We start from the raw sequence: 57,671 nt of genomic DNA, 5'->3' as shown, positions 1-57,671 counted from the left end.
CGACGGTATCGAAGCGCGTATCCCCGAGACCGCCGCGCAGCGCGCCATCAATGCCCGTCTGCTGCGCGAGCAGAATGTCCCCTATATCGCCACCCTGTTCACCTCCACCCCGGTTCTGCCACGTCAGAGCGACAGCCCGCAGGTGCACCTCGAAGACCTGCGCATAAAGCTCGACTGGGCCGCCGAACTCGGCCCGCGCCTGGTCAACGTGCTGCCCGGCAATGATCGCTGGGCGCTGAGCGAACAGGTCGATTTCTTCGGTCGCGCCGCCGAACTGGCATTGGCCTGCGGCCTCCACGTCTGTTTCGAAATTCATCGCGGCCGTTCCCTGTACAGCCCCTGGGTCACGCTGGACGTGATCCGTCAGGTCCCCGAACTGCGCTTCACCAGCGATATCAGCCACTGGCTGGTGACCTGCGAGCGCCTGCTCGACGACCCCGCCGACGACCTCTCCGCCTTCATCGAACGGGTCGACCACATCCAGGCCCGCATCGGTTATGACCAGGGCCCACAGGTGCCACACCCCGGCGCGCCGGAGTACGCCGAGGTGCTGGCCTTCCACCAGCGTCACTGGGAAAGCATCTGGAGCAGCCAGGAGAAGCGTGGCCTGCAGACCACCACCCTGACCCCCGAATTCGGCCCGGACGGCTACCTGCACCACCTGCCCTTCACCGACGTGCCGGTGGCCGACCTGTGGCAACTCAATCAGTGGATGGCGCGCTGCGAGCGCCAGCACTTCCACCGTTTCACCAGTCGCTGAGGAGCCGTGATGAACACCAACGCCAAGCATTTCACCGAAATCCCCGTGGTCGACATCGCCGGCCTGTTCAGCAGCGACCCGGCGGCGCGCCTGGCCGTGGCCGAGAACCTGGGCCGTGCCGCCCGCGAGGTGGGTTTTCTCTACATCAGCGGCCATGGCATTGAGCAGACGCTGATCGATGGCCTGCACCGCGCCGCCGAGGACTATTTCGCCCAGCCCCTGGACGCCAAGATGCGCCACTACATCGGCACCTCGGCCAGCCACAAGGGCTTCGTGCCCGAGGGCGAGGAACGCTACGGCGCCGGCAAGCCGGACCACAAGGAAGCCTTCGACATCGGCTTCGAGGTACCCGCCGACAACCCGCTGGTACTGGCCGGCACGCCGCTGCTGGGGCCCAACGACTGGCCCACTCTGCCTGACTTCAAGGAGGCGGTGCAGGCCTACTACGCGCGCATCTTCCAGCTTGGCCGCATGCTGTTCCGCGGTTTCGCCCTGGCTCTCGGCGTGCCGGAAAACACCTTCGACGAGATGGCCAACTTCCCGCCGTCGAAGCTGCGCCTGATCCACTACCCCTACGACGGCGATGCCCAGGATGCCCCCGGCATCGGTGCCCACACCGACTACGAGTGTTTCACCATCCTGCTCGCCGACCGTCCGGGGCTGGAAGTGATGAACGACCTCGGCCAGTGGATCGACGCACCGCCGCGCGAAGGCACCTTCGTCGTCAACATCGGCGACATGCTCGAGGTGATGAGCGCCGGCACCTTCGTCGCCACTTCGCACCGCGTGCGCAAGGTCAGCCAGGAGCGCTACTCCTTCCCGTTCTTCTATGCCTGCGACTACCACACGCAGATCCGCCCGCTGCCGCAGTTCGAGGCCACCGGCCAGAGCTACGAAACCATCAGCATCGGCGAGCACATGTGGAGCCAGGCGCTACAGACCTACCAATACCTGAAGAAGCGCGTCGAGGACGGCCAGTTGCAGCTGCCCGAACGCGCCCGCGCGCCATCCAGCTTCGGCCACCTGAAGCACCAGCCGAGCGCGCTGTGACTTTCCCAACTGCCAACACAACAAACTGATCCGGAGATAAACACAATGGCAACCCGTACCCCGCTGCGCAGCACCGCCCTGGCTCTGGCCTGCACCTTCGCCGGCCTGTTCACCACCGCCCACGCCGCCGAAACACCCAAGACCCTCTCCAGCGGCGAGCTGAAAGTGGGCATGGAAATTACCTACCCACCGTTCGAATACTACGAAGGCGACCAGGTGAAAGGCTTCGACCCGGAAGTGTCGGCGGCCCTGGCCAAGCGTCTGGGCCTGGAGGCGAACTTCAGCGACATCACCTTCCCCAACCTGATCCTCGGCCTCGACGCCGGCCGCTTCGACACCATCATCTCCGGCATGTACATCCTTCCCGAGCGCCTGGAGAAAGCCGATGCCATCCCCTACGCCAAGACCGGCGCCGCGATCATGGTGCGCAGCAACGCCGAGAAGAAACCGGCCACACCAGAAGAGCTGTGCGGTCTGACCGTCGGCCTGCAACAGGGCACTTCGTGGATTCCAGCCCTGCAGAAGGTTTCCGACGGCTACTGCAAGGAACAGGGCGCCGGCGCCATCACCATCAACCAGTACCCGACTACCTCGGAAACCTCCCAGGCGCTGCTCTCCGGCCATATCCAGGCGCACCTGGAGATCGACGCCGCTTCGCTGCTGATCGTCGAAAAATCCCGGGGCCGCATCGCTATCAGCTCCAAGGGTTCGATCTACCCGCAGGTGTTGGGCATCTACGTGAAGAAGGGCAACGCCCAACTGCTCGACGCTCTGAAAGCCGCGCTGGACGACTTCAAGGCCAGCGGCGAATACGCCGAACTGCTGAAGAAATACAACCTGGAAGAAGCCTGAGGTAAGTCCGTGGGCGAGTCCGTCATGACTCGCCCACGGCCGCTGCGTTGAATGACCGCTTCACCCCGCTGGCCGGTACTCGCTCCGGCCAGCGGCCTTTTTTCAGCTTGAGTCACAGGTGCCCCATATGCCGTTCGAATGGAGCTATTTCTTCTCCCTGTTTTCCATGCCGGCCTTCTGGGCGGCGTGCTGGACGGTGGTGAAACTCAGCAGCCTGGCCTGGCTGCTCGGCCTGGTGCTGGGCTTCGGTTTGGCCAGTGCCAAGCAAGCCGCCAGTCGCTGGCTCAGCGCGCCAGCCGCGATCTACGTATGGTTCTTTCGCAGCGTGCCGCTGCTGGTGCTGCTGATCTTCGTCTACAACCTGCCGCAACTGATGCCGGCCAGCGGCAAGGTACTGTCCAATCCGTTCTACGCCGGTCTGTTCGCCCTGGTACTGACCGAAGCGGCATACATGGCCGAAATCCACCGTGGTGGCTTGTTGTCGGTGGCCAAAGGGCAGCGCGAAGCCGCCCGCGCCCTGGGTATTGGCCGGCTTGGCACGCAGCGGCTGATCGTCGTGCCGCAGGCCTTTCGCATCGCCCTGCCGACGTTGACCAACGAGTACGTGACCATCGTCAAGCTGACCTCACTGGTCTCGGTGATCTCCCTCAGCGAACTGCTGCTGGTCGGCCAACGCCTTTACGCGCAGAACTTCATGGTGCTGGAAACCCTCGGCGCCGTGGCCGTGTACTACGTGCTGATCGTCAGCCTGTTCGGCTGGGGCCTGCAGTACCTGGAGCGCCACCTCGACCTTGGCCGGCGCAAGCCGGGCACCCTCGGCGATGCCCAGGTAACCAAGCTGCGCAGCGAACTGCCACAGGTGGCGACCGGCAACGCCCGGGTTCGTGAGCCAGGCACTCCAGCGGCGCTGTACCTGAGCAACATCCACAAGCACTACGGCGACCACCATGTGCTCAAGGGCATCGACCTGAGCGTGCAGCCTGGCGAGGTGATCTCCATCATCGGCCCGTCCGGCTCCGGCAAGACCTCGCTGATCCGCACCGTCAACGGCCTGGAAAGCATCGACAAAGGCGAGATCGTGCTGTTCGGCGAGAGTTTCATCCAGGCCGGCGACCGCCCCGAGAACCGCCGCCAGCGCGAAGGCGTGCGGCGCATCGGCATGGTGTTCCAGAGTTTCAACCTGTTCCCCCACCGCACCATCGTCGACAACGTCCTGCTCGCGCCGCGCTACCACGGCCTGGGTGATAGCGCCGAACTGCGTCGCCAGGCCCTCGCGCTGCTGGACAAGGTCGGCCTGCTGGCCCACGCCGACAAGTATCCGCACCAGCTGTCCGGCGGCCAGCAACAGCGCGTGGCCATCGCCCGCGCCCTGGCCATGCAGCCGGACATCATGCTGTTCGACGAGCCCACTTCTGCGCTCGACCCGGAACTGGTGGGCGACGTGCTCGCGGTGATCCGCGACCTGGCCCGCGAAGGCATGACGATGCTGATCGTCACCCACGAGATGGACTTCGCCCTGTCGATATCCGACCGCGTGCTGTTCATGGAAGACGGTCATGTCCAGCTCGACGCCTCACCTGCCGCCATCCACCACGGCAACCACCAGCGCGTACGCCGCTTCATCGGCCTGGAGAACGCATGAACGACATCACTACCCTGCGCCGCGACCTGGCTGCGGCCTACCGCCTAGCTGCCCTGTTCGGCTGGGACGACACCCTCTACACGCATTTTTCCGTACGCCTGCCGGGTGACGGCGAGCCGCGTTTTCTGATCAACCCGTTCGGCCTGTTCTTCGAGGAGATTCGCGCCAGCGACCTGATCGTGGTGGACATGCACGGCAAGGTGGTCGAGGGCAACGCCGACTACAACGTCGCCGGCTTCACCATCCACAGCGCCGTGCATATGGCCCGCGACGACGCCCACTGCGTGATCCACACCCATACCCTGGCTGGCATGGCGGTGGCCGCGCAGAACGATGGCCTGCTGCAGCTCAACCAGATCAGCACCGAGTTCCACCAGCGCCTGGGCTACCACGCCTACGAAGGCGTGGCGCTGGATCTGGACGAACGTGCGCGCATCCAGGCCTCGCTGGGCGACAACATTGCCCTGCTGCTGCGCCACCATGGCCTGCTCAGCGTCGGCGCCAGCGTCGCCGACGCCTTCTACGTCATGTACTACCTGAACCGCGCCTGCGAGATCCAGCTCGCCGCCACCGGTGGTGGCCAGCCCTGCAGCGAGATTCCGGCGCACCTGGCGCAGCATGCCTGCGAGCAGCTGCAGGGCGCCGAATGGCAGCGCCAGCTGCTGTGGCAGGCCTGGCTACGCAAGCTTGATCGCCTCGATACCAGTTACCGCGACTGATGCGCGCGCCACGCCACACCTTATGAACCGGGGCTTACAGCCTTACTTCAAACAATCCTGAAGTAAGTTTTTGCCCCAGCCGATTTTTCCCAGCGCCTGGCCGGTCAAGACTCCCGGCCACAACCAGAACGAGCCTGAGGCCCCCCCATGGAAAAGACCTTCCACCAGCCCCTGGGCGGCAATGAAATGCCCCGCTTCGGCGGCATCGCCACCATGATGCGCCTGCCCCACATCCAGAGCCCCGAGGAAAAACGCCAGCTCGACGCCGCCTTCGTCGGCGTGCCACTGGACATCGGCACCTCGCTGCGCTCCGGCACCCGCTTCGGCCCGCGCGAGATCCGCGCCCAGTCAGTGATGATCCGCCCGTACAACATGGCCACCGGTGCCGCCCCCTTCGACTCGCTGAACGTGGCCGATATCGGCGACGTGGCGATCAACACCTTCAACCTGCTCGACGCCGTGCGCATCATCGAGGAAGCCTACGACGAGATCGTCGAACTCGGCATCAAGCCGCTGACCCTGGGTGGCGACCACACCATCACCCTGCCGATCCTGCGTGCCCTGCACAAGAAGTACGGCAAGATCGGCCTGGTGCATATCGACGCCCACGCCGACGTCAACGACCATATGTTCGGCGAGAAGATCGCCCACGGCACCACCTTCCGCCGCGCCCAGGAAGAAGGCCTGCTCGACAGCCAGCGTGTGGTGCAGATCGGCCTGCGCGCCCAGGGCTACACCGCCGAAGACTTCAACTGGAGCCGCAAGCAGGGCTTCCGTGTGGTGCAGGCCGAGGAGTGCTGGCACAAGTCGCTGGAGCCGCTGATGGCCGAAGTGCGCGAGAAGGTCGGCGGCGGCCCGGTGTACCTGTCGTTCGACATCGACGGCATCGACCCGGCCTGGGCGCCCGGCACCGGAACCCCGGAAATCGGCGGCCTGACCACCATCCAGGCCATCGAGATCATCCGTGGTTGCCAGGGCCTGGACCTGATCGGTGGCGACCTGGTGGAGGTCTCGCCGCCCTACGACACCACCGGCAACACCTCGTTGCTCGGCGCCAACCTGCTGTACGAAATGCTCTGCGTGCTTCCGGGGGTTCAGCGTCGCTGACCACCGGCTTTTACTGCTCCGCCCGGGCGCCCCGCGAGGCGCCCGGTACATCCCTACAACAACAAATCAGGGTGCCCAGATGAATCGCGAAGAATCCATGCCGCTGCTGGATGACCAGCCGCCGACCGATACCTCCTACAGCGTGCGTCAGTTACTGATCTTCCTGATCCCCTCGTTGCTCGGCGTACTGCTGTTTCTCACCCCCATCGTTTACGAAGAAAAGGTCACCATCGGCCTCGGCGTCATGGCTGACGCACTCAAGGCTGCCGTCAGCGATCAGCTGCCTGCCATCGCCACCGCCCTGTTGCTGCTCTCCGCCGTCCTCGGCCTGTTCGGCAGCCTGCTCAAGCCACGCTGGCTCACGGAGCGTCGCGCCCTGAACGACCTGTTCGTGCTGCCGCCGCTGTGGCTCGCCCTGCGCGTGCTCGGCGGGCTGTTCGCGGCCATGACGTTCTGGCAATTCGGCCCGGAATGGGTGTGGAACGCCAATACCGGCGGCGTGGTGCTGAAAGACCTGGCGCCGGTGTTGATCACCTTCTTCCTGGTCGCCGGCCTGATCCTGCCGCTGCTTACCGACTACGGCCTGATGGAGTTCTGCGGCACCCTGGTGCGCAATGTGTTCCGCAAGATCTTCGGCCTGCCCGGACGCTCGGCCATCGACGCCATCGCCAGCTGGCTCGGCTCCGGCACCGTTGGCGTGTTGATCACTGCCCAGCAGTACCAGAAGGGCTTCTACAGCGCCCGAGAAGCGGCAGTGATCGCCACCAACTTCTCCATCGCCTCGATCGCCTTCAGCCTGCTGATCACCAGCTTCATGAAGCTCGACCATCTGTTCGTACCCTTCTACCTGACCGTGGTAGTCGCCGGTCTGGCTGCCGCCATCATCACCCCGCGTATTCCACCGCTGTCGTGGAAGAAGGACGAGTATGTCGCCGGGGTCGGCAAGCAGATCAAGGAAGATGTGCCAGCCGGCACCTCGCTGCTGCGCTGGGGCCTGCTGCAGGCGGTCAGGCGCGCCAACGCCAATCCCTCGCCGGGGCAGATGGTCAAGGTCGGCGTGCACAACGTGGTCGATATCTGGCTGGGTCTGCTGCCGCTGGTCATGGCCATTGGCACGGTATCCTTGGCCATCGCCGAGTTCACTCCGATCTTCAACTGGCTGTCCGCTCCCATCGTGCCGTTGCTCGAACTGCTGCAACTGCCGGAAGCCGCCAAGGCAGCGCCAGCGATGTTGGTGGGCTTCGCCGACATGTTCCTGCCGGCAGTGCTGGGCAAAGGCATCGAGAGCGAGCTGACGCGTTTCGTGGTGGCCTGCGTGTCGCTGACCCAGCTGATCTACATGTCCGAGGTCGGCGTGCTGATCATCAAGGCCAAGCTGCCGCTGAACCTGCTCGAGCTGTTCGTCATCTTCATCATCCGCACCCTGATCACCCTGCCGATCATCGCGCTGATGGCGCACTGGATCGTCGGCTGACGTCGACACAAGGACCTGACCATGACCACCTGCGGCGAATTTCTCGTCAAGCAACTGGAAGCCTGGGGCGTCGACACCGTGTTCGGCATCCCCGGCGTGCACACCGTGGAGCTCTATCGCGGCCTGCCCTCAAGCAGCATCCGCCACGTCACCCCGCGTCACGAGCAGGGCGCCGGCTTCATGGCCGACGGCTATGCGCGCGTCTCGGGCAAGCCGGGTGTGTGCTTCATCATCACCGGCCCTGGGATGACCAACATCCTCACCGCCATGGGCCAGGCCTATGCCGACTCGATCCCGATGCTGGTGATTTCCAGTGTCAACGAGCGCGCGCGCCTGGGCCTGGGTAAGGGCTATCTGCACGAGCTGCCCAACCAGCGGGCGATGACCGCCGGCGTCACCGCCTTCAGCCATACCCTGATGAGCGTCGAGGAACTGCCCGGCGTACTGGCTCGCGCCTTCGCCGTATTCGAAGGCGAGCGGCCGCGCCCTGTGCATATCGAGCTGCCACTGGACATCATCACCGCAGACGCCACCCACATGACCCCGGCGCCACGGCCGACCGTGCGCCGCCCGGCGCCGAACCGCACGCTGATCCGTGAGGCCGCCGGCCTGCTCAGGCAGGCCAAGCGCCCTCTCCTACTGCTGGGCGGTGGTTGCGTATCCTCCGAGGCTGAAGCCCGCGCTCTGGCCGCTGCACTGGATGTTCCGACCGCGCTGACCATCAATGCCAAGGGCCTGCTGCCGCCGGGCCATCCGCTGCTGCTGGGCAGCAACCAGTCGCTGCGCCCGGTGCGCGATCTGGCGCTGGAGGCTGACGTGGTGCTGGCCATCGGCACCGAGCTGGGCGAGACCGACTACGACGTGGTGTTCGACGGCGACTTCCGCCTGCCCGGTCGACTGATCCGCATCGACATCGACGCTCAGCAATTGCAGCGTAACTTCACCCCGCATCTGGCGATCCAGGGCGATGCCCGCGTGGCCATGCGCATGCTGCTGGCCGAGCTCGCCCCGCGCGAGGCCAACGCAGACAGCCCCGGCGCCCGGCGTACCGCAGCCGTGCAGGCGCGCCTGAACGAGGACTTCAGCGGCTGGGCGCATTACCGCCAGCTGTTCGACTGCATCCTCGATGCCCTGCCCGACGCCCGCTTCGTCGGCGACTCGACGCAGACCGTGTACAGCGGCAACCATCTGGTCGAACTGGACGGTGCGCGGCGCTGGTTCAACGCCTCCACCGGCTACGGCACCCTCGGCTACGGTTTACCGGCGGCCATCGGCGCCAAGCTGGCCGAGCCTGCGCGCCCAGTAATCAGCCTGATGGGCGATGGCGGTGTTCAGTTCACCATCGCCGAGCTGGCCAGCGCCGTGGAAGCGCAAGTTGGCATCATTGTCCTGCTGTGGAACAACTCCGGTTATGGCGAGATCAAGCGCTACATGCAGCACCGCGATATCACACCGATTGCCGTCGACATCTACACGCCGGACCTCATCGCCATCGCCCGTGGTTTCGGCTGCGCCGCCGAACGGGCGCGTGATCATGCACATCTGGCCGAGCTGCTGCGTGGCGCGCCGCATGATCGTCCCTTGATCATCGAAGTGCAGGAGGCCGCGCCCTTTCATCCCTGACGACATTGATCGCGGCTAAAGCCCCTCCCACGGAAATCGAGGTGCACCTGTGGGAGGGGCTTTAGCCGCGACATCCCCCGTACTCCCCGGATTACATCCGGGCGACGGGCATAACCACAAGATTCAGCTGTACCACTGACTGCCGCCCACCAATACCAATAATCAAGCATCGGGGAGTCGTTCCATGTTCAAGAATATAAGCCAGCACTTCGGCCAGGACGGTCTGGCCCCAACCGACAAGGCGCATCGCAGCCTCGGTCTCGGTGGCACCATCGCCCTGTGGCTGGGCGCCAACGTGGTGGTCACCACCATCCTCACCGGCATGCTGCTGGTGCCGGATCTGAAATTCACCCAGGCCATGCTCATCGTGCTGATCGGTTCGGGCATCGGCATCCTGCCGCTGGTACTGGTCGGCCTGATGGGCCAACGCTCGGGCCTGACCACCATGGTGCTGGCACGCGGCAGCTACGGTGTACACGGCGCCAAGCTGCCGTCGCTGGTCAACCTGCTGACCCTGCTGGCCTGGAGCTGGATCCAGGCACTGCTGGCGGGCATGAGCCTGAACTACGCAGTGGAGCACCTGACCGGCTACTCCAACCTGCCGCTGTTCACCATCCTCTGCGAGACCTTGGTGCTGCTGATCGCCCTGCGCGGCCACCTGGGCATCGAGCGGGTCGAGCGCTGGGCCGCCATCGGCATGCTCCTGCTGGCCGGTGCGGTGTTCTACGTGATGGGGCAGAAGTTCGAGTTCGGAAGCCTTCTGGCCATGCCGACCGAACCGCGCAATGAAATCACCCCGGGTATCGCCTTCGATATCGTCATCGCCACCGCGTTCTCCTGGATCCCACTGGCCGCCGACTACAACCGCAACTGCCGCAGCCAGGGCGTGGCGGGAGTCGGCACCTGGGTCGGCTATGTCGCCGCCACTCTGCTGGCCATGGGTCTGGGCGCCACGGTCTCGGGCTTCTCGGTGCTGACCGGCATGGAGCAGACCTACGACCCGGCCGTGCTGTTGGCTGGTTTCGGCTTTGGCTTGCCAGCGGCCATCGTGGTGTTCCTCTCGGTAATGACCACCAACGTCATGTGCGTCTACAGCGCCTCGCTGTCGTACCTCAACATCAGCCCGAAAACCCCGTTCTGGAAACCGGCGCTGGCCATCGGCGTACTGTCGATTCTCGGCTCGCAGATCCCCGGCATCCTCGACAATTTCCAGAACTTCCTGCTGGTGATCGGCAGCGTGTTCATCCCCGCCTTCGCCGTGCTGATCGCCGACTACTTCCTGATTCACAAGGGCGACTACGCGGTGGATGAGCTGCTCAGTGAAGACGGCGGTCGCTACCGCTACCTGAACGGCTTCAACCCGGCCGCGTTCATTGCCTACGGCCTGGGCGCGGTGCTGGCCTACTACTGGGGCTGGGTCTCGCCGCTGGCCTGGGGCGCTTCGCTGCCGGTGTTCCTGATCACCGCTGCCAGCTACGCGGTGCTGCGCCGCTGGGTTCTGGTGCCACGGGCGCAGTTGGCCTGACGCACCACCTGCAGGAGCCAGCTTGCTAGCGATTCCCTGCTGATCGCCAGCAAGCTGGCTCCTACAATGGGTCAATCGATTGCCGCGAGAGATGCCATGAAAATAGTCAGCCGTGACCGCTGGTTCGAGGTGGAGCACCGCCACGACGGCATCTGCCTCATCCACGAGCCCTACGTGCGCCCCTTCTATCGCTGCAACATGTGGCATGTGCAGGGGCGCGAGCATGACGTGCTGATCGACTCCGGCTCCGGCTTGGTCAGCCTGCGCGAGCAACTGCCGTGGCTGACCGAAAAGCCGCTGCTGGCGGTGGCCAGCCACTGCCACTTCGACCACATCGCCGGGCATCACGAATTCGATGAGCGTCTGGTGCATCCGGCCGAGGCCGATATTCTCGCCGCGCCGGACGGCGCCAATACCCTGGCCACCGACTTCGTCGGTGACGACATGTTCGAAGCGCATCCGGACTGCCCGCTGTGCTACGCCGAATACCGCGTACGGGCGGCCCCAGCCACGCGCTTGGTCGAAGATGGCGACGTACTGGATCTGGGGAATCGGGTATTGCAGGTGCTGCACACGCCCGGCCATTCACCCGGCGGCATCAGCCTGTGGGAAGCGCAGACGCACACGCTGTTTTCCGGCGACATCCTCTACGATGGCCCGCTGATCGAAGACGCCTACCACTCGAATCTGGAAGATTACGCGCGCAGCCTCGCGCGCCTGCGCGAGCTACCCGTACGCACCGTGCACGGCGGGCATTTCGCGAGTTTCTCGGGAGAGCGGATGCGCGAGCTGATAGACGCCTGGTTCGACGCCCATCGGCTCAACTGACGAGTTTCAGCGACGCTGACGCTCGCGGCGCAGGCGTTGCTGCTCGGCTTCACTGATACGAATCGGCTGAGGTTGCGGGGCGAGGCCAAGGGCCTGCAGCAGGGCTTGCAGTTGTTCTTGCAGCTTGGCGAGCATGGGTACGACCTCCTGCCAAGTAAAGGGAAGAGCCAGCGGCTCACCTATAAGATTAGGCCGGGCCAAACGGATTTCAACCAGCCTCCGTCAAATCACCGGACTCTTGCGTCGATAGGGGAACACGTCGATCACCTTGCCCGCGCGAATCGCCTCCTGCAATTGTTTCCAGTAATCGGCCTCATAGAGATTGCCATGCAGCTTGCTGAATAGCTGGCGCTGCTTGATATCGGCGAACAGGAACGGCGGAAACTCCTCGGGAAACACATCCATCGGCCCCACCGAATACCAGGGCTCGGAACTCATCTCGTCCTCGGGGAAACGCGGCGGCGGGATGCGCCGGAAGTTCACTTCGGTGAGAAAGCAGATCTCGTCGTAGTCGTAGAACACCACGCGGCCATGGCGAGTGACGCCGAAGTTCTTCAGCAACATGTCACCGGGAAAGATATTGGCCGCGGCCAACTGTTTGATGGCCAGGCCGTAGTCATCCAGCGCCTCACGCACCTGCGCCTCGTTGGCGCTTTCCAGGTAGAGGTTGAGCGGCGTCATGCGCCGCTCGGTCCAGCAGTGGCGCACCAGCACGGTATCACCTTCCACGACCACAGTGGACGGCGCAACTTCCAGCAACTCGGCCAGGCACTCGGGCTCGAACTTGGCCTTGGGGAAACGGAAATCGGCAAACTCCTGGGTATCGGCCATGCGCCCTACCCGGTCGACGCTTTTCACCAGGCGGTACTTCTCGATCACCGTGTTGCGATCCACCGTCTTGGCGTGGGCGAAACGGTCCTTGATGATCTTGAACACGGTATTGAAACCCGGCAGGGTGAACACACTCATCACCATGCCACGCACACCGGGCGCCATGATGAAGCGATCATCAGTGCTGGCCAGGTGGCCGATCAGGGCTCGGTAGAACTCGGATTTGCCGTGCTTGTAGAAGCCGATCGAGGTGTAAAGCTCGGCGATGTGCTTGCCCGGCAGGATGCGCTTGAGAAAGCCGACGAACTCGGCCGGAATCGCCACGTCCACCATGAAGTAGCTGCGGGTGAAGGAGAAGATGATCGACACCTCCGCCTCGTCGGTGATCACCGCATCGGCCTGTATACCCTGCCCTTCACGATGCAGCAGCGGGATCGCCAGCGGCCACTGCTCCTCGCGGTTGTAGATGCGCCCGATCAGGTAGGCGCCCTTGTTGCGATACAGCACCGAGGAAAACAGCTCGATGCACAACTCAGGATCCTTGCAGACCCAATCTGGCAGGCTGCTACGCAGTTGCTCTTCCAGCCGCTGCAGGTCGCGCGACAGATCCTCGTAAGGGGCATCGAAACGGTAATCGTCGAAGATCGCCTGCAGCGCCAGATGCAGCTCGCCAGCCGGCCGATAACTGCGCGTCTGCGCTGCGCCGGGCTGGTTGCGCAGCGATGGCCGGGTGGTATGGATGAACATGCAGCCATCGCTGATCTGGTCATGGCTGAACAGGCTGCAGAAGATCGAGTTGAACCAGGTTTCCGCCAGTTCGTCATCAAACCGCAGATCGATCAGCGCGATATAGGCACTCTTGACCAGCGGCCACTGCCCGACTTCCAGCAGCGAAGCGTCGAACCCTTGCAGCAGACGCTCGCGAGTTTCTGCGACCTTCTCTTCATAGAGGTTGATGCGCGCCGCCGACGCTTGCTGCGCCTCCTGCCACTGCGCCTGCTCGAAGCGTACCCGCGCGCCATCGGTGATCTGGCGAAAACGCTCGCGGTAATCGTCGAAGCCATCGAGGATCAGGCGAGCGATCTCGCCGGCCGGCCATTGTTGCCCCATTACGCATGCCTCATCCGCAGTGATCAGCCGAGCTTAGCCGACAACGCCGGCGTGGATACAACCGGGAATCGCCAAATCCTCCACGATTGCACGTCGCGGCTAAAGCCCCTCCCACACCTTCCCTGCAGCAGCGCCCATGCCAAACATTCGAAAGTGCAATGCGGATTGCCAGAAGCCTGCCCAGCGGCAACACTCTCGGCCCCACCCTGCCGGATACTTCGCCTTGCGTACCGCCGATCTGCTTCGTCTGCTGTTGCTCGCCGCCATCTGGGGCGCCAGCTTCCTATTCATGCGCGTTGCCGCACCGGTGCTGGGCAGCATGCCGACCGCGTTCTTTCGTGCCAGCTTCGGCGCGCTGGGGCTGCTGGCGCTGCTCCTGCTGCTGCGCAGTGACTGGGACTTTCGCGGCAAACTGCGCATCTGCCTGGGCCTGGGCGTGATCAATGCCGGCCTGCCTTCGGCCATGTATTGCCTGGCGGCGCTGATCCTGCCGGCCGGTTACTCGGCAATCTTCAACGCCACCACACCCTTGATGGGTGTGCTGATCGGCGCGTTGTTTTTCCACGAAGGCATCACAAGGAGCAAGGCGGCGGGTGTGTTTCTCGGCCTGCTTGGCGTGGCGGTGCTGACCCGCACCGGCCCGGTGGCCTTCGACATGCAACTGCTGCTGGGCGCCGGCGCCTGCCTGGTGGCCACCACCTGCTACGGCTTCGCCGGCTTCCTTACCCGGCGCTGGATCGGCCAACAGGGCGGCCTGGACAATCGCCTGACCGCCTTCGCCAGCCTGGCGGGGGCCAGCCTGTTCCTGCTGCCGCTGTTCGCGGGCAGCCTCGCGCTGCAACCACCGCCAAGCTGGGGTGGCATCGAGGTATGGCTGTCGCTGGCCGGCCTTGGCCTGGTCTGCACGGCGTTCGCCTATGTCCTGTATTTCCGTTTGCTGGCCGATATCGGGCCGATCAAGGCCAGCACCACCACCTTCCTGATCCCGCCGTTCGGCGTGCTATGGGGCGCTTTGCTACTGGGTGAGCCGCTCAGTTGGGCCTACCTGCCTGGCTGCGTACTGATCGGGTTGGCGCTGTGGCTGGTGGTCAGGCCAAGCGTGGCCAGAACGTAGGGTGCGCTATGCGTACCAAGGCCACCGTAAATTGTCCCGCGGTGCGCAAGGCGCTCCCTACGAAAAAACCGCCCGAAGGCGGTTTTCGCGAGAGTTAGACGTGGGATGGATCGCGCTTCATCGTTCCACCGAAACGGTGGACATGAAAAACGACACCTACCCTAGGCATGGCTCCGCTTGTAGCTTTTAGCCTGCGGTTTGGAGCCTGTAGCTGCTCTTACTGATGCAGTTCCTGCTCGGTGAACATATCACTGAACAGCATGCTCGATAGGTAGCGCTCGCCGGAGTCCGGCAGTATCACCACGATGGTCTTGCCCTGCATCTCCGGCTTCTCTGCCAAACGCACCGCCACCGCCATCGCCGCGCCGCAGGAGATACCACAGAGAATGCCCTCTTCACGCATCAGGCGCAGGGCCATGGCCTTGGCTTCGTCGTCAGTGACCTGCTCGACCTGATCGACCATCGCCAGGTCGAGGTTCTTCGGCACGAAACCGGCGCCGATGCCTTGAATCTTGTGCGGAGCCGGCTTGACCTCGTCACCAGCCAGGGTCTGGCTGATCACTGGCGAGCCCACCGGCTCCACCGCTACCGACAGAATCGGCTTGCCCTGGGTCTGCTTGATGTAACGGGAAACGCCGGTGATGGTGCCGCCAGTGCCGACGCCGGAGACCAGCACGTCGATGGCGCCTTCGGTGTCGCGCCAGATTTCCGGGCCGGTGGTCTTCTCGTGAATGGCCGGGTTGGCAGGATTCTCGAACTGCTGCGGCAGATAGTAGTCAGGATTGGCGGCCACCAGCTCGTTGGCCTTCTCGATCGCGCCCTTCATGCCCTTGGCCGGCTCGGTCAGCACCAGCTCGGCGCCCAGGGCCTTGAGCACCTTGCGCCGCTCCAGGCTCATCGAGGCCGGCATGGTCAGCACCAGCTTGTACCCGCGCGCTGCAGCGACGAAGGCCAGGCCGATGCCGGTATTGCCGGAGGTCGGCTCGACGATGGTCATGCCCGGCTTGAGCACGCCGCGCTCCTCGGCATCCCAGATCATGCTGGCGCCAATGCGGCACTTGACCGAATAGGCCGGGTTGCGGCCCTCGATCTTGGCCAGGATGGTCACGCCTTTCGGACCCAGACGGTTGATCATCACCAGCGGCGTGTTGCCGATGGCCTGGGAGTTGTCAGCGAAAATGCGGCTCATGATTCCTTCCTAAGCAGATGGATGATGAATAAGGGCACCAGCCTATGCCCAGGTGCGGATGCAGTCCAGCCGAACAGATCGGCGCGAACGTAGTCCATCGAAGATAACTGCTCCGACAGACGCCGCCATGAAACGACGCTACAGCTGGCCCCTCAAGGCCCTGCTCATCCTGGTTCTGCTGCTACTGGCCGCGCAGCTCGCGCTGCCGTGGCTGATCCGTGACTATCTCAACGACAAGCTCGCCGAGATGGGCGACTACCGTGGGCATATCGCTGATATCGACCTGGCCTGGTGGCGCGGCGCCTACCGCATCAACGAGCTGACCATCGTCAAGGTGACGGGCGATGTGCCGGTACCGCTACTCGATGCCCCATTGATCGACCTTTCGGTAAGCTGGCCGGCGCTGTGGCGCGAGCACGCGGTGGTAGCCGAGGTGTTCTTCGAGCGGCCGCAGTTGAACTTCGTCGATGGCGGCGAAAATGACCAGGGCACCCAGACCGGTGCCGGCACCGACTGGCGCGACCAGTTGAACAAACTGCTACCGATCACGCTCAACGAACTGCGGGTGATCGACGGCCGCATCAGCTTTCACAACTTCACCACCGACCCGAAGGTGGAACTGAGCGCAGACGAGGTCAACGCCAGCCTCTACAACCTCACCAACGTCGGCGACGAACCGGGCGACCGGGTCGCGCACTTCGAAGGTCGCGCACTGTTGCTGGAGCACGCGCCACTGGAGGCCGAGGCAACCTTCGATCCATTCGAGCAGTTCGAAGATTTCGAGCTGCGCCTGCGCGCGAAGGACATCGACCTGACGCGCTTCAACGACTTCGCCCGCGCCTACGGCCGCTTTGACTTCAAGCGCGGCAACGGCGACCTGGTAATCGAAGCGCAAGCCGAAAACGCCCAGCTCAACGGTTACATCAAACCCCTGCTGCGTGAGGTCGAGGTGTTCGACTGGGAGCAGGACGTCGAGGACGAAGACAAAGGCGTGCTGCGCTCACTCTGGGAGGCCATCGTCGGCGGCAGCGAGACACTGCTGAAGAACCAGCGCCGCGACCAGTTCGCCACCCGTGTCGAACTCAGCGGCAGCGTGCACGACCAGCAGACCAGCGCCTTCCAGGCCTTCATCGCCATCCTGCGCAATGGTTTCGTCGAGGCCTTCACGCCCCGCTACGAACGCCCGCCACCTCAGCAGGACGGCAGCTGAGCTGTAGTCGTAAGCAGCGGTGACCGCCCATTCAGTGACTGAATACTGCGTCTGCGTTCACAGCCACCGGAGCTGCGCGTTATAGTCGCACTCTGAATTTCTGCTGCGGGCCGGCCCGCGCGTTACCGTTCCGAGGATTTTCCGATGAAGTTCGAAGGCACCCAGTCCTACGTCGCCACCGACGACCTCAAACTCGCGGTCAACGCCGCCATCACCCTGCAGCGCCCGCTGCTGGTCAAGGGTGAGCCGGGCACCGGCAAGACCATGCTCGCCGAGCAATTGGCCGACGCCTTCTCTGCCCGCCTGATCACCTGGCACATCAAATCCACCACCAAGGCGCACCAGGGCCTGTACGAATACGATGCGGTCAGCCGCCTGCGCGATTCGCAGCTCGATTCCGACAAGGTTCACGACGTTCGCAACTACATCAAGAAAGGCAAGCTGTGGGAGGCGTTCGAATCCGACGAGCGCGTGATCCTGCTGATCGACGAGATCGACAAGGCCGACATCGAGTTCCCCAACGACCTGTTGCAGGAACTCGACAAGATGGAGTTCTACGTTTACGAGACCAACGAGACGATCAAGGCCAAGCAGCGCCCGATCATCATCATCACCTCGAATAACGAGAAGGAACTGCCGGACGCCTTCCTGCGCCGCTGCTTCTTCCACTACATCGCCTTCCCCGATCGCGACACCCTGAAGAAGATCGTCGATGTGCACTACCCCAACATCAGCGGCGAGCTGGTGGCCGAGGCGCTGGACGTGTTCTTCGACGTGCGCAAGGTACCGGGCCTGAAGAAGAAGCCTTCGACCAGCGAACTGGTGGACTGGCTCAAGCTGCTGATGGCCGACAATATCGGCGAAGCGGTGTTGCGCGAGCGCGACCCGACCAAGGCCATCCCGCCGCTGGCCGGCGCTCTGGTGAAGAACGAGCAGGATGTGCAGCTGCTCGAGCGCCTGGCCTTCATGACCCGCCGCGCTTCTCGGTAAACATCGGGCGGCTGCGCGTCGGCCAGGCTGCGTTGAGAGCAGGCTCGCAGTGCTCATGTACAAAAGTACACTGCGCTTGCTCGCCAGCTCTCGCCTTGCCTGGCTCTAGCTCGCTCGCCCTTGCTCCGGCGCGGGCAGTGGCCACAGGCAGTCACAGACTTTCATGAGGGCATAGCATGCTGCTCAACCTATTCAACGAAATGCGCGCGGCCAAGGTGCCGGTGTCGGTGCGCGAGCTGCTCGACCTGATCAATGCGCTCAAGCACAACGTCGTGTTCGCCGACATGGACGAGTTCTACTACCTGGCGCGCGCGATCCTGGTGAAGGATGAACGCCACTTCGACAAGTTCGACCGGGCCTTCGGCGCCTACTTCAAGGGCCTGGAAAACCTCAACGAACACATCGAGGCGATGATCCCCGAGGAGTGGCTGCGCAAGGAGTTCGAGCGCCTGCTGACCGACGAGGAAAAGGCGCAGATCCAGAGCCTCGGCGGCCTGGACAAGCTGATCGAGGAGTTCAAGAAGCGCCTCGAGGAGCAGAAGGAAAAGCACGCCGGCGGCAACAAGTGGATCGGCACCGGCGGCACCAGCCCGTTCGGCTCCGGTGGCTACAACCCGGAAGGCATTCGCGTCGGCGATGCCGGCAAGCGCCAGGGCAAGGCCGCCAAGGTATGGGACCAGCGCGAGTACAAGAACCTCGACGATCAGGTCGAACTGGGCACGCGCAACATAAAGGTGGCACTGCGCCGCCTGCGCAAGTTCGCCCGTCAGGGCGCAGCCGAAGAGCTGGATCTGGACGGCACCATCGACCACACCGCGAAGGACGGCGGCCTGCTCAACATCCAGATGCGCCCGGAACGGCGCAATACGGTCAAGCTCCTGCTGTTGCTGGACATCGGCGGCTCGATGGACGCCCACGTCAAGGTCTGCGAGGAGCTGTTCTCGGCCTGCAAGACCGAATTCAAGCATCTTGAATATTTCTACTTCCACAATTTCATCTACGAGAGCGTGTGGAAGAACAACATGCGCCGCACCAGCGAGCGCACCTCGACGATGGACCTGCTGCACAAGTACGGCGCCGACTACAAGGTGGTGTTCGTCGGCGATGCGGCCATGGCGCCCTACGAGATCACCCAGGCCGGCGGCAGCGTCGAACACTGGAACGAGGAAGCCGGCTACGTCTGGATGAAGCGCTTCACCGAGAAGTTCAAGAAGATCATCTGGATCAACCCCTACCCCAAGGACACCTGGAACTACACCGCCTCCACTGGCCTGGTGCGCGAGCTGATCGAAGATCGCATGTACCCGCTGACCCTGCAGGGGCTGGAGGACGGCATGAAGTACCTGTCCAAGTAAGACTTCAAGCCGCAATGAAAAACGCCGCGAATCCAGTAAAGAATTCGCGGCGTTTTGCTATTCGGTTGCACGCGCCTGACTTGCATATTCCTGCTCCAACCGGCCGAGCATCCTCTCGGTATAGTCGAAACAGTAATCCAGCTTCTCGTGCGCTTTCACATAGTCCACGGCGAACCTGAGCGACATGTCGCTCAGGCATTTCTCGACCAGGGCGCTGCTGATAGGCACCCCCTCTTCTGGCATGTCGGGGATGCGTTCGCGGACGAAATCGGCACTGGTGGCCAGTCGATTGGCATCGACGGCAAAAGCCCAGTCCCGCATGGTCGCCTCATGCAGCGTACCGCCCTGATCCCATCCCTTGGCGAAGCGATCCGCTTCGCCGCAACCGGCGCCCAGCAACAGCACAACCGCAAGAAAGGAGCCGCGCAGTACATCCTTGAGCATGACGCTACCCACGCTTCGAACTCAACGCTTGTCCGCGTCGTTCGGTTTGTTCAGTTCCATGACCGTCTGCGCCGGCGCCTGTACCGGCTCCTCGGCCTTGGCCTCGGCTGGCGCTGCAACAGGAGCAGCCGGTGCACTCGCCTCTTCGCTCGCAGTGTCCTTCTTGCGCAGACCGATACGTTTGAACAGCCAGCCGCCCAGCACCACCGGGATGAACCAGAACTTCTTCAGCAGTACCAGCAACATGGCCAGCAAACCGGTCTTGGCGGCGACCTTGCCAGCTACCAGCGCGCCGAGGCCGTATGCGGCCACGGTATCCAGATCCGGATCGAACTCGGCATAGCGCTGGCCCGGGTTGAACTCGGTCGCAGCCAGCACGGCCGGCACGCTGGCCTCGATTTCTGCCAGTTGATCCATATTGGCGACGAAATTCAGCACCAGCACACCCTTACGGCCCAACACGCGAATGTTGTAATTCAGCGTATTGGCGTCGCTATCGCCGAACTTCAGTTCCTTGGCCCAGTACAGCTTCTTGCCTTCGGCATCGTAGTGCGGCTCGGCGGCCCAGCCGACCAGTTGCACGGCCTCGTAGCCATTCTCTTCACGCCAGGTGTTGGCCTCGTGCATGTCGGCCTGCATGTCCTTGAGCATGTCGCCGTAGTCGATATCGGCGGCGTCCTCATCGGACACGTAGCCGCTGTCTTCATATTCGACGGTCACACCCCAGGATTCATCGGCTAGCGGCGACACGCCAGCCGGCAGGATCATGCCTAGCGGCGGGACGTCATCTGGCGGATTGCCCCAGCCATCGACCAGCAGGCGCTGGGCGTTCTCACCGTCGAGAAACACCAGGGTATCGGGCAGGTTGAGGGTCGCCAGATCGTTGCCCAGGACGACGCGGCCACTCTTGAACTCCAGACTGGCGACGAATTCTTCAGGACTGATGTATTGCGCCGCATCCTCGGTCTCGATGACCTCGGCGTCGACCGCAGCGCTTTCTGGCTCGGTCTCGGGATTGGCGTATGCAATGCAGGTGAACGGCAGGACAGCAGCCAGCGCGGCTGCCAGGATCGAATCCTTGATCGACATGGGAACTCCATAGACACGGGGTAGGTAAATGTAACTGCTTATTACGTTACCACGCGCACGGAACTCGACATGCGTCATACCGCAACTTTTTGCGATTTTCCGCCCCCCTGCAAAGAAGACCACGGAGCACCGCCCCCGCAGGCGATGCTCCGCAGCCAACCTGGCGCCGACCGTGGCTACCGTGCGTGATCCGAACGCCAGGGATCACGCCCCCTCATGCCAACTGGAAGTCGGTGATGGTCACGCTGGTGTGGTCGGTCACACCGACCAGGCGGATACTGCCGCCATCTGCACCGTTGACCGTCACCAATACATCGCTACCAGCATCGGCGATTGACACCCGACTGGCGAAAGTCGCCGCCGTCAGATTGAACGCCGCAATGTTGAGCAGGTCCTGCCCTCCAGCCGGGTTGGCGTCGAAACCAATGATGGTGTCGTTGCCGAAGTTGGGGCCGAATACGAGGATGTCGTTACCCTGATTGGCGTACAGGGTGTCGTTGCCGACACCGCCGATCATGATGTCGTTACCCGCACCACCATCGAGGATGTCGTCACCGTCGCCACCGTCGAGGATGTCGTTGCCACCCTCGCCGAACAGGGTATCGACCCCGCTTCCCCCACTCAGGCTGTCAGCACCAGCACCGCCATACAACAGATCATCCCCCTCCATGCCGTTGAGCACATCGTTACCTCCCAACCCTCTGAGGGTATCGTTGCCCACGCCCCCCACCATCATGTTGGCCAGGCCATTACCACTGGCGACCACGGCGTTGCTGCCAACTTGGACGAACATCTCCACGTTGGCACCCAGGGTGTAACTGGAGGCAGTGGAATACACGGTATCGACCCCTGCGCCAGCAGCCTCGACCACCACATCGCCGGAGTTGTCGACGGAGTAGCTGTCGTTGCCCGCCCCACCAACCAGGCGGTCGGCGCCAGCCCCACCATCGAGTACATCGTTGCCTGCACCGCCGGTGATGGTATTGGCCAGCTCGTTACCATAGCCGGTGAAGTTGCCCGTGCCGATAAAGGTCAGGTGCTCGACGTTAGCCCCCAGGCCGTATTCCTGCAGGGTGGTGCGCACGGTATCGGTGCCGCCACCTGCCGCCTCTATCACTTGGTCGCCCACGTTATCGACGATATAGATGTCGTTACCCAGACCACCGAGCATGACATCGGCGCCGAGGCCGCCATCCAGGGTGTCGTTGCCCGCGCCGCCGTCGAGGATGTCGTTACCGGCCAAGCCGTTGAGCACGTCGTTGCCGCCCAGACCGAGGATATGGTCGTCCAGCGCGGTACCGTTGAGCGTATTGGCCGCGTTGGTGCCCATGATCACCGCACTGGCTACCACCGCGGTGGCCGCCGAGGTCAGCGACTCGAAGGTGCCGCGATTATCGGTGTAGCTGACCTGCACCCGCACCTGTTGGCCGGCCTGAGCCGCCGTCAGGGTGAAGGACTGCGCGGTAGCACCGGCGATATTGCTGAAGCTATCGCCACTGCCGACCTGCCACTGGTAGGCGAAGGTCACACCGACCATACCGTCGGCATCGGCGATCATCGCCGTGGAGGCGATCAGCACCTGACCGACACTGGGCGAAGCATTGTTGAGTTGCGGCAAGCCGGTCGGCGCATCGTTGACGTTGAGCACCGGCGCGGTGACCGCGGACACCAGGCTCTCCGGGTTGCCCCAGTCGTCGTTGAAGCTGACCACTACGCGTAGCGCCAGCCCGACCTGTGCGTCGCCGGGCTGGAAGCTCTGCCCGGTGCCGACCTGCACCCACTCGCCGGCCACCAGCGCCTGCCAGGCGTAGCTGAGCACAGCGAATTCGGTGCCATTGGGATCGCTGACGGTGGCAGCAGCCAGCAGCACCTGGTCCTCGGCCGGCGCCATGTTGCTGATCGACACCGTGCCTTCGGCCGGGCGGTCGATCAACCAGACCACCTGATCAGCGAACTGCAGCCGTTCGATATTGCGGATCAGGTCGGTGCCGTCGGTGCCGACGTTGTCCACCACCAGATAGCTGCCAGTGCCGTCGAAGGTCTCGACCAGCTCGTAGTTGGCGAATGCACCGCTGAACACCGCGGTGTCGATATCGCCCTCCTGATTGCCGTCGAGAATCTCGCGCACGATATGCAGTTGGCTCGGGTTGATCTCACCGGAGAACATCCGCGCCTGGATCTCCTTCATGCTATCGACGCTGAACAACTCGATACTCGGGTCTAGCTTGCTGCGCACGCTAATGCGCACGTTGAGCCAGGCGTCCCCGTCGATCACGTCGTTACCGGCACGTCCCTCGATAACATCGCTGCCGCCCCCACCGAGCAGGATATTGCCGCCGCTGAACACCACCGGGTCGGAGGCATCGTGCGGGTTGTCGCGTGGCTCGGCCATCATCCCGAGTACGGCCTCCAGCCCGGCGATACGGTTCATCCCGGACAGCGTCAGCTCGTGGTTGAACAACGAATTCTCACCGGCCGCGGTGTCATCCACGCGGTCGTCGCCGAACAGCTGATCGTCGTGAATCCAACCGGACAGGCCTTCGACCTGATCGAAGCGGTCGCGCAGGATGTCCTCGAAGTCGGTGGCGAAGATCGGCGTGTTGAGGTCGGAATAGGCCGCCAGGCTATTGTCCTTGTGGATCGCCCAGTCGAAGCCCCACATGCCCTCGTTACGATGGATGCCTGGGCCCTGGACCATGATGTCATCGCCGGACTCGCCGTCGTAGTCGTTGTCGTTGCCGCCACCCATCATCACGTCGTGACCGATGATCGGGCTGTTGAAGAACAACTCAGAGTTGTCGCCGGCCAGGGTGTCGAAACCGGCGCCGCCCTCCAGCCAATCGTCGCCCTCGTTGCCGAGAATGAAGCTGGGCCCGTCGCCGCTGAAGATGAAGTCGTTGTCACGCCCACCGAAGATTTCCTTGCCGTCCGGCCCGCCATAGATGAAGTCCATGCCACCGCCGCCAAACACCAGGTCGAGGCCTGGGCCGGTGTGGATCACGTCGTTGCCGTCGTCGCCATGGATCACGTCGGCGTCGCCGATATCGGTGATGATGTCGTCGCCGGCGCCACCGAAGATATGGTCGATGCCGTAACCGCCCTCCAGGCGGTCGTTGCCGCCGTCGCCCCACAGGGTGTCGTCGCCGGCCCCGGCGATGAGGATGTCGTCGCCGTTGGTGCCGCCCAGCACCACATGGGCATCGCCTGTGTAGCGCAGGTAATTGCTATCCGCTCCGGCTGTGGCTGGATTGTCACGAATAACCAGCGGTGCCAGGGCGTTGAGGATCGGGTTGCTGCCCACCGGATCGGCATACTGTTGACGGTTCATATCCAGTTCGAGGATGTAGTCCACGCGCTGGAACAGCGCCCCCGGCAAGTGCGAGGCGTTGGGGTCGCCCAGGTCGGTGTTGCGCATCACCAGGGCGGCGAAGCTGTTGGCCTCCAGTTCGTTGAGCAGGTTCATGCCCTGAGTACGACTGAGGTAGTAGAAACGGTCGCCGTTCTGCAGGTTCTCCATCTGCACTTCGAAGACGAAGTTGAAGGTGGAACCGAGAATGCCGCCGAATGGCATGTTCTGCTCGGCCAACCCACCGATCCAGAAGTCCACCAGATCCAGCCCGCCCTTGTTCACGGCATACTCGCCGCGCGCGTTGAGGAAGTCATCGCGGTCCGCCGGTGCGCCCGTTCCGCCCAGCACCAGGGCCATGGCGGCATCGCGCTTGGCCTCCAGGGTGGTGGCCGAGGTGATGCTGCTGTGCGTGCCGTAGGCGGCGATAAAGTTGATGATCGAGGCCGGCGTCTTGATGTGCAGGGTGAAGTCGATCCAGCTGTCGTAAGGCTTGAGCTGGCTGTCGCCGGTCATTTCGTAGAACTGCGCACGGGCGTTGTTCAGCGAGGGAACCCCGGTGTCGCGACCGCGGGCAATATTGATCGCCGCCAGGTCCAACGGCAGGCCGACCAGGTTGTTGCGCAGCGCCTCGGTGACGAATTCGTCGATCTCATTGCCAGTCTGCCGGGTCATGCCACGGATGATCGAACCAGCGGCCTGATCGGCGCTGAGGGTGCCGCCCTGGGTGAACTCGATGGGGTTGAGGAAGGCCTCGATCAGGCCGATGTCGCTGGACTGCATGCTGTTGTCCAGGCGCGCCACCGTCTCGTTGAGCATGGAGTGACCGAAGCGATACACCACATGGGCGAACTCGGCAACGATGGCCGGATCGATGTCAGCCGTGTTGGAGAACACGAACACGTCCACCAACGGCTGCACGGTGCGGGCGAATTCCTCGAACACCAGGTGCTGGTACTGCATCTCGTTGACGAAACGAGCGGCCTGGAACAAGCGCTCACCGTTCCAGATCAGCCCATCGGCGCTTGCCGGCACCTCGCTCACCGGTACCAACAGCCACTCGTTGATAAAGGCCAGATCGCCGGTATCGAGAATGGTCTGCTTGTTGGCCTCGACCAGACGATTGTGCTCGGCGTGGAACACATGGTGCACCGCGGTCAGGCCGATATTCTCGTTGCCGCGGCCGTCGCCGGTGATGAAGTGGGCATCGAGCAGTTCGTTGTCGTACTCGAGGTTGCGCCCGGTCATGGGGTTGACCGCCACGGCGTTGCCGGCCACCTCATCGGCATCGGCCACCAATTGGCCGCCGACTATCACCGGTACCGCGTTATGGGCGATATCGTCGAGGAAGGCATGGCCGGTGCGGACAGCCCCCTGGGTGCTGATGGGATTGTCCGGGTCACCCTCTACCTGTACTGGCGGGTTGCCCGGCATGATCAACATGGCAAACCCGTTCTCGCCACGAATGAATTGGCCGTACTCGTCAGTGGCCAGCAGCGGCACATTGGTCACGTCGGCATCGGTGAGGTTGATGCCGAGCATCTCGCGGGCCTGCGCCTTGATATCGGCCCAGGTGGCCAGGCCACCGTTCTGGCCGTCGAGCATATGCCCGGTAGCCATCGGCTTGCCGTCGACCATCACGTACTCACGCAGGAACACCTGGTGCGAGGCGTGCGAGGTGTAGGTCTGGTTCTGGTCGATGAAGGGCGTGGTCTGGTTGGTGTGCTCGCGGATATCGTCAGCCGTGCCGAGAATGCCATCTGCCCCGGGTTGGTTGGTAGCGCGAGTGACCACCATGAAGTTGCTGTGCGAACCCTCGACGTACAGCGGGTCGTCCGGTTGCAGCGGGATATAAACGGTACCACTGCCACCTTTGTTGACCAGATCCAGACCATGGTCGAAGAACTGGCCGAACAGGGTCATCCAGGAGTTGAACGGCGCCGTCAGGCCTTCGTCCGGGGCGATATTGGGGATCACGACCGTGCCGTTTTCCACCACGATGCCGAACTCGTCCAGCAGCGTATCCAGCGCCGCAGAAGCGGCAACGACCGCAGCATCGTCGGCGGCAGCCTCGGCCAGTACGGCCTGGTGGGCAGCAGTGTCGCTGGCCAGTTGTGTGGCTGCTGCCTGCGCCTCCTGGTTGGCAGCCTGCGCGGCAGCAGCAGACTCGGCGGCCACCGTGGCTTTGGCATTGGCATCAGCCTGGGCCTGGGCGGTGGCGATCGCAGCACTGAGGAAGGCCGCCTGGGCAGCGCCCTCGTCGGGCGTACCAATGGCAGCCATGTAGGCCTGCAAGGCCAGGCTCTGCACTTCTACCGCACTGGCGACCACAGCCAGGGCATCGCTATACACCAGAGCGTCCTGATCGGCCTGTGCTTGTGCGGCCGCGGCCGTGGATGCGGCGGCCTGAGCGGCTGCCGTGGAAGCGGCCAGGGTTTCCGCGCTGGCCTGTACCAGGGCGCTGTTGCCAGCGGCGGCGCTTTCGGCCGCTTTCAAGGCGTTGTGCGCCTGCATTACCTGTTGCGCATCGGCAAAGGAGTTTTCCGAGCCAGCGTAATCCAGCGCCGCAATCACCGCCGCCAGGTTACCCAGGCTCTGGTCGACGATCAGGTTGCTGATGGTGCGCGGCTGCGAGTCGACCACGTAGCCGCTGGTCTGGGCATAGCTGGTGCTTTGGCTGCCAGTGGGGAAACCGGGAGGAGCGCCCGGCCCATCGATACCATTTTCTGCATCGCGGAATACCGGATCGAGCAGGCGGGGCATCAGTTGATCGGCCGAGCCATAGTACTGTTGGCCCGGCACCAGATTGTTGTAGGTGCCATCGACGGTGCGCAGGCCCCAGGGCAACAGTGGGTTGCCGACCAGGTCATAGAGCGACTCGCCGGCGGCATGGGCTTCGGAAATCTTGATCTGCTGGAGAATGAAAACAAGATCGGCTTGATTGACGGTTAGAGTGGCCATCTTTGTTCCCTCAATGCTGAGTACAACTGACGTTCAGGTCAGGAAAACCACATGCATACGGCAACATTGCAACGGCGTGGTCGGACGTTGGCGAACAAGTACAGAATGAGAGGGGATGTGGCAGGCAACTGCGCCGCACACCCTGAGTGGTCGGCAAGCTTGAAGCTTGCCGACCACTCAGGGTGGTGGTGGCCCGTGAAAACGCAGCGCGAACAAATCGGCTGGACTGTCCACCGATCGACTTCTGACAACGATGCGCAAAGCCATGGTTTACCTTCCCGGATGAGCACGCTCGAAGTTGCGCGCCCTCTCCTGCGCGGCGACTCCAGCACGCTCACACTCGACTGCAAGGGCCCTGCGGGGGGCCAGGTCAAGCTAAGGTCCAGCCGATGCCGGTACCGCTCTACAGGCATCGTCGCTACTCCAGTCGAGGTGGCAACCGCGATAAAAGCCGCCCCGCAGCGCATCCTGGACTAGCTTGTTGAGACAGGCGTCGACTGATTGCATCGGCTGCCTGCACAAAGCGCTTGTCACCAGCATCGGGGAGCAAGGCGAATGGCCACAGAGGCAAAGGTCGAATCAAATTCGAAGACTTTCGTCGAGCCTGCAGATCAGACCATGGTCGAATCGCCCGACACCTGGCCTCAGCGCCTCTGGCACCCTCTGGCCGGGCTCAACCGCTCGACCCAATTCATCCTGCTCGCCGCATTGATCCTGGGCCTGAGCATGACCTTCGTCGGCAGCCTGGTCAGCCAGCAGATCAAGCTGGCAGCCGCGCACAGCGCCGGCGAAGGTGCGGCCATCTACATGGAGGCCTATCTGGACGAATATGTGCAGGAACTGGCTACAGCAAGCACGCTGAAGCCCGAAAGTGCGCAAGCCATCGATGATCTGATGAAAGAAACCTCGCTCAAACAGCATGTACTCTCGATAAAGATCTGGCTGCCCGATGGGCGCAACGTCTACAGCACCAGCAAGCGACCGGTCTTCTACTATCACCCGGCCGGCCCCATCGCCGAGGCCATGCAGGGCAAGGTGGTCACCCGCCTGAGCCCGCTGGATCATGACGAGCACGCCTACGAGCGCAGCTTCGATCGGCCGCTTTACGAAACCTACGTGCCGCTGCGCGAGTTCGGTAGCGGGAAGATCATCGCCATCGGCGAGTTCTACGAGATGGAGCACGAGATCGGCAGCATCCATCTGCAGGTCTGGGCAATCATCGCCGCCGCTACCCTGGCCATGCTGGTGCTGCTGTTTCTCATTGTCCGCCACGGTGATCGCATCATCGGCAAACAGCAGACGGCCCTGCGCCAGCAGATACATGCACAACTGGCGCTGCATGAGCAAAATGCCACCCTGCAGCGACGCATTGCCACCGCCAGCCAGGAGTTCGCCACGATCAATGAACTCACCCACAGACGTCTGGGCGCCGACCTGCACGATGGTCCGGCGCAGCTCCTGACCCTGATCCTGCTGCGCCTGGATGAGCTGGCGGCATTGTCGACTAGCACGACCAGCGAGCCATTGGAGACCATCCGCAACGCCGCGCAGGAAAGCCTGCGCGAGATTCGCGGTATTTCCCGTGGCCTGGCCCTGCCGGAAATCAACGAGCTGAATCTGGATGAGCTGCTCAAACTGGTGGTGCAACGCCATGAGCAACGCAGCGAAACCAAGGTGCAGCTAGATCTCGGCGAGTTACCCGAGGCGCTGAGTCTTCCCTACAAGATCTGCGTCTACCGGCTGGTACAGGAGGCGTTGAACAACGCCTTCCACCATGCCGGCGGCCAGGGACAGCGGGTCAGCGCCGAGTGCAGGCAGGGCGTACTGGAAGTCCAGGTGGCGGACGCCGGCGCCGGCATCGATCAGGGTCTTCAGGCCGCGACAGGGTCACATCGCTCGCGCCTGGGACTGGTGGGCATGCGCTATCGGGTGGAGTCTCTAGGCGGAACGTTCGAGCTCGAATCGGCCCCCGGGCAAGGCACCCGGGTCACGGCCAGATTCGATTTACACGATGACGAAAACTGCCAGTAACACCTGTGCCGTCACGGCGCACCGATGCCTACCGTCCAGGTCTTGTGGCTTTCCCAATAGCGGCGCACTGCCGCCACCGCCTCGACACGATTGCGCGCATGCAGCTTCTGCATCACGTTGGTCATGTAGTACTTCACCGTCTTCTCGCTCAAGCCCAGCTTGGCCGCCACCTCGCGATTGGTCAGACCGTTGGCGACCTCGCGAATGATCTGTTCTTCGCGGTGGGTGAGATCTACCCCACGCTGCTCGGTCTGGTGCTTGCGGAAGTTGCTCAGCAGGCGCGTCGCCAACGCCGGGGTGATAAAGGTTTCACCCTTGGCCACGGTGCGAATCGCCTGAATCAGCTCGGGACCACTGACACCCTTTAGCACGTAGCCCTGGGCACCGCCCTCCAGAGCCGAATAGGCGTCGTCCTCGGACTCCGATACCGTCAGCATCAACACCTTGACCTTCGGCTGCGCCTTGCTGATGGCGCGTACCGCGGCGAAGGTATCGCCCGGCATGTTGACATCCATCAGCAGCACATCAGGCTGACAGCGCGCGGAAATTTCCCGCGCTTCGTCGGCGCAACCGCCCTGCTCCACCACCTCGAAGTCCTCGACCCGGCCCAGGGTCGCGGCGACCCCCTGCCGTAGCAGTGGATGGTCATCGACTATGCCCACCTTGATCTTGTCGCTCATCGAATATGCTCCCCTCAAGGTTTATACCCTTGTCGCCATGGTGCCGGGCAAAGCCCGGCACCATGCTTCCCGACTCAACTCAACTGGAAGTCCGCTACCGTCACCGTGGTGTGATTGGTGACTCCAACCAGGGTGATGGTGCCGCCATCGACGCCATTGATGGTCACGACCGTGTCATTTCCGGCATCGCCGATAGCGACCCGACTGGCGAAGGTGTCCAGCGTCAGGCCGAAGGCCGCGATGTTCAGCAGATCCTGACCACCTGCCGGATTAGCATCGAAGCCGATGACGGTGTCGTTGCCAAAGTTCGGGCCAAACACCAGGATGTCGTTGCCCTGACTGGCATCCATGAAGTCATCACCAGCGCCACCGGTCATAACATCGTTGCCCAGGCCACCGATCAGCACATCGTTGCCATCGTCACCGTCCAGCAGGTCGTTGCCGACGCCCCCTATCAGGGTGTCGTTACCTTCACCGCCATACAGCACATCGTTGCCACCTGCACCGTTGAGCGTGTCATTGCCGATACCACCGAACATCATATTGGCCAGGCCATTGCCGTTGGCATTGGCACCGTTGGCTCCGACATGCACCAGAATTTCCACATTGGCTCCAAGGGTATAGGTAGCGCTGCTGGAGTACACCGTATCGATGCCTCCGCTGGCAGCTTCGACCGTTACATCTCCCGCAACATCGACGTAATAACTGTCGTTACCCGCGCCACCGACCAGACGGTCGATGCCTGCGCCACCGTCCAGCACGTCGTCTCCGGCCCCGCCGGTGAGGGTGTTGTTGAGGGCATTACCGGTACCGCTGAAGTTGCCGACGCCGATGAAGGTGAGATGCTCCACGTTGTCGCCCAGGGTGTAACTGGACAGCGTGGTGCGCACCGTGTCGGTTCCTGCACCAATGCCCTCCACAACCTGGTCGCCCACACTGTCGACCACATAGGTGTCGTTGCCGACACCGCCGGTCATGAGGTCGTCGCCCTCGCCGCCGTTGAGCGTGTCGTTACCGGCACCGCCTTCCAGCACATCGTCACCGGCCAGGCCGTTGAGCACGTCGTTACCGCTGCCGCCGACGATCTGGTTGGCCAGCTCGTTGCCGTTGCCGGTGAACGCTCCGCCGTTGATCTTGACCAGATTCTCGACGTTGGCCCCCAGGGTGTAGGTGGCCAGGGTAGTGCGTACCGTATCGATGCCCTCATCGGCCTCTTCGATCACCTGATCGCCAACTGCATTGACCACGTAGATGTCATTGCCGCTTCCCCCACGCATGAGGTCATTGCCCGCGCCACCATCGAGGAAGTCGTTGCCGCTGCCTCCGATCAGGGTGTCATTGCCGGCCCCGCCGAGAAGGATGTCATCGCCATCGCCCCCCTCGAGCAGGTCATTGCCGGCGCCACCATCAAGGGTATCGTCGCCGTCCATGCCCTGCAGGGTATCGTTGCCTCCCAGGCCATTGAGCACGTCGTTGCCCACATTGCCCTGCATCACGTTGGCCAGCGCATTACCGTTGGCCACAGTGCTGCCAGCCCCGCCATGAATCAGGTTCTCGACATTGGCACTCAGGGTGTAATTAGCCAGGGTCGAGTACACCGTGTCGGCGCCAGCGCCTGCCGCTTCCACCACCACATCGCCGGCATCGTCGACGTAGTAGAAGTCGTTACCGGCGCCACCGACCATGCGGTCTGCGCCCGCCCCACCATCGAGCACATCGTTGCCTGCGCCACCAGTGATGGTGTTGGCCAGCGCATTGCCGGTTCCGACGAAATTGCCTGCACCGATGAAGGTCAGGTGTTCGAGGAATGTAGCCAGGGTGTAGTTGTTCAGCGTTGTGCGCACAGTGTCGGTGCCGCCTCCCTCCTCCTCGATCAGCTGGTCGCCGAGGCTGTCGACCACGTAGGTGTCGTTGCCAGCACCCCCGATCATCAGGTCGTCACCTTCGCCACCATTGAGGGTGTCATTACCGACACCGCCCTCCAGCACGTCATCCCCGGCCAAACCATTGAGCGTGTCGTTACCGCTGCCGCCGACGATATGGTTGGCCAAAGCGTTGCCGGTACCGGTGAAGTTGCCGCCATTGATCTTGAACAGGTTCTCGACATTGGCTCCCAGGGTGTAGCTGGCCAGCGTCGTGCTGACCGTATCGGTCCCACCATCTACCTCCTCGACTACCTGATCGCCAGCGGCATTGACCACATAGCTGTCGTCTCCGGCGCCACCGACCATGGTGTCGTTGCCGATACCGCCATCGAGCAGGTCGCTGCCATCGCCACCCTGCAAGGTATCGTTGCCGGCGCCACCGCTGAGCACATCATCGCCAACCCCACCGATGATGGTGTTGGCCAATCCGTTACCGGTACCAGTGAAGGCATCCGTGCCGAGGTAGGTCAGGTGCTCGACATTGGCGCCCAGGGTGTAGCTGGCCAGCGTGGTGCGAACCAGATCCGTACCACCGCCCGCACCTTCCACGACCTGATCACCGACTTCGTCGACCTCATAGGTGTCGTTGCCAGCACCCCCGATCATGATGTCGGCGCCCGCGCCACCGATCAGGGTGTCATTACCCGCCCCGGCGTTGAGCGTGTCGTTACTGCCGCCACCGACGATGACGTTGGCCAGGGCGTTACCGGTTCCGACGAACGCGCCTGCCCCGATGTAGCTGAGATTCTCCACGTTGGCGCCCAGCACGTAACTGGCCAGAGTGGTGAGCACGGTATCGTTGCCTGCATTGGCCGCCTCGATAACCTGATCGGCGAAATTATCCACCATATAGGTGTCGTCGCCGCCACCACCGCTCATGCTATCTGCACCCACGCCCCCATCGAGCAGATCATTGCCGGCACCACCCTGGAGCATGTCGTTTCCGCCACCGCCACTCAGGCTGTCATTGCCGGCTCCGCCTGCTATCTGGTTGTCCAGATCGTTGCCACTGCCGTTGAAATCCCCTTCTCCAACGAACGCCAGATTTTCCAGGTTGTCGCCCAAGCTGTAGCTGTTCAGAGTAGTGAGCACGGTATCCGTACCGCCACCCAGCTCTTCGATCACCTGATCGCCCAGGCTATCGACCACAAAGGTGTCGTTGCCGGCACCGCCGATCATCTGGTCATCGCCCTCGCCGCCATTGATCAGGTCATCGCCGGCGCCACCATCGAGGATGTCGTTGCTGGCCAGCCCGAAGATGCTGTCATTACCGCCCAGCCCTTCGAGCAGATCGACACCCGGCGTACCGATCATCACATCGTTGCCTTCGGTACCTACTGCACCGAGGCCGAGAATGACTGCGGACGAGGTGACGAACTCCAGCGTATTGCCGTTGTCGGTGTAGCTGACAACGACGCGGAGCATCTGACCGGCCAGCGCCTGACCGGGAAGGAAGGTCGCACTGTTGGCCCCAGGGATATTGGCGAAGCTCTGACCATCGCCAGCTTGCCATTGATAGTGGAACTCGACGCCATCGAGCCCATCCGCATCAGTAAACGCAGGAGTCGCTTCAATCTGCTGACCGGTGATAGGCTCCAGATTGCTGAGCAGTACGGTTCCCAGCGGCAGATCGTTCGGATCGCCACCTTGCACGACCAGACTGGTCGGCGCCGAGAACACGGTTTCCAGCACGCCATGAGCGTCCTTGTAGATCGCCTTGACGCGCAGGGCCAGGCCCTCGAGTTCGGGGGTCACGGTGAAGTTCGGGCCGGTGGCACGGGCGGCCTCGCCGCCGATGTTTTCCGTCACGATATCTTCGAAGGTACCGTCGCCCTCAGGATCCACCTGCCAGTAGTAGCTGATGGGCCCGGTTAGCGAACCACCCAGGTTACTGGCGCTGACGTTATCGCCATCAGTTACCCAGGCTGCCGAGACGCTGAGCACCTGGCCGACACTGGGCGAGCCGTCGCTGATACGCAGCACGCCTTCCACCTCGGCATTGCGTCCTTCGACCAGCACCATGGCCTGGTCATTGAACTGGATGCGCTCGATATTGCGGATCATGTCCGCGCCATCGGCGCCGACCGCATCGAACTGGCCGTCGCCATCGTTGTCCACGGGCGCCGGGCCGATATGACGCACGCCCCACAGGCCGTCGCCCCACTCGATCACTTCATACTCGGACATCAGCCCCGAGTAGACCGCCGTGTCGAAGGAGTGCCCAAGGTTGTTCGAGTCGACCGTGCCGGACATCAGCTCGCGGACGATGACCAGTTGCCCCGGGTTGTAGGTGCCATTGAGCATCAGCGGGATCATCGGCACCATGCTGTTGAAGGTGGCGATTTCCGGGCCCGTGCCGTCGAGGTTCTGCCGCACGCTGATGCGCACGTTGAGCCACATGTCGCCGTCGATCAGGTCGTCGCCGCCGTTACCGGCGATCAGATCGCTGCCATTGCCGCCGAGGATGATATTGCCCGCGCCAAAGGAGGTGACCTCGCCGGAGGTGGTCAGTGGATCGGCCAGTTGATTGATGAACGCCCGCAAGCCGTCGACCATGTCCATATAGTCGTCGCTCAGCACGCTGCCGTAGGCACCGGACATGGCAATGGCCGTGGCGTCGCGGTCGTCGCCGTTGAGGATATCGGCATGGTGCGAGCCGGACAGCCCTTCCATGAACTCGAAGCGCGCCAGCACCGACACATCGGACGGCGCCACCGGTGTTTCGTCGAAGGCGCGCAGGCGGAAGTCGACGTTGACCCCGAACGGATCGTCGCGGAAGCCCGCCCAGTCGAAGCCGGAGCCACCGACGTAGCGATCACCCTCGCCGCCGTTGCCGAACATGATGTCGTCACCGCCCTCGCCGTCCATGCGGTCGATGATGCCGAACTCGCCGATGAACACGTCATGGCCGATCACGTCGTCCAGGCCGAACTCGTTGAAGTTGTCGCCGCCGTTACCGTCGGGACCGCCCAGTTCCAGCCAGTCGTTGCCTTCGTTACCGAACTGCGCCTCGTTGCCGCGGGTGCCGAGGATGAAGTCGTCGCCAGGGCCACCGAAGATCTCCGTGCCGTCCTCGCCTGATATGACGAAGTCCTTGCCATGGCCGGCCATCACCAGGTCGAAGCCGTTGCCCGTATGGATCACGTCGTTGCCTTCACCCGCGCGGATCACATCGTCGCCGCCCATGTCGGTGATGATGTCGTCGCCGGCCCCGCCCATGATGAAGTCGTTGCCGAAGCCGCCCTCCAGGCGGTCGTTGCCAGCGTCGCCCCACAGGGTGTCGTCGCCGATGCCGCCCACCAAGGTGTCATTGCCGTCCGTGCCGCCGAGCACCACGTGCTCGCCGCCGCTGTACTGCAGGAAGTTCGGCCCGCGCATCACCTCTGGCAGCAACGGGTTGTCGCCTTCCGGATCGGCGCGGCCATCATCGCCCAGGCCGGTGTACTGCTTGCTCTGATCCACCTCGAGGATAAAGCCCGGGGTGGAGAAGATATCCCCCGGCAGGTGCGTGGCATCGGTGTTGGCCATGACGATGCGCGAGAAGAAGTTGTTCTCCATCTCGGTGAGCATGTTCAGGCCGGCCAGGCGCTCCAGGTAGTAGAAGCGGTCGGCATCCTGCAAAGCCTCCATCTGCGTCTCGAAGACGAAGTTGAAGGTGGAGCCGAGCATGCCGCCGAAGGGCATGATCTTCTCGGCCAGGCCGCCGATCCAGAAGTCGATGGCGTTGACCCCGGTAGTGGCCGCCGGACCGTAAAGGAAGGCGGCACGGTTGACGCCAGCACCATCGGCATCGAATAAGCGCTCCTCGGCGGTTCCCTCGTTGATCAACGCCGTGCCGCCGAATACCAGGGCGAAGGCCACCGCCCGCTTCTCGGCCAGGGTATTGACGTCGAGAGCCAGCAATGCCTCATGCGTACCATAGGCGGCGATGAAGTTGACCAGCGAGGTCTGGTGCTTGAGGTTCATGGCGAAGTCGACCCAGCTGGTGTACGGCTTGAGCTGGGTATCGCCGGTCATGTTGTAGAACTCCTGACGCGCCGCGTTGAGCGACGGCACCCCGGTATCGCGACCACGGGCCAGGTTGATCGCCGCCAGGTCCAGCGGCAGGCCAAGCAGGTTATTGCGCAGGGCCTCGGTGACGAACTCGTCGATCTCGTTGCCGAGCTGCCGGGTCATGCCGCGTGCCAGGGCGCCAGCGGCTTCTTCCGCCGAGACGGTGATGTATTCCGGATTGCCCGGTCCCACTGGCTGGAGCGGATCGAAGTCCGGATTTCTCAGCTGGTTGAACATCAGTGGATTGAGGAAGGCCTCGATCAGCCCCAGCTCGCTGGAGACGAAGTTCGGGTCGAAGCGATCCACTGTCTCGGTCAGCATCGAGTGGCCGAAGCGGTATACCACGTGGGCAAACTCGGCGAGGATCGCCGGGTTGAGGGTGCTGTCGTAGACCTGGGTGGCGTTGAAGAACACGTCCACCTGCGGCTGCACCTTGCGCGCGAACTCCTCGAACACCAGGTGCTGATACTGCATCTCGGTGGCGAAACGCGCGGCCTGAAACAGCCGCTCGCCGTTCCACACCAGGCCGTCCGGGCTGCCCGGCAGGCTGCTCACCGGCTCCAGCAACCACTGGTTGATGAAGTCGATATCGTTGGAGGCCAGCACCACGTCCTTGGTATGCGCGACCACGCGGTTGTGCTCGGCGTGGAACACATGGTGAATGGCGGTCAGGCCGATATTCTCGTTGCCGCGGCCGTCGCCGGTAATGAAGTGGGCATCGAGCAGCTCATCGTCGTAGGTATTGCCGCTGCTCTGCCCGCCGCCGAGGGTCAGCCCCACGGCATCGTCGCCGTCGGCGGTCTTCAACGCGCCAGTCTGGCTGTTGAAGGGATTGGCGTTATGCGCAATATCGTCGAGGAAGGCGTGATTGGTGCGAATCACATCGTTGGGCACCTCCACCCCACCCGGCCCGGCGGAAACCAGACCACCACCGGTGACGAACTGCGGATAGCCGTTGCCACCCGGGATGAACTTGCCGTACTGGTCGGTGGCCAGCAGCGGCACGTTCACCACATCGGCATCGCTCAGCACGATGCCCAGCATATCGAGCGCCTGGGCCTTGATTTCGGCCCAGGTCGGCAGGCCGCCATCGGCGCCATTGAGCAGGCGCCCGGTAGCCACCGGGCCGTCGTCGGTCATGGCGTACTCGCGCAGGAACACCTGGTGCGAGGCATGCGAGGTGTAGGTCTGGTTCTGGTCGACGAAAGGCGTGGTCTGGTTGACATGCACATGCACGTCATCGGAGGTGCCAAGTACACCGTCCGTACCGGCCAGCACCGCCTGGTTGGTGGCACGCGTCAGTACCATGAAGTTGGCCGAGCCACCCTCGACATAGAGCGGATCATCAGGCTGCAGCGGGATGAACACCGTGCCGTTGCCGCCCTTGTTGACCAGGTCCAGGCCATGATCGAAGAACTGGCCGAACAGGGTGAACCAGGAGTTGAAGCCCGCCGACAGCCCCTCGTCCGGCGCGCTGTTGGGAATGAACAGCGGCACCCCGCCCGGGATCGGCTGGCCGTTGAGATCCAGCAGTACGCCGTTTTCGTCCAGAGTACCCAGGCCGGCATCGACATAGGCCTGCACCGCCGCCAGGTTGGTGATGGTCTGGTCGACGATCAGGTTGGAGATGGTCCGCGGGTCGGCGTCCACCACATCGCTCGGCGAGGCAGGGTTGGTCGGATCGTAGGCATAGTTGCCATTGACGAACACACCGCCCGGCGCCGGGCCATTAAGATCGATGCTGTCGCCATCGCTATCGTTGATGAAGTGCTGCGTCGTCGAGGTCGGGAACGGCTGATCCGCCGCGCCGAAGTACTGCTGCCCCGGCACCAGGTTGTTGAACGAGCCATCCACCGTACGCAGCCCCCAGGGCAGGCGTGAGTTGGGGATGATGTCCATCAGGTCCTCGCCGGCGGCATGGCGCTCGGCAATGATGATCTGGTCGAGGATGAACTGCAGGTCGGAGCGAATCATCCGCAGGCCATTGCCGGGACTGACCACATCGCTTTCCGTCGGCAGCGGGGGCGGCGGCAAGGGTATAGAGCCGCCAGCCACCGGCTGGGTGGCAGCGGAAGACACTCGCTCCAGCACACCGTTATCGTCCTGGTAGGTGGCGATCACACGGATTGCCAGACCATCCAGATCGGGGGTGACGCGATAGGAAACGCCATCCTGGGTGGACGGCCGGGCGCCGCCCTCGACGATGATGTCCTGGAAGATGCCCGAGCCGGGCTCTGCCTCATACTGCCAGACATAGCTGACTGGCCGACCGGTGATCAGCCCTCCGGCATTGTCCGCATCCGCGACTCCAGCAGCCGAAACCCGCAGCAATTGACCGACCGCCGGGGTGCTATCGGGATTACCACTGCCAGCATCGAGAATTTGCAGCGTGCCCGTGGGCGAGAAATTGCCGCCCTGCTGGGTACCGGCCACTTCGTCGACAAACTGGCCGCCGACCCGCACCAGTGCACTGTCGGCAAACTGGATGCGCTCGATATTGAGCAGACGGTCGGTGCCTTCGTCGCCGACGTTGTCGGTGACGATGGTCACGCCAGCAAGCGTGGTCACCGTGTAGTTCTCACGCGGGCCGGCATACAACGCAGTATCGAAGCTATCGGCGCTGTCGAGAATCTCGCGCACGATCATCAGTTGCCCAGGGTTGTAGGTGCCGTCGAGCATCAGGTGCATCATGTCCTTCATGCTGCTGAAGGACGCGATTTCCGGGCCGGTAGGGTTACCGTCGGCATCCATCCCGGCGCGCACGCTGATGCGTACGTTGAGCCAGCGGTCGCCGTCGAGCAGGTCGTCGCCACCGCGTCCCTCAAGCACGTCGCTACTGCCGCCGCCGAGGATGATGTTGCCGCTGCCGAACGAGCTCTGCGGCGCCCCGAAGAACTCGGTGAGCATCTGCTGCATGCCGGCGATACGGGCGATACCCTCGGCCGTCAGTACGCTGCCGCGGGCACCGGCCTGGGCGATCAGCGCCGCGTCGGCGTTATCGCCGCGCAGGATATCGGCATGGGCCGAACCGGACAGGCCTTCCACCTCGGCGAAACGGTCGAGGATACCGGCATTAGACGGTGCCACCGGCGGTTCGACGAAGTCGTCGACAATCAGGTCGACCTTCACTCCAAAGGGGTCGTTCTTGTACACCGCCCAGTCGAAACCAGAGCCGCCGTCGAAATGGTCGGCGCCTTCGGAGCCGACCATGATGTCGTCGCCACCCTCGCCTATCACCTCGTCGAAGCCGGGCCCGGTGATGAACACGTCATGGCCATTCACGCTATCGCTGGCAAAAGGTTCCAGGTTGTCGCCAGGCGCGCCGTCCTGGGTGCCGATTTCGATCCAGTCGTCGCCCTCGTTGCCCATGGTCTGCAGGTTGCCCTTGGCGCCGAGGATAAAGTCGTTACCGGTGCCGGCAAAGACCTCGGAAACGTCCTCACCGGTGATGATGAAGTCGTGGCCATGGCCGCCGAGGATCAGGTTGAAGCCGTTGCCACCGTGGATCACGTCGTTGCCGTCGCCACCCTTGAGCACATCGTCGCCACCCTTGTCGGTGATGATGTCGTCGCCGACCCCGCCTTCGATCACGTCGTTGCCGTCGCCGCCTTCCAGGCGGTCGTTGCCGCCGTCGCCCCACAGGGTGTCGTCACCGATGCTGCCGATCATCACGTCGTCGCCTGCGGTGCCGCCAAGCACAACGTGCTCGTCGCCGGTGTAACGCAGGTAGTTGGTTTCGACCTCCGGCGTCTCCGGGTTGTCGCGGATCACCAGGGGGATCAGCGGATTGTCGCCAACCGGGTCGGCGCTACCGAGACCGTCGTTGAACTGCGCCGACTGATTCACCTCGAGGATCAGCCCCGGCCTGGAGAAGATATCCGCCGGCAGGTGCACCGCATCGGTATGGCGCATCACCAGCTTGGCGAAGGAGTTGTCCTCCATCTCGGTGAGGAAGTTGAGGCCATCCAGGCGCGCCAGGTAGTAGAAGCGGTCGCCATTCTGCAACGCCTCCATCTGCGTCTCGAAGACGAAGTTGAAGCTGGAACCGAGCATGCCGCCGAAGGGCATGATCCGTTCGGCCAGGCCGCCGATCCAGAAATCGATGTCGTTGACCCCGGTGCTGGCAGCCGGCCCGTTGAGGAAGGCCATGCGCGCGTCGTCGGAAATCGCCCCGCCGCCGAACACGATATCCATGGCCGCGGCGCGCTTGGCAGCCAGCCCTACGGCGCTGGTGATGCTGATATGAGTACCGTAGGCGGCAATGAAGTTGATCAGCGACTCCGGATGTTTCAGGTGCAGGGCGAAATCCAGCCAGCTGGTGTAGGGCTTGAGCTGGCTGTCGCCGGTCATGGCATAGAACTCGGCGCGTGCCTCGTTCAGCGACGGCACGCCGGTGTCGCGACCGCGGGCGATATTGATCGCCGCCAGGTCCAGCGGCAGGCCGAGCAGGTTGCTGCGCAGGGCACCGGTGACGAACTCGTCGATCTCGTTACCCAGTTGCCGGGTCAGCCCACGCACGATGGCGCCGGCAGCTTCTTCGGGCGTCAGCGTGCCGTTGTCATTGAACGCCAGCGGGTTGAGGAAGGCCTCGATCAGCCCCATGCTGCTGTCGTTCTGGAAGCTCGGATCGAAGCGATCCACGGTCTCGGTCAGCATCGAGTGACCGAAGCGATACACGGTGTGGGCGAACTCGGCCATGATCGCCGGGTTGATCGTGGCGTCGTAACCATTGGGGATAAGGAACTCGTCCACCAGCGGCTGCACCTTGCGCGCGAATTCCTCGAACACCAGGTGCTGGTACTGCATCTCGGTACCGAACTTGGCGGCCTGGAACAGGCGTTCGCCGTTCCATACCAGGGTCGACAGATCGGCCGGAATCGCGCCGACCGGCTGCAGCAGCCACTGATTGAGGAAGGCGATATCACCGTCGGCGGCGGCCTGCAGGGCCACGTCCTTGGTGTGTTCGACCAGGCGGTTGTGCTCGGCGTGGAACACATGGTGCACGGCGGTCAGGCCGATGTTCTCGTTGACCCGGCCATCGCCGGCCATGAAGTGGGCGTCGAGCAGTTCATCGTCGTAGGTGCCCGCCAGGCCGTCATTGACCCCGGCCACACCATCGGCATCTGCCACCAGCGGCGCGCCGGTCTGGCTGTTGAACGGGTTGGCCGAATGGGCGATGTCATCTAGGAAGCCATGACCGGTGGTCAGCGCCAGGGAGGCGTCCACTGGTGCATCCAGGCTGGCCTCGACCAGGCCGCCGGCGGTAACCAGTTGCGGCAGGCCATTGGCGCCCGGGATGAAGTTGCCGTACTGGTCGGTGGCCAGCAACGGCACCCGGCCGACGTCTTGATCGTCCAGCTCGATGCCCAGCACGTCGCGAGCCTGGGCCTTGAGCACTCCCCAGGTGGCCATGCCGCCCAGTTCCACGTCATCCTCAGTGCCGAAGATGCCGTCTGCCCCCAGGTCGCGGTTGGTCAGCAGCTTGCCGGTGGCCATGGGTTGGCCGTCCACCAGCACATAGGCGCGCAGGAACACCTGGTGCGAAGCGTGGGAACTATAGGTCTGATTCTGGTCGACGAACGGCGTGGTCTGGTTGACGTGCACGCGGTTGCCGTCCGCGTCCACCTCGACGCTGGCGCGGGTGATGACCATGAAGTTGGTCTGTGGCGTGGCCGGGTTGTACAGCGGGTCGTCCGGCAGCAACGCAATGAAGACAAAGCCGTTGCCGCCCTTGTTGACCAGGTCCAGACCATGGTCGAAGAACTGGCCGAAGAAGGTGAACCAGGTGTTGAAGCCGGCCGAAAGCCCTTCGTCCGGCGCAGTATTGGGGATAAATAACGACTGGCCGGCAGGAATCGCCACCCCGTCGAGGTCCAGCACGGTGCCAACGGGATAGGGATTGCCATCCGGGTCCAGCTGGCTACCGTCGGCAAGCACGCCCATCCCGGCATCAATGAAAACCTGTACCGCCGCCGGGTTGCTGATGGTCTGGTCGACGATCAGGTTGGAGATAATCCGTGGGTCGGCATCGGCCACGTTACCAGCGGCGCCGTAGTCGGTGTTGGTCACCAGCCCACCCGGCGCCGGACCGTTCATATCGAAGGTGTCGCCGTCCTGGTCGTTGCGGAACTGTTGGTCCAGTAACAGGAGGAACTCCTGGTCGGCGGCGCCCCAGAAGGTACGGCCCTCCACCAGATTGTTGTAGCTGCCATCCACTGTACGCAGCCCCCAGGGCACCTGGGAGTTGGGCAGCAACTCGCTCAGGCTCTGTCCGGCGGCATGCGTCTCAGCAATGAAAATCTGCTGCAGGATGAACTCGAGATCGGATTTGATGAAATTGGCCATTTCCTTCCACCTCTGATGCCCAGCAGCTGAATGCGCAAAGTCGGAGGAATCCCTGGCACAGAAGCAGCCCACCCCGTCCGTTGCGCATCACGCAATCGTCAGAGCGTTCCCGGGATAGAGGCCAAACGCTGCCACACCGATATGCTGGGCTAATCGGCGTGCAATCAGTATTTGGTATGTCCCTATGCTGAAGCTGGCACGAAGCCTAGCGTCAGAAATCAGGCAGTATTAGACCCGTGCAATTGCGGGTCGGCGAAATGCCCTGGCAAAGACGCCTCAGGCGTCCGGTAAAACATGATTCCGATGGTGATCACCCCATACAGGAGCTTGCCAACCAGAGCCGTGTCGACTTCTTGGCTTGGATCACACGCCTAGACTTAAGTCCTAGCCAATAGGATTGTCAAGATACCGTCAGTCGCCTAATCAATTACCAACCATTCCTATAAGATTTTATTGAATAAAGATTTTTTTAATGAAACAAAACGAAACATCGAAAAAAATAAGACGCTGTAATCCCTTGCGCAGCGACGAAAACCCCATCTATACCTAGAGGGCGACACCCAAAGAGACAAGAAAATGTCTCCAGTAGACGGTCCTGCACGCCAATCGTCGAAATGCCGTCACCCCATGCAGGACGCCCAGCGAACATGCAGTGCCGGAGGGTCCCATGGACGTCCCGCAGTCCCCGCGTTCCGAGCTGGCTGAGGTGCTGTTTCGCCTGCGCCGCACCTTCTACGCCCTGGCCGCCTTCAGCGGGGTGATCAACCTGCTGATGCTGACCCCGGCTGTCTATATGCTGCAGGTCTACGACCGTGCCCTGGTCAGCAGCAATGTCACCACCCTGCTGATGCTCACCGTGCTGGTGATCGGCCTGTATGTGCTGATGGCGCTGTTGGAGGTGGTGCGCTCGAGCGTGCTGATCCGCGTCGGCAACCGCCTCGACATGATGCTCAACAAGCGCATCTTCGGCGCCGCCTTCGAGCGCAACCTGCGCCGCGCCGGCGGCAACCCGGCACAGGCGCTGCAGGATCTCTCACAGGTTCGCCAGTTTCTCACCGGTAACGGCTTGTTCGCCTTCTTCGACGCCCCCTGGACCCCGATCTTCCTGCTGGTGATCTACCTGGTACACCCACTGCTTGGCCTGATTACCCTGATCGGCTCTTTACTGCTGGTGAGCCTGGCCTGGCTCACCGAAGTCAGCACCCGCAAGCCGCTGGCCGAGGCCAACCAGGCCTCGCTGGTATCCGGCAGTTTCGCCAACAACAACCTGCGCAACGCCGAAGTGATCGAGGCCATGGGCATGCTGCCGGCGATTCGCCAGCGCTGGTTCGGCAACCACCTGAAAATTCTCGAGCTGCAAACCCTGGCCTCAGACCGCGCGGCCTACATCGCCGGGGCCAGTCGCTTCGTGCGCGTCACCCTGCAGTCGCTGATCCTGGGCGCCGGCGCCTTGCTGGCGATTCAGGGCACCATCACCCCGGGCATGATGATCGCCTGCTCGATTCTCTCCGGCCGCGCACTGGCGCCGGTGGAGCAGGTGATCTCGGCCTGGAAGCAGTTGCTCTCCAGCCGTGCAGCCTGGGCTCGGCTATCCGGGCTGCTGGCCGACTTTCCTGCGCAGAAGCCGTCCATGCCGCTACCCAAGCCGCTGGGCATGCTCCACGTGGAGAACGCCTTCGCCAGTGCACCGGGCTCGCCCACGCCGATACTGCGCGGCGTCAGCTTCAACCTGGCACCCGGCGAGGCCCTGGGCATCATCGGCCCCTCGGCCTCAGGCAAATCCACCCTGGCACGTCTGCTGGTTGGCGTCTGGCCGGCACAAGGCGGCAAGGTGCGCCTGGACGGCGCCGACATCTATCAATGGAACAAGGCCGAACTGGGTCCCTGGCTCGGCTACCTGCCACAGGACGTCGAGTTGTTCGAGGGTAGCGTCGCCGAGAACATCGCGCGCTTCGGCGCAATCGACGGCGAGGCGGTGATCCTTGCCGCCAGGCAGGCCGGCGTGCACGAGATGATCCTGCACCTGCCACAAGGCTACGACACCCACCTGAGCGCCGACGGCGGCTCGTTGTCCGGCGGGCAGAAGCAACGTATCGGCCTGGCCCGTGCACTCTACGGCGAGCCATCGCTGATCGTCCTCGACGAGCCCAACGCCAGCCTCGACGACGTCGGCGAAGCGGCGTTGCTGCAAGCGCTGCTCGACCTCAAGCAACGCGGCAAGACCCTGGTGCTGATCTCCCACCGCCCCACCGTGCTGAACATGGTGGACAAGGTGCTGGTACTGCGCGAAGGCGCTGTGCAGATGTTCGGCAGCCGCGATGAGGTATTCGCTGCGTTGCGCCAGGCCAACGTGATCCCCACCGGCAAGGGGTCGCCGACCCTGGCCTCGGTACGGGCCAAGGAGTGACATGCCATGTCCGATCTGCAGTTCGAAAGCAAGGGGCTGATACTGACGGATAGCCCCTGCACGGTTGACATGGACGACGGCAAACCGAGTCGCTGGGGCTTGTCGCTGGTGCTCGCAGGCTTCGGTGGATTCATTCTCTGGGCCATTCTCGCGCCGCTGGATGCCGGGGTGGTGGCCAATGCCACGGTCAACGTCACCGACAACCGCAAGACCATCCAGCACCTGACCGGCGGCTCGGTCGGCGCCATCCTGGTGCGCGAGGGGGATCTGGTGCAACGCAACCAGCCACTGATCGAGCTGGACGCCACCCGTGCCATCGCCGAGCAGGGCATGGTCAGCGCGCAATACATAGTGGTCAGCACGGTGAAAAGTCGCTTGCAGGCCGAGCGTGACGGCGCCACACAGGTCGAGTTCGATCCCGAGTTGCTCAGCCGATTCGCCAACGACCCACGCCTGCATGCCTCCGTCGCCCTGCAACAACGTCTGTTCACTACCCGCCGCACCGCGTTGACCGGCGAAGCCGAGATTCTCCGCGAGAACATCCTCGGCGCCGAGGAACAGCTCAAGGGCCTGCGCCAGGTACAGCACTCGCGCAGCGCGCAGATCAGGTTGCTCAACCAGGAACTCGACGGGGTGCGCAGCCTGGCGGCGGAAGGCTATGTGACGCGCAACCGCATGCTCGAACTGGAACGCAACGCCGCCGAACTGAGCGCCTCGCTGGCGCAGAACATCGCCGACACAGGGCGTACGCGCAACCAGATCGCCGAGCTCAAACTGCGCATTCTCCAGCTTGAACAGAATTACCAGCAGGAAGTGCAATCACAGCTCAGCGATATGCAGAAAGAGGCCGCTGCCCTCGCCGACCGCCTGCGGGCGCTGGACTACGAAGTCAGCAACACGGTGATCCGCTCGCCCATCGATGGCGTGGTACTGGGACTGTCCGCCTCCACCATAGGCGGGGTGATCCAGGCCGGCTCGCGAATCATGGACGTGGTGCCGGCCAATGAGCCGCTGCAGGTCGATGCCATGGTGCCGGTACAAGCCATCGACAAGATGCAACCGGGACTGCCGGTGGACATCGCCTTCCCCGCGTTCAATCACGCGCAGACGCCGAACATCCCCGGCCGCGTACTGACGATTTCCGCCGATCGCCTTATCGACGAGACCAACAAGCAGCCCTACTACCTGGCCGAGATCGAGGTCACCGCCGATGGCATGGACAAGCTGGGCAGCAATCGCATTCGCCCCGGCATGCCGGCCACCGTGACGATCAAGACCGGTGAACGCAACCTGATGAGCTATCTGATGAAGCCCATGCTCGACCGTATCGACGGGGCCTTCAAGGAGCAATGACATGCTCGTACGCCAGATACTGTCAGGCCTCTGCTGCCTGGCCTGCCTGCCCGCCCACGCCATGGACCTGTTACAGGCCTGGGAATTGCTGCAACTGCAGGGCCCGACCTATCGCGCCGCCGTCCACGAGCGTGCCGCTGGTCTGGAAAACCCCGCTATCGGCAGAGCCGGGCTGCTGCCGCAGATCACGGCCAGGGCCAGCAAAAGCCAGGTCGACGGCACCCAGGAGCAACAGAATGCCTTTGGCCAGCGCATCGAGAACGATCTGGACTACGACTCGGAAAACCTCAGCCTGCAATTGCGTCAACCGCTGTACAACCGCCAGAAAATGGTCGAGTACCGCCAGGGCAAGCAGCGCGCCAGCTATAGCGAAGCGGTATTCGATGCCAAAACGCAGAACGTTGCCGTACGCTTGGCCAGCCGCTACTTCGACGTGTTGCTGACGCGCGAGACCATCGACCTTTCGCGCGCCAAGCTCAAGGCTTTCGAGCAGCAGGTTGCGGCTGCCAAGCGCCGCTTCGATCTGGGCGACGGCACCATCACCGACGTCGACCAGGCCACCGCCCGACGTGATCTGGCGCAGGCCGGCGTGATCGAAGCCGAAGACAATCTGGTGGTCGCCCTGCGCCTGCTGCAGGAGTTGCTCGGCAACAACCCGGATCAACTCGCCACCCTGCACGCGGAATTTCCTACCCCGCCCCTGCAACCGGACAACCTCCAGGACTGGCTACAGAAGGCGCAATTGAACAACCCTTCGCTGCGCGCACGCCAGCTCAATCATGGCCTCGCCGAAGAGGAGGTCAAACGCGCCAGCAGCGCCCACTGGCCCACGCTTGACCTGGTACTGGGCTATACCGACAGCGAGAGCGATTCGCTCTCCACCATCAACCAGACCAACCGCTACAGCTCCATCGGCCTGGAATTCACCATGCCGCTTTACTCCGGCGGCGGCGTCAGCGCGCGGGTGCGCCAGGCCACCGCGAGCCGTGAACAGGCCGGGGAAGAAGTCAATGCAAGCCGCGAGGAAGTGTTCTCCGCCACAACCCGTGAGTTCCGCGGCGTGCAGAGCGGCCAGGCGCGTATTCGCGCCCTGCAGCAGGCCGTCATTTCCAGCGAGCGGGCGCAGGACTCGGCGCGCAAGGGGTTTCTCGCGGGCTCCAGTACCAATGTCGATATCCTCAACGCCGAGGAACAGGTGTTCATCGCCCGCCGAGATCTGCTCGAAGCCAAACTTCGCTATCTGCTCGCACGCCTGCAACTGGCCGCTGCGGTCGGCCTGCTCGGCGAGGACGATATTCTCCAGGTCAATGCCTACCTGGGACCGGAGTTGGCACTCGGCTACTGAGCCGGCGTTCTGCCCGATTCCCTGGCCAGGTATTCAGCGCCAGTGGCGCTGCTGAGCGCGCCTGGTCTGCCCTGCGCCGAACATCCAGCCGCACAGCACCACCAGCACCTCCACCATCCAGGCCAGCAGCAGCGCGCTGATCACACCCCAGAGAATCGCATCCGGGGTAAACAGCACCTGATAACGGTAAGCCTGCAGGGTTTCCTCGAACAGCTCGTGATCCGCGCCAGTCGCCAGGTGCCAGGCCTGGGCGTACCAGGGCCCCTGCATGGCCTGCCATTCCCGTTCGAGCAAGGCGGAGCGCTGCACCAGGTGCCCGACGCTCTTGGCATCGCTGCGCATTACCGGGTCATCGCTGACGCGGTAGTGCGCCACCAGCGCGTCCATATCGCCCTTGAAGAAATTGCGCGCCGTTTCCTGAAAGCCTTTGAGACTCTGCTGCGACTCCAGGCGATGAGCCTCGACCCGCTTGGCGTAGTCATCGACGAAGCCCGGCACCTGCACGCCGAGCAACAGACCGAAAGCGAACAGCGTCAGGCGCAGGTAGCTTCTAAGCATGAGTTCAGGCCTTGCCGTGAGTGATGCATTCGCCGCGGCGCCACAGGCGCCATTCGCCCGGCTGGTACAGCGACCATTGTTCGTTGTCGGTCAAAGGTTCAGTGGCGATGACGGTCACCACGTCGTTGGGCGTGGTCTCTGACTGAAAATCCACCTTCAGATCCGCGTCCTTGAGCTGCGCAGGGCCGAACGGCGCGCGGCGGGTGATATGCGCGAGCTTGGTCGAGCAGAAGCTGAACAGCCAGTCGCCATCGCTGAGCAGGCAGTTGAACACGCCGAGCTTGCGGTAACTGGCACAGGACGCCACCAGCACCGGCAGGAGCATTTCCACCGATACCGGTTCGGGAAAGGCGCGACGCACGCGGTTGAGCAGATCGCAGAACGCCGCCTCGCTGTCGGTCTCGCCGACCGGTCGGTAGAAGGTAGTGGAGCCTTCCAGGCCCGCCAGCTGCCCGTTATGGGCGAAACACCAGTTACGCCCCCACAACTCACGGCTGAAGGGATGGGTGTTGACCAGGCAAACCTTGCCGACGTTGGCCTGGCGGATATGGCCGATCACCACTTCGCTCTTGATCGGGTAGCGCTGCACCAACTGCGCCACCTCGGATTCGCTGCTCGCCCGCGGGTCCTGGAACAGACGCAAGCCGCGCCCTTCGTAGAAGCCGATCCCCCAACCATCACGGTGCGGCCCGGTGCGGCCACCACGTTGCATCAACCCGGTAAAGCTGAACACGATATCGGTGGGTACATTGGCGCTCATGCCGAGCAATTCGCACATCGAATCAATTCTCCTTGCCGAGGATCAGGCGCAGGCGCTCGGCTTCATCTTGCAGACGCGCTTCGATTCGCTTGCGGCCCATTGGCAGAAAACGCACCAGCAATCGCCAGAGCAGCGCCGGCAGGTCACCCGGCCGACGCGGAATCAGGTGTAAATGGAGATGGGGCACGTGCTGATTGGAATCCGGGCCGTCATTGATCAGCAGGTTGATGCCGTTCTTACCAAAGCCAGCCTCGCGCAGCGCAGCAGCGATACGCTCGGCCAGCGTCAACAGACGCTCACGTACCGGTGGCGGCAGATCACGTAGAAAGGGCGCATGCACACGGCTGACGATCAGCACATGGGCAGGACGCATCGGGAAGATGTCCAGCAATACGATGAAATCTTCATCTTCATACAGACGATGAGCGGGTAGCCGTCGCTCGGCAATGGCACAGAACACGCAATCCATCGGGCCTCCCTTGCACAAGGCCATCATGCTGAACGCCTGGGCCGGCAGGCGCAAGGGGTCAGATCAAATACGCGGTTCCATACGCCCCGAGCGATCACGCCCGTAGTCACGAATTGGCAGGTCGTCGTCCTCTTCCAGGCGCTCGCGCAAGGTGCGCGGGTCTTCGTCGGGCTCGGTTACATGCTCGCTCTGACGCCCTTTCCACCAACGCTCGATGGGCCAGCGAACAGCGACGAACACTAGATACACGGCAAGCGCGATCAGGCTATAGAGCGCCAGATCAGCGACCGCGCGCCAGGCGTTGTTGCCAACCTTGAGCAATATATCCATGGCGGTAACCGCGAGGGCGGGCGCGAACAGTTCGCGCGCCGGGTCGACGATGGTCGGGCTGAACAGCAGCACGGCCATCAACACCCGCAGCGGCTCACGCAGGTAACGCCACATCCAGCTGGTCAGGCGCATCCACACCAACAGGCAACCCAGGGCAGCAATCCCGTAGGCCGCCCAGGCCAGGAGGTAGTCGTTTTCATTCATCATAAGCAGGCGCCGGCGTGGCAGGTCTGGCAAAGGGGCGCTTATGATAGCGGCTTTTGCCCAGCGCGGCGCCCCTGCCGTCGCCCTCTCGTTCTCTGGAGCCACGCCATGTCCTCTGCCCCCATCGCCCGCCAGGAAGCCGGCAACGACCCTTATCACTGGCTGGAAAACCGCGACAGCGACGAGGTGCTGGCGCACCTGCAGGCAGAAAACGCCTACCTGGATGCCGTGCTGGAACCGCAACAGGCCCTGCGCGAGCAGCTGTTCGAGGAGATCAAGGGGCGCATTCGCGAGACCGATCTGTCGCTGCCGACGCCCTGGGGCGACTACCTCTACTACCAGCGCACCACCGCCGGAGACGAATATCCGCGGCACTATCGTTGCCGTCGCCCTGCCGATGGTTCGCTGGATGTCGACGCGGCCAGTGAAGCGCTGCTGCTCGACCCCAACGAACTGGCCGGTGGCGGCTTTCTTTCCGTCGGTGCGTTCAGCATCAGCCCCGACCAGCAGCGCCTGGCCTACAGCCTCGACAGCAGCGGCGAGGAAATCTACCGCCTGTTCGTCAAGGAGCTGGGAAGCGGCCAGATCAGCGAACTGCCCTTCGACGACTGCGACGGCAGCATGACCTGGGCGAACGACAGCCAGACGCTGTTCTTCACCGAACTGGACGACACCCATCGCCCCTACAAGCTCTGCCGTCACCGCATCGGCGACGCCGCTGCGCAAGCCGTATTCGAGGAAGCTGATGGCCGCTTCTTTCTGCATTGCTACCGCTCCAGCTCCGAGCGCCAGTTGATACTGCAACTGGGCAGCAAGACCACCAGCGAGGTCTGGGTGCTCGACGCGCAGCAGCCGCAGGGCGACTTCAGTTGCCTGGCACCGCGTGAGGAAGGCCACGAATACGATGTCGATCACGGCATGCTGGATGGCCAGTGGTGCTGGCTGATTCGCAGCAATCAGAGTGGCATCAACTTCGCGCTTTACCGCGCCAGTGAGGCGCAGCCGCAACGTTCGCACTGGCAACAGATTCGCGCCCATGACCCGCAGGTGATGCTCGAAGGCGCCACGCTGAACCAGCGCGCTATCGTCCTCGCCCTGCGTGAAGGCGGCCTGCCGATTCTCGAAGTGCAGCCGCAGGGCGCCGAAGCCTATCGCGTGCAACTACCGGACGCCGCTTACAGCCTCTACGTGCAGGACAGCCTGGAGTTTCACAGCACGGTGATCCGTCTGCGCTACGAAGCGCTGAACCGCCCCGCGCAAGTGCGCCAACTGGAACTGGCCACGGGCGCTCAGCAGGTCCTCAAGCAGACACCGGTAGAAGGTCCGTTCGATGCCGATGCCTATGAAAGTCGGCGTCTCTGGGCCACTGCGGCCGACGGCACGCAGATACCGATCAGCCTGGTGGCGAGGCGCGAGGTATTCGCCGCAGGGAAACCTGCACCGCTCTATCTCTATGGTTACGGCGCCTATGGCGCGAGCCTCGACCCCTGGTTCTCCCACGCCCGCCTGAGCCTGCTGGATCGCGGTTTCGTCTTCGCCATCGCGCATATCCGCGGTGGCGGCGAGATGGGCGAAGCCTGGTACCGTGCCGGCAAGCTCGAGCACAAACAGAACAGCTTCGGCGATTTCATCGCCAGCGCCGAACGCCTGATTGCCGAGGGCCTGACCACCCCCGCACAACTGGCGATCAGTGGTGGCAGCGCCGGTGGCCTGCTGATCGGTGCCGTGCTCAACCAGCGCCCCGAGCTGTTCGCTGCTGCCATCGCAGAAGTTCCCTTCGTCGACGTGCTCAACACCATGCTCAACCCGGAACTGCCGCTGACCGTCACTGAATACGACGAATGGGGCGACCCGAATCAGCCCGAGGTCTTCGAGCGCATCAAGGCGTACGCGCCCTACGAGAATGTGCGCGCCCAGGCTTATCCTCCCATCCTCGCTGTCGCCGGTTACAACGACAGCCGTGTGCAGTACTGGGAAGCTGCGAAATGGGTGGCCAAACTTCGCCGCGACAAGACCGACAGCAATCTGCTGCTGCTCAAGACCGACCTCGGCGCTGGCCATGGCGGCATGAGTGGGCGTTATCAGGGCATCAAGGATGTGGCGCTGGAGTACGCCTTCCTGTTCCGTGTGCTAGGGATAGCACACCCGTAGGAGCGGTTGGGCGGCATTCCGCTTCAGCAGCGACTCCCCAGCATCGCTGGCTGAAGCCGCTCCTACGCCGATCACTCCGCCTTGCGCTGCCCGTCCAGCCCCTGGCTATTGCGGCGCAGTTGCTCATCGAGCTGCGGAATCGATTGATCGCCAGTGGATTTCGGCGCAGTCCCTGGGGGCGTTTGTCCCTGGGGCGGCGGTAAGAGGGGCGCCGATCCCTGGCGCTTGATCGTAGTGGGCGTGGAAGGCTGGCCGTAAGGCTGTGGCGTCGCAGTGCCCGGCGCACCTGCCCCAGGCGCGGACGGCATGCGCATCGGTTCCTGAGCCCAGGCCAAGCCGCCAAGGCTGGAGGCCAGAATCATCACGGCGAACATAGGCAAGCGCATGACATATCTCCTGTGCAGCTGGCTTTCGTTCTATTCTGGCAACATATCCAGTCAAGCGTTCACCTCCCGATAACAGGTTCTGCCATGAGCACCAATAACAACCGCTACTACCTGTCCGCCCAGGCCGAAGAAGGCTACCGGCAGAAAGCGCTGAAAATGTACCCCCATGTCTGCGGCCGCTGCGCCCGCGAGTTCTCTGGCAAGCGCCTGAGCGAACTGACCGTGCATCACCGTGATCACAACCACCACAACAACCCGGCCGATGGTTCCAACTGGGAGCTGCTGTGCCTGTTCTGTCATGACAACGAACACTCGCGCTACACCGACCAGCAGTATTTCGCCGAAGGCTCCACTGCCAGCCCTCAGGCTGCCAAATCGACCTACAAGGCCTTTGGCGATCTGGCCAGCCTGTTGAAAAAGGACTAGGGCGTGGCACTCGGCACCGTATAATCGGCGCTTTTGCGAGTGCCACCGTGGCCAACAAACGATACGCCTGCATCGGCCTGTTCAACCCGAAATCACCGGAAAACGTCGGCTCCATCATGCGTGCGGCGGGCTGCTATGACGTCAGCTCGGTGTTCTACACCGGCACCCGCTACGACCGCGCCAAGGATTTCATCACCGACACCAAGAAGGTTCATCAGGATATCCCGCTGATCAACATCGACGATTTGCGCAAGATCCTGCCGCTGGGTTGCACCCCGGTGGCGGTGGAACTGGTCGATGATGCACGCGCCCTGCCCGCCTATACCCATCCCGACCGGGCGCTGTACATCTTCGGCCCAGAGGACGGCTCACTGCAGCAGGAGATTCTCGACTGGTGTGGCGCTGAAGTCGTGTACATCCCTACTCAGGGCTGCATGAACCTGGCCGCGACGGTCAACGTGGTGCTCTACGACCGCCTGGCCAAAGGTAACAATACCCGCTCCGGCCCCTTGTTCTGACTCGAACCAGCAGACTGGGAGCGAAGCGGTAACACTCAACGCAGCAACCGCGTATCCAGCGTCTTCGACGGCCCACCGATGACGTTTTCGGTGATGTCGATGAAGTCCTTGGTGCTGACCTTGTCCAGGCGCATCAGGCCACGGGTCACGTCATCCAGCGACAGGTTGCCCTTTTCCTTGGTCTTCTGGCGGATTTCCCGGTCCAGCTCCTGCAACAGCAGCACCGCACGCGCGGTAACGGGGCCGCTGGCATTGTCAGTACGCAGGCTGTTGACCGGCTTGCTCCAGCGAATCAGCTGCTCGCGGATCTTCTGGTAACGGTCTTCGCTGATACCCCCGGCGCGGCGCATCAATTCGATGGCGTAGTACTCGGCCAGGCCTTCGGCGATCCAGTCACTGCGCTCGCGGCCATAGATGCGGCCGAATACGTGCACCAGTTCGTGCACCAGCGAGCTGGTGCCGTTCTCGCTGACCAAGGGCCGGTCAGCATGCATGAAGTAGGAATTGGCCGCCGACAGGCCGCCGCGCCACATCGGATCCCCAGCGCCGACGATCAGCAGCTTGTCCGGGTCGCGCGGGAACACCTGCTGCATCTGCGGCCAGACGAAGGTGAGGAAGGTCATGATATCCATGCGCCGCATGCCCTCGCCGACCGGCGCGGAGATGGCGATTTCGGTATCACCCAGGCGAGTGCGACGGGTACCCAGCTTGCCGGCCAGCATCCAGCCGGTCGGGCGGTCGAACTTGCGCTGCGGGTTATCGATGCGAAAGCGGTTCTTGCCGATACGCGGCCAACCGGTTTCCACGCTCTTCCAGCCCTTGGGCAGCTCGAACTGCAGGCGCGCCACCAGCTCGGTCTTGTTCTGCTGATCGAGCTTGGCCGCCGGAATCAGGTCGTCCCCCCTGAACAATGCCCAGTCGTCAGTCATCCTGGCGTCGTAGCGCCCCGGCTTGCGTTCGCTGTCGATCAGCACGCGGTAGCTCAGTACGCTCTTGCCCTCGCCCGGCTGCCACTTGCCGCGCCCGGCAACCTCCTGCGACCACTGGCCATCGGCCTGGAAATCGCTGAAACGCCCGTCTTCGCCAAGATTGAAGTCGAGGCTGCGCACGTACTCGCCCTTCTCCAGAGTGATGCTGACTTCAGCCTGATTGCTCTCGGGCAGAAAGCGCACCCGGTAATCCAGATCGACCTTCTGCGTGGCAGCGAAGGCCGGCAGACTCAGAAGCAGCAGAGACGCGTACAACGGCAAGCGAAGGGACATCGAGCAAAACTCCTGATGCGGGATGTGACGGCATCTGACAGCGGCGTCACAGGGCAAATTCCATTAACGGGAGACAGATTTGCCACGAAGCCGCGCGGCAATCAACCCGCGCGGAAAATCAGATGATCTTCCCAGTCGTCTTCGGCCACGCTGTTTTCACTGAGCATGCGTCCCGATTGGGAAATGCGCTCGGCGTGTACAGCGTCCGGGTCGCCTGAGACCAGATGGTGCCAATGTGGCAGGTCCTTGCCTTCGCTGACCAGGCGATAAGCACAGGTCGGCGGCAGCCACTGGAACTGATCGGCCTGCGCCGGGGTGAGCTGAATGCAGTCAGGCACATGCTTGACCCGGTTGGGATAATCGCTGCAGCGACACGTCTGCAAGTCCAGCAATTTGCAGGCGATGCGCGTGTAGTAGACGGCGCCATCATCCTCATCCTCGAGCTTCTGCAAGCAGCACAGGCCACAGCCGTCGCACAACGACTCCCACTCCCCCGGATCGAGTTGGGCGAGGGTCTTGCGTTTCCAGAAGGGTTCGAGGTCGGCGGCCATGGCAACGGTATGGACTCAGGCGAAAAAAGCGCGGCAGTCTAGCTTGAGCCCCAGCCCTGGCCAAGCAGCGCATGCCGAATGGCGGGTCATGGGGAGCCACCAGAAGTAGGGCGCGCCATGCACACCGCCTCGATGTTCAGTAACCGCGAGCGAAATCCACTTCACCACGTAACGGCTCTCCCGCTTGCCAGCGCGCCAGGTTGTCGATGAAAAGCTCACTCATCAGCGCTGGGTCGGTGGGCGCCGAGCTGTGACCGGTGAGCAACAGGCGCGGTGCATTCCAGAACACATGAGCGGGCGGCAGCGGCTCTTCGCGACAGACGTCGATCACTGCGCCGGCCAACTGGTTGCGCTCAAGCGCGGCGACCAGATCGGCATCGACCACGGCGACACCGCGCCCGGCATTGATCAGCACCGCTTCTGGGCGGAAATGGGCAAGCAGCCGGGCATCGTACAGGTCGCGCGTGGCCGGCGTGTCCGGCAGCAGGTTGACCACGTAATCGGCCCAAGTGACCAGATGAGGCAGTTGATCCATCGCCGCCACGTCGAGAAACGGCTCCTGCTCACGCGCCTGACTGGCGACGCCACGCAGTTCCACGCCGAAAGGCTGGAGAAACTCGGCGACGGCCTGACCGATATCACCGCAACCGACCACCAACACGCGGCGCCCGCGCAGGCTGCGCGGCAGGCGGTGATCCCAACGCTGCTCGACCTGCGCCGCAAGGCGGGCGAACAGGCGCCGTTCATGGGCCAGCAGATGACCGAGCACGTATTCGGCCATCACCTGACCGAAGATGCCGACAGCGCGGGTCAGGCGGTAGTCGTGCGGTAATCCCTCCGCCAGCAGCGGCGTGATGCCGGCCCAGGTCGATTGCAGCCACTGCGGGCGCACACCGTCGCGTAGCAAGGGCGCGAGCAGGTCGGGCTGTCCCAGCCAGAGGTCGCAGCCACGGGCGACCACACGCAGTTGTTCGAGCTGTGCGCCGGCGACCAGTTGCAGTTCAGGGCAGGCGCTACGAATACGCTCGGCGTAGAACGCATGCTCTTCTTCGGCGATCAGCAGGCGCATGGCTTACACCGGATCGTTGCGGCGCAACAGTTCGTCGGGCAGATGCTGAATGTACTCCTCCTCGGGGGGCGGCATCTGCAGGTGATAGCCTTGCTTGTCGAGGTTCTCCAGCACCTGGGCGATGTCCTCGCGAGCCAACTGGCGCTCCGGGCTGAGCACCAGATCGAAGGCATGCGCGGGCGGGCCGAACACCGCGAGTAGCCCCTCGGGTACACGTGTCAGAGCCTCGGCCTTGAGCACGTAGAGATACATCTCGTTCTTGCGCGGGCTTTTGTAGATGGAACAGATGCGTTTCACGCGGATTCTCCTTCAGCGGCCAGGCAGTCAAGCAGCGCCTGGCCCATCAGCTCCCGGCGCCAGCCACGCAGGGAGTCGGGCAATTGATAAGGACCATTGGGGTAACCGCTTTTCAGCAGGGCCTCCAGGGTTTTCTTGCGCAGCATCAGCTCGGGCACGATATCCAGGCGCTCGCCCTCGCGCTGGCCGACGGCGCGCAGTTTCTTCAATAGCGCAGAGGCTTCGATTGGCAACGGCTCGGGCAAGGCTTCGGGCCACTGCTCGGGCGGCAGCGCCGCGGCATCACGAATCAGCTGCAGCAGTGTCTCCCCGTCCTGACGCACGGTTTTCGGGTGCATGTCCTCGATGCGCGCCAGCGCCACCAGGTTATCTGGCTGGGTACGGGCCAGCGGCCACAACGAATGCTCACGCAGGATGCGATTGCGTGGCTGGTTGCGCGCGCGCGCCTCGCGCTCGCGCCAGGCGCACAGCGCGCGGAGCACGGCCTGCTGCTGGCGCGATAGTTTCCAGGCCAGCTTGGCATCGCGCCAGGCATCTTCCGGGGCGATCTCACGACCGAGATTGGCGACCAGCTCGGCACCGTCCTCCAGAATCCACTCGACCTTCTGCGGCGCCAGGCGGGCCATCAGGGCGCGGTACACCTCGACAAGGTGCGAGACGTCCTCGGCGGCGTAACGCACCTGGAGTTCGGACAGTGGCCGCTGCAGCCAATCGGAGCGGGTTTCGCCCTTGGGCAGCTCGATATCGAGCAGCGCCTGTACCAGGCGCGAGTAGCCCATGGAGAAGCCGAGATTGAGGTAACCAGCCGCCAATTGCGTATCGAACAGCGGCGCCGGCAAGCTGCCGGTCAGGCGCAGGAAGACCTCCAGATCCTCACTGCACGAATGCAGTACCTTGACCACGCTCGGCGCTTCGAGCAGCGCGGCGAACGGCCGCCAGTCGCTGATACGCAAGGGGTCAATCAGATAGGCGCCGTCGCCACCGCTGACCTGCAGCAACCCAGCGATGGGATAGAAGGTGTCGACGCGCATGAACTCGGTGTCCAACGCGACGAAGGGCAGCGCCTGCCAGACAGCGCAATGCTCAGCCAGGCTGGCGTCGTCAAGAATCCAGTGAATGTCGTTAGCCACGCGGCTCTCCCGTCTAGAATGCCGCGCAGTATATATGCCCAGGCCAGCGCACGGGGCAGCAGCCTGCCGCCGATCACCGGAACTGTGTAATCTGTGCCGCGCACCGCCTCCGACACGGAAGAACAACAATGCTGAAGAAACTGCTTGCCCTGATCGTCATGCTGCTGGCCGCAGCGGCCAGTTACCTGGCCCTGACCCCCAG

General features: G+C 63.2%; 40 protein-coding genes (2 of these 40 running past the window's edge). 22 read left to right on the top strand and 18 right to left on the bottom strand.

What is annotated here, in order from left to right; genetic code table 11:
• The 10 genes from BM186_RS07850 to BM186_RS07805 form a co-directional block, all read left to right on the top strand.
• Window positions 1-760 carry the 3' portion of a sugar phosphate isomerase/epimerase family protein gene (locus tag BM186_RS07850; protein ID WP_074914380.1) on the top strand. Its footprint begins 83 nt before the window's first position, so the window shows 760 of its 843 coding nt (coding positions 84-843); the start codon falls outside the window, past its left edge; it ends in the stop codon at window positions 758-760.
• A 9-nt stretch (window positions 761-769) separates the two neighbouring features.
• Entirely contained in the window at window positions 770-1,810 is a 1,041-nt protein-coding gene (locus tag BM186_RS07845) for an isopenicillin N synthase family dioxygenase (RefSeq protein WP_074914378.1), read from the top strand.
• Between the two features lie 45 nt (window positions 1,811-1,855).
• Window positions 1,856-2,662 (top strand): ABC transporter substrate-binding protein, encoded by an 807-nt coding sequence (locus tag BM186_RS07840; protein ID WP_074914375.1) that lies wholly within the window; start codon window positions 1,856-1,858, stop codon window positions 2,660-2,662.
• 127 nt (window positions 2,663-2,789) lie between these two features.
• Entirely contained in the window at window positions 2,790-4,304 is a 1,515-nt protein-coding gene (locus BM186_RS07835) for an amino acid ABC transporter permease/ATP-binding protein (RefSeq protein WP_074914373.1), read from the top strand.
• Complete coding sequence (locus tag BM186_RS07830) at window positions 4,301-5,023, top strand: class II aldolase/adducin family protein (RefSeq protein WP_074914370.1); 723 nt, start codon at window positions 4,301-4,303, stop codon at window positions 5,021-5,023. Before BM186_RS07835 ends, BM186_RS07830 begins: the two co-directional genes overlap by 4 nt.
• A 147-nt stretch (window positions 5,024-5,170) precedes the next feature.
• A complete protein-coding gene (gene speB / locus BM186_RS07825; RefSeq protein ID WP_074914368.1) occupies window positions 5,171-6,130 on the top strand; it encodes an agmatinase in 960 nt (319 codons plus the stop codon).
• 79 nt (window positions 6,131-6,209) lie between these two features.
• Complete coding sequence (locus BM186_RS07820; protein ID WP_074914366.1) at window positions 6,210-7,604, top strand: YjiH family protein; 1,395 nt, start codon at window positions 6,210-6,212, stop codon at window positions 7,602-7,604.
• A gap of 21 nt (window positions 7,605-7,625) precedes the next feature.
• On the top strand, window positions 7,626-9,227 hold the full coding sequence (locus BM186_RS07815; protein WP_074914363.1) for a 5-guanidino-2-oxopentanoate decarboxylase: 1,602 nt from the start codon (window positions 7,626-7,628) through the stop codon (window positions 9,225-9,227).
• 184 nt (window positions 9,228-9,411) lie between these two features.
• Complete coding sequence (locus tag BM186_RS07810; RefSeq protein ID WP_074914361.1) at window positions 9,412-10,752, top strand: purine-cytosine permease family protein; 1,341 nt, start codon at window positions 9,412-9,414, stop codon at window positions 10,750-10,752.
• Window positions 10,753-10,848: 96 nt separating this feature from the next.
• Entirely contained in the window at window positions 10,849-11,580 is a 732-nt protein-coding gene (locus tag BM186_RS07805; RefSeq protein WP_074914358.1) for an MBL fold metallo-hydrolase, read from the top strand.
• Between the two features lie 6 nt (window positions 11,581-11,586).
• Here BM186_RS07805 and BM186_RS26970 read toward each other — a convergent pair whose 3' ends face one another.
• Together BM186_RS26970 and aceK are read right to left on the bottom strand one after the other, a co-directional pair.
• A complete protein-coding gene (locus BM186_RS26970; protein ID WP_017677423.1) occupies window positions 11,587-11,715 on the bottom strand; it encodes a PA1414 family protein in 129 nt (42 codons plus the stop codon).
• A gap of 87 nt (window positions 11,716-11,802) precedes the next feature.
• Entirely contained in the window at window positions 11,803-13,521 is a 1,719-nt protein-coding gene (gene aceK, locus BM186_RS07800; protein WP_074914356.1) for a bifunctional isocitrate dehydrogenase kinase/phosphatase, read from the bottom strand.
• A gap of 223 nt (window positions 13,522-13,744) precedes the next feature.
• Between aceK and BM186_RS07795 the strand changes: the two genes are divergently transcribed.
• Window positions 13,745-14,635, top strand: a complete 891-nt coding sequence (locus BM186_RS07795) for a DMT family transporter (protein WP_074914354.1) — start codon at window positions 13,745-13,747, stop codon at window positions 14,633-14,635.
• Window positions 14,636-14,852: 217 nt separating this feature from the next.
• Here the strand turns inward: BM186_RS07795 and cysK are convergent, their stop codons facing one another.
• On the bottom strand, window positions 14,853-15,824 hold the full coding sequence (gene cysK, locus BM186_RS07790; RefSeq protein ID WP_074914351.1) for a cysteine synthase A: 972 nt from the start codon (window positions 15,822-15,824) through the stop codon (window positions 14,853-14,855).
• Window positions 15,825-15,951: 127 nt separating this feature from the next.
• On the opposite strand from cysK, the gene BM186_RS07785 reads away from it, so the two are divergent.
• The 3 genes from BM186_RS07785 to BM186_RS07775 all read left to right on the top strand — a co-directional run bounded on the left by BM186_RS07785 (window position 15,952) and on the right by BM186_RS07775 (window position 19,379).
• On the top strand, window positions 15,952-17,034 hold the full coding sequence (locus BM186_RS07785) for a DUF748 domain-containing protein (RefSeq protein WP_074914348.1): 1,083 nt from the start codon (window positions 15,952-15,954) through the stop codon (window positions 17,032-17,034).
• 144 nt (window positions 17,035-17,178) lie between these two features.
• Window positions 17,179-18,024 (top strand): AAA family ATPase, encoded by an 846-nt coding sequence (locus BM186_RS07780; RefSeq protein ID WP_072424653.1) that lies wholly within the window; start codon window positions 17,179-17,181, stop codon window positions 18,022-18,024.
• 176 nt (window positions 18,025-18,200) lie between these two features.
• A complete protein-coding gene (locus tag BM186_RS07775; protein WP_072424652.1) occupies window positions 18,201-19,379 on the top strand; it encodes a vWA domain-containing protein in 1,179 nt (392 codons plus the stop codon).
• 57 nt (window positions 19,380-19,436) lie between these two features.
• On the opposite strand, the gene BM186_RS07770 is transcribed toward BM186_RS07775, so the two are convergent.
• The 3 genes from BM186_RS07770 to BM186_RS07760 form a co-directional block, all read right to left on the bottom strand.
• Complete coding sequence (locus BM186_RS07770) at window positions 19,437-19,823, bottom strand: hypothetical protein (RefSeq protein WP_241519846.1); 387 nt, start codon at window positions 19,821-19,823, stop codon at window positions 19,437-19,439.
• Between the two features lie 21 nt (window positions 19,824-19,844).
• Entirely contained in the window at window positions 19,845-20,912 is a 1,068-nt protein-coding gene (locus BM186_RS07765) for a DUF2167 domain-containing protein (protein WP_074914344.1), read from the bottom strand.
• A 214-nt stretch (window positions 20,913-21,126) separates the two neighbouring features.
• Window positions 21,127-27,219, bottom strand: coding sequence for a peroxidase family protein (locus BM186_RS07760; RefSeq protein WP_074914341.1), 6,093 nt, complete (start codon window positions 27,217-27,219; stop codon window positions 21,127-21,129).
• 555 nt (window positions 27,220-27,774) lie between these two features.
• Between BM186_RS07760 and BM186_RS07750 the strand changes: the two genes are divergently transcribed.
• Window positions 27,775-29,250, top strand: a complete 1,476-nt coding sequence (locus BM186_RS07750) for a sensor histidine kinase (protein ID WP_074914336.1) — start codon at window positions 27,775-27,777, stop codon at window positions 29,248-29,250.
• A gap of 11 nt (window positions 29,251-29,261) precedes the next feature.
• Here BM186_RS07750 and BM186_RS07745 read toward each other — a convergent pair whose 3' ends face one another.
• Together BM186_RS07745 and BM186_RS07740 are read right to left on the bottom strand one after the other, a co-directional pair.
• Window positions 29,262-29,930, bottom strand: a complete 669-nt coding sequence (locus BM186_RS07745) for a response regulator (protein ID WP_021490029.1) — start codon at window positions 29,928-29,930, stop codon at window positions 29,262-29,264.
• A 74-nt stretch (window positions 29,931-30,004) separates the two neighbouring features.
• Window positions 30,005-42,253, bottom strand: coding sequence for a peroxidase family protein (locus BM186_RS07740; RefSeq protein WP_074914333.1), 12,249 nt, complete (start codon window positions 42,251-42,253; stop codon window positions 30,005-30,007).
• A 667-nt stretch (window positions 42,254-42,920) separates the two neighbouring features.
• Between BM186_RS07740 and BM186_RS07735 the strand changes: the two genes are divergently transcribed.
• Genes BM186_RS07735 through BM186_RS07725 form a run of 3 tightly spaced genes read left to right on the top strand, consistent with a single transcriptional unit; the run spans window position 42,921 to window position 47,358 of the window.
• Entirely contained in the window at window positions 42,921-44,660 is a 1,740-nt protein-coding gene (locus BM186_RS07735) for a type I secretion system permease/ATPase (RefSeq protein ID WP_074914331.1), read from the top strand.
• Between the two features lie 6 nt (window positions 44,661-44,666).
• On the top strand, window positions 44,667-46,013 hold the full coding sequence (locus BM186_RS07730) for an HlyD family type I secretion periplasmic adaptor subunit (RefSeq protein WP_072424646.1): 1,347 nt from the start codon (window positions 44,667-44,669) through the stop codon (window positions 46,011-46,013).
• 1 nt (window position 46,014) lies between these two features.
• On the top strand, window positions 46,015-47,358 hold the full coding sequence (locus BM186_RS07725; protein ID WP_074914328.1) for a TolC family outer membrane protein: 1,344 nt from the start codon (window positions 46,015-46,017) through the stop codon (window positions 47,356-47,358).
• Window positions 47,359-47,391: 33 nt separating this feature from the next.
• On the opposite strand, the gene BM186_RS07720 is transcribed toward BM186_RS07725, so the two are convergent.
• The 4 genes from BM186_RS07720 to BM186_RS07705 form a co-directional block, all read right to left on the bottom strand.
• Window positions 47,392-47,916 (bottom strand): DUF2937 family protein, encoded by a 525-nt coding sequence (locus BM186_RS07720; RefSeq protein ID WP_074914325.1) that lies wholly within the window; start codon window positions 47,914-47,916, stop codon window positions 47,392-47,394.
• Window positions 47,917-47,920: 4 nt separating this feature from the next.
• Entirely contained in the window at window positions 47,921-48,694 is a 774-nt protein-coding gene (locus BM186_RS07715) for a class II glutamine amidotransferase (protein WP_003461657.1), read from the bottom strand.
• Window positions 48,695-48,698: 4 nt separating this feature from the next.
• Window positions 48,699-49,145 carry an HIT family protein gene (locus tag BM186_RS07710; protein ID WP_064494848.1) on the bottom strand — a complete coding sequence of 149 codons (447 nt, stop codon included), beginning with the start codon at window positions 49,143-49,145 and terminating at the stop codon, window positions 48,699-48,701.
• Between the two features lie 63 nt (window positions 49,146-49,208).
• Complete coding sequence (locus tag BM186_RS07705) at window positions 49,209-49,682, bottom strand: MFS transporter (protein WP_074914323.1); 474 nt, start codon at window positions 49,680-49,682, stop codon at window positions 49,209-49,211.
• Window positions 49,683-49,787: 105 nt separating this feature from the next.
• Between BM186_RS07705 and BM186_RS07700 the strand changes: the two genes are divergently transcribed.
• Window positions 49,788-51,830, top strand: coding sequence for a S9 family peptidase (locus tag BM186_RS07700; RefSeq protein WP_074914321.1), 2,043 nt, complete (start codon window positions 49,788-49,790; stop codon window positions 51,828-51,830).
• Between the two features lie 71 nt (window positions 51,831-51,901).
• On the opposite strand, the gene BM186_RS07695 is transcribed toward BM186_RS07700, so the two are convergent.
• On the bottom strand, window positions 51,902-52,216 hold the full coding sequence (locus tag BM186_RS07695) for a hypothetical protein (RefSeq protein WP_064494547.1): 315 nt from the start codon (window positions 52,214-52,216) through the stop codon (window positions 51,902-51,904).
• 84 nt (window positions 52,217-52,300) lie between these two features.
• On the opposite strand from BM186_RS07695, the gene BM186_RS07690 reads away from it, so the two are divergent.
• Both BM186_RS07690 and BM186_RS07685 read left to right on the top strand, forming a co-directional pair.
• Entirely contained in the window at window positions 52,301-52,642 is a 342-nt protein-coding gene (locus BM186_RS07690) for a YajD family HNH nuclease (RefSeq protein WP_003461667.1), read from the top strand.
• A 47-nt stretch (window positions 52,643-52,689) separates the two neighbouring features.
• Entirely contained in the window at window positions 52,690-53,160 is a 471-nt protein-coding gene (locus BM186_RS07685) for an RNA methyltransferase (RefSeq protein ID WP_003461669.1), read from the top strand.
• Between the two features lie 35 nt (window positions 53,161-53,195).
• Here the strand turns inward: BM186_RS07685 and BM186_RS07680 are convergent, their stop codons facing one another.
• From BM186_RS07680 to rnd, 5 genes are all read right to left on the bottom strand, one after another.
• The gene (locus tag BM186_RS07680) at window positions 53,196-54,422 is read right to left on the bottom strand and encodes a gluzincin family metallopeptidase (protein ID WP_074914319.1); all 1,227 of its coding nucleotides are present in this window, start codon (window positions 54,420-54,422) and stop codon (window positions 53,196-53,198) included.
• Between the two features lie 101 nt (window positions 54,423-54,523).
• On the bottom strand, window positions 54,524-54,973 hold the full coding sequence (locus BM186_RS07675; protein WP_074914316.1) for a YcgN family cysteine cluster protein: 450 nt from the start codon (window positions 54,971-54,973) through the stop codon (window positions 54,524-54,526).
• A 136-nt stretch (window positions 54,974-55,109) separates the two neighbouring features.
• A complete protein-coding gene (locus BM186_RS07670) occupies window positions 55,110-56,042 on the bottom strand; it encodes a D-2-hydroxyacid dehydrogenase (RefSeq protein WP_074914313.1) in 933 nt (310 codons plus the stop codon).
• A gap of 3 nt (window positions 56,043-56,045) precedes the next feature.
• Complete coding sequence (locus tag BM186_RS07665; RefSeq protein WP_072424636.1) at window positions 56,046-56,339, bottom strand: YcgL domain-containing protein; 294 nt, start codon at window positions 56,337-56,339, stop codon at window positions 56,046-56,048.
• Window positions 56,336-57,469, bottom strand: a complete 1,134-nt coding sequence (gene rnd / locus BM186_RS07660; RefSeq protein ID WP_074914311.1) for a ribonuclease D — start codon at window positions 57,467-57,469, stop codon at window positions 56,336-56,338. The genes BM186_RS07665 and rnd overlap by 4 nt, the downstream gene beginning before the upstream one ends.
• Before the next feature lie 131 nt (window positions 57,470-57,600).
• Here rnd and BM186_RS07655 point away from each other — a divergent pair, with 131 nt between their 5' ends.
• Window positions 57,601-57,671, top strand: the start of a protein-coding gene (locus tag BM186_RS07655) for an SMP-30/gluconolactonase/LRE family protein (RefSeq protein WP_099481806.1). It continues 991 nt past the right edge of the window; the window shows 71 of its 1,062 coding nt (coding positions 1-71); the start codon lies at window positions 57,601-57,603; the stop codon falls past the right edge of the window.

It is taken from the genome of Ectopseudomonas toyotomiensis, assembly GCF_900115695.1.
Classification (GTDB): Bacteria; Pseudomonadota; Gammaproteobacteria; order Pseudomonadales; family Pseudomonadaceae; genus Aquipseudomonas; species Aquipseudomonas toyotomiensis.
This window is presented reverse-complemented; position numbering and strand designations above follow the sequence as displayed.

Excerpts from the sequence above, each read along its gene's own strand:
- BM186_RS07760 (WP_074914341.1), bottom strand. The coding sequence starts at position 27,219 with ATGGCCACTCTAACCGTCAATCAAGCCGATCTTGTTTTCATTCTCCAG.
- BM186_RS07775 (WP_072424652.1), top strand. The coding sequence starts at position 18,201 with ATGCTGCTCAACCTATTCAACGAAATGCGCGCGGCCAAGGTGCCGGTG.
- BM186_RS07730 (WP_072424646.1), top strand. The coding sequence starts at position 44,667 with ATGTCCGATCTGCAGTTCGAAAGCAAGGGGCTGATACTGACGGATAGC.
- cysK (WP_074914351.1), bottom strand. The coding sequence starts at position 15,824 with ATGAGCCGCATTTTCGCTGACAACTCCCAGGCCATCGGCAACACGCCG.
- BM186_RS07820 (WP_074914366.1), top strand. The coding sequence starts at position 6,210 with ATGAATCGCGAAGAATCCATGCCGCTGCTGGATGACCAGCCGCCGACC.
- BM186_RS07840 (WP_074914375.1), top strand. The coding sequence starts at position 1,856 with ATGGCAACCCGTACCCCGCTGCGCAGCACCGCCCTGGCTCTGGCCTGC.
- BM186_RS07815 (WP_074914363.1), top strand. The coding sequence starts at position 7,626 with ATGACCACCTGCGGCGAATTTCTCGTCAAGCAACTGGAAGCCTGGGGC.
- BM186_RS07710 (WP_064494848.1), bottom strand. The coding sequence starts at position 49,145 with ATGGATTGCGTGTTCTGTGCCATTGCCGAGCGACGGCTACCCGCTCAT.
- BM186_RS26970 (WP_017677423.1), bottom strand. The coding sequence starts at position 11,715 with ATGCTCGCCAAGCTGCAAGAACAACTGCAAGCCCTGCTGCAGGCCCTT.
- BM186_RS07835 (WP_074914373.1), top strand. The coding sequence starts at position 2,790 with ATGCCGTTCGAATGGAGCTATTTCTTCTCCCTGTTTTCCATGCCGGCC.
- BM186_RS07725 (WP_074914328.1), top strand. The coding sequence starts at position 46,015 with ATGCTCGTACGCCAGATACTGTCAGGCCTCTGCTGCCTGGCCTGCCTG.
- BM186_RS07780 (WP_072424653.1), top strand. The coding sequence starts at position 17,179 with ATGAAGTTCGAAGGCACCCAGTCCTACGTCGCCACCGACGACCTCAAA.
- BM186_RS07830 (WP_074914370.1), top strand. The coding sequence starts at position 4,301 with ATGAACGACATCACTACCCTGCGCCGCGACCTGGCTGCGGCCTACCGC.
- BM186_RS07735 (WP_074914331.1), top strand. The coding sequence starts at position 42,921 with ATGGACGTCCCGCAGTCCCCGCGTTCCGAGCTGGCTGAGGTGCTGTTT.
- BM186_RS07805 (WP_074914358.1), top strand. The coding sequence starts at position 10,849 with ATGAAAATAGTCAGCCGTGACCGCTGGTTCGAGGTGGAGCACCGCCAC.
- BM186_RS07810 (WP_074914361.1), top strand. The coding sequence starts at position 9,412 with ATGTTCAAGAATATAAGCCAGCACTTCGGCCAGGACGGTCTGGCCCCA.
- BM186_RS07770 (WP_241519846.1), bottom strand. The coding sequence starts at position 19,823 with ATGCTCAAGGATGTACTGCGCGGCTCCTTTCTTGCGGTTGTGCTGTTG.
- BM186_RS07765 (WP_074914344.1), bottom strand. The coding sequence starts at position 20,912 with ATGTCGATCAAGGATTCGATCCTGGCAGCCGCGCTGGCTGCTGTCCTG.
- BM186_RS07680 (WP_074914319.1), bottom strand. The coding sequence starts at position 54,422 with ATGTCCCTTCGCTTGCCGTTGTACGCGTCTCTGCTGCTTCTGAGTCTG.
- BM186_RS07785 (WP_074914348.1), top strand. The coding sequence starts at position 15,952 with ATGAAACGACGCTACAGCTGGCCCCTCAAGGCCCTGCTCATCCTGGTT.
- BM186_RS07740 (WP_074914333.1), bottom strand. The coding sequence starts at position 42,253 with ATGGCCAATTTCATCAAATCCGATCTCGAGTTCATCCTGCAGCAGATT.
- BM186_RS07705 (WP_074914323.1), bottom strand. The coding sequence starts at position 49,682 with ATGATGAATGAAAACGACTACCTCCTGGCCTGGGCGGCCTACGGGATT.
- BM186_RS07720 (WP_074914325.1), bottom strand. The coding sequence starts at position 47,916 with ATGCTTAGAAGCTACCTGCGCCTGACGCTGTTCGCTTTCGGTCTGTTG.
- BM186_RS07715 (WP_003461657.1), bottom strand. The coding sequence starts at position 48,694 with ATGTGCGAATTGCTCGGCATGAGCGCCAATGTACCCACCGATATCGTG.
- BM186_RS07700 (WP_074914321.1), top strand. The coding sequence starts at position 49,788 with ATGTCCTCTGCCCCCATCGCCCGCCAGGAAGCCGGCAACGACCCTTAT.
- BM186_RS07745 (WP_021490029.1), bottom strand. The coding sequence starts at position 29,930 with ATGAGCGACAAGATCAAGGTGGGCATAGTCGATGACCATCCACTGCTA.
- speB (WP_074914368.1), top strand. The coding sequence starts at position 5,171 with ATGGAAAAGACCTTCCACCAGCCCCTGGGCGGCAATGAAATGCCCCGC.
- aceK (WP_074914356.1), bottom strand. The coding sequence starts at position 13,521 with ATGGGGCAACAATGGCCGGCCGGCGAGATCGCTCGCCTGATCCTCGAT.
- BM186_RS07690 (WP_003461667.1), top strand. The coding sequence starts at position 52,301 with ATGAGCACCAATAACAACCGCTACTACCTGTCCGCCCAGGCCGAAGAA.
- BM186_RS07675 (WP_074914316.1), bottom strand. The coding sequence starts at position 54,973 with ATGGCCGCCGACCTCGAACCCTTCTGGAAACGCAAGACCCTCGCCCAA.
- BM186_RS07670 (WP_074914313.1), bottom strand. The coding sequence starts at position 56,042 with ATGCGCCTGCTGATCGCCGAAGAAGAGCATGCGTTCTACGCCGAGCGT.
- BM186_RS07845 (WP_074914378.1), top strand. The coding sequence starts at position 770 with ATGAACACCAACGCCAAGCATTTCACCGAAATCCCCGTGGTCGACATC.
- BM186_RS07695 (WP_064494547.1), bottom strand. The coding sequence starts at position 52,216 with ATGCGCTTGCCTATGTTCGCCGTGATGATTCTGGCCTCCAGCCTTGGC.
- BM186_RS07750 (WP_074914336.1), top strand. The coding sequence starts at position 27,775 with ATGGCCACAGAGGCAAAGGTCGAATCAAATTCGAAGACTTTCGTCGAG.